Genomic DNA, 53,009 nt, shown 5'->3' with positions numbered 1-53,009 from the left:
GGCTTTCGCCGGGGAACAGTTCCTTGTCGAAAAGGGTTAATTGCCAAACAGGTTCAGGGTGACGAGAAAAGGAATATCGCGCTTCGGCCGATACCTGGCATTCCACGAAATTCGCGCAGAGGCGCAAGGAACGCAGAGATGAAGCGCGCGCGCCTCTGCGATCTTTGCGCCTCTGCGCGAATCCGATTCAAGGCTGGCGGCCATGACCGCTATCGGTCGTTTCCAGCCGTCGTCATCCGATCTCCCCTCCCCCTTGCACTCGACCCTCAAATGGGTCACATCCTTACGTGAACGTAAAGGTAAAGCAGCCCCCGAGAGGATTTCTTCCCCATGACCGACCTTCCAACCTTCGACACGATCAAGCTTGCCGTCGCCGACGATGTCGCGACCATCACGCTGAACCGGCCCGAGCGGCTGAACTCGATGCCGCCGGCGATGGCCGACGATATTCGCGCGGCGCTCGACTGGATGGGCGTGCTCGGTGCGCGCGCGCTGCTGATCACCGGCGAAGGGCGCGGCTTCTGTTCGGGCGCCGACCTGGCAGGCGACCGCAGCGCGTCGGCGGTCGGCGGCGGCGCCAACAGCCGCAAGGCGCTGCGCAACCATTATAATCCGATGCTGCTCGCGCTCGCGAACCTCGACATTCCCGTCGTCACCGCGGTCAACGGCCCCGCCGCCGGCGTCGGATGCAGCTTCGCGTTGTCGGGCGATTTCACCCTCGCGGGCAAGAGCGCCTATTTCCTCCAGGCCTTCGTCAACATCGGACTGATCCCCGACGGCGGATCGTCGTGGCTGCTGCCACGGCTGATCGGCCTGCCGCGCGCCACGCAGATGATGATGCTGGGCGAAAAGATCCCGGCCGAGCAGGCGGCCGACTGGGGCCTGATCTACAAGGCGGTCGAGGACGACGCCCTGATGACCGAAGCCGAAGCGCTGGCTAAGCGCCTTGCGAGCGGTCCGACGATCGCGCTCGGCACGATGCGCCAGGTGCTGCGCGGCGGGCTGACCCAAAGCTATTCCGATACGCTCGATGCGGAGGCGATGGGCCAGTATCGCGCCGGCAACAGCGCCGATGCGGTCGAAGGTGTCGCGGCCTTCCTTCAGAAGCGCAAGGCCGCGTTCAAGGGGCAGTAAGCCCTTCACCACCGAATCCGGCATTGTCGTCATTGCGAGCGCAGCGAAGCAATCCAGAGCGGTTTACGCACACTCTGGGTTGCTTCCCTCGGATCAGGTCCAGAACCGCAATGACGGAGAAGTGAACGATTCCGGACGTTTCATCGTGACGCCGCCTGATGCTTCGGCGGGATAACGTCCGTTGCGACGCCCCCCGTCACTCGACCGCGTAGGTCACGCCATATTTCAGCGCCTCTTCCAGCGTCAGGCAGCGGCGGGTCGACTTGTCCGCCCCGCTGCCCTTGACCGCCTTTTGCCGATACATCACCTCGGTCAGCAATTTGCGCGACACGCCCATCCGGATCAGGAAGTCGTTGTCCTCGCTCGCCAGCAGCGCGCTGTCCTGTTCGACGTCGCCGATCAGTTCGGTGGTCGCATCGGTGCCCATCGCCACGCTCTGGTCGATCGCGGCGCGGTCGCCGGTGCTGGTGAACATGTGGACGATGAACTCGCCGCCGGGTTCGATGATTCGCGGGGCGCCGCCCATGAACACGAAGTTGCAGGCGCTGAAGCAGGCCCAGCCGCTGGGGATGCGCGTGCCGAGACCGGTGTTCGACCGGATGATGCGCCCCGCAGCATTGCCCGCGCGCGCGTCGCCGCCGGGCGAACGCAGCCAGATCTCGCTGACGTCGGGGTTGGCCTTCAGCGCCGCGGCCAGGCGTTCGGGCAGGCCCGGATCGACCCGCCCTTCGGCCAGCATGACCTTCATTCGACCACGCGTCTCGACGGTCAGCGTCATCGTCGCATTGGTCGACCAGTTGGGATTGAGCGGACAGGTGGGGTTCAGTGGGTCACGCTCGGTCGCCGCGGTCAGCAAGGCCAGCGCCAACGCTCCCACCAGCACGCGGGGCAGGTCAGGCAGCCAGGACATAGCGCGCGTCGTCCGGCCCCTTGCACATCCGCTTCGTGACGCGCGTCTCTTCCCCGTCGACGATGATGAAATCGTTGACGGTCATACACTTGCGGCCGCCGTCCTCCTGATTGATCGACGCGACGGTCGACGAACCGCTGACATTCTCGCGCGTTTCGCTGGTCCAGTTCGACGTCGCGCCCACCGCCTCGCCGCGCGTGACCTCTTCGGTCGCCTGCGCCGCCTGCACCTGTTCGGCGGGATCGAGCCGGCAGGCGATCGCATCTGTCAGCGTCCCGCTCACCTCCGTGATCGGCACATAGCTGTAGACGCCGGCCCTGCTCGCCGCGTCGCCGACGGCATCGCGGATCACTCCGCCCAATATGCTGCGCCCGACGCCGCTGCCCTTCTTGCCCTTGGGACAACCGCCATTGTCGTCGCTGCTCGGGCTCGGTGCCGGCGTCGTCACCTTGCGCAGCAGGCCGCCGAACTGTGCCTGGGCCGGCACAGCGACCAGCATGCACGCCGCGAGAACCGCCGGGCCTTCGAATAGCTTCCGCATCGCCCTATTCCTTGTCGCGCCCGAAACGGGCAAACTGCGCGATCCCATTGGCGTCGATTCATGCCACCCACTGTGATTTTCATCAACCTTTCCCGAATCTCATCCAGACAGGTTGAATTAAGCTGGAATATGTCACAGTAACGCCGCCATGCTCTCGCAAAAGACCCGCTACACGATCCGCGCCTTTCAGCATCTTGCCGACCATTGGGGCAAGGGGCAGGTGCAGCTTGCGGATATTGCGGACGCGCAGAACATCCCGCCCAAGTTTCTGACCGTCATCCTGTCGGAGATGGCGCGCGAGGGGCTGCTGATCTCGCAGCGGGGGCGCGATGGCGGCTACCAACTCGCGCTGCCGCCGGTCGACATCAGCTATGGCGACCTTGTCCGGCTGACGCGCGGGTCGCTGGCGCTCGTGCCCTGCGCGGCGCGCAACGCGCACGAGCATTGCAAGAACTGCCTGCCCGAAAGCGAATGCCGGCTGCGCAGCCTGATGCTGCGGGTACGCGACGACACCGCCTCGATCCTTGACCGCATCACGCTCGCCGATCCGATCATGCTGGAACCGCTATTCGAGAAAGAGGAATTGGCGCTCTGACGCCGGCGCGCTGACGCTCTTTCCCAGTCTTGCAAGATAAGAAAAAGGCCCGCATGCTGTCGCATCGGGCCGTTTCCGGGTCGGGTTGTCGAAATGGTGGAGCCTACCGGGATCGAACCGGTGACCTCTACAATGCCATTGTAGCGCTCTCCCAGCTGAGCTAAGGCCCCGCGCCATTTCGGACGATCGCTCTGGGTGATGCGATCGGGACGCCGCCTTTACCAGCGCGTGTCCCATATGCAAGGGGCCAAATGCATCGCGCGATGCTTTTTTGGCCCCATGCGTCCGATTGTCAGTTTTCGTCGTCCTCGTCGTCGCCGGTCGCGACGCCCAGATCGTCGTCGCCGCCCAGATCGACGTCATTGTCGGGCGAATCGCTGTCCTCGTCGACATCGACGTCCAGATCCAGATCGTCGTCGGCCGCCTCTTCCTTGGCCTTGCCGGGCTTCTCGACTTCCTCGAACGGCATCGGCTGCTTCGATTTCAGCACCGATTCCGGAATCCAGGCATAGCCGCAGTTGATGCAGGTGACCGGGTCGTCGTTGGTCAGATCGTAGAATCGCGTCGCGCATTTCGGGCAGCTTCGCTTCGCGCCCCATTCAGCCTTTACCATAGAAGCCTCGTAACCCTTTGAAGGAATAAGCTAAATTTCGGAGAAAGGGCGGCACCGGAACAGCCACCCGCCAAATCGGCGTGCGCCTTGCCAGATTGTTTGCCCGCTGTCAAAAGCCGCACGCCATGACAGACCCCAACCCCAGCCCGCGCGCCTTTTCCGCTTCCGCTCCGCTGAAAGGTAGGATCGCGATGCCCGGTGACAAGAGCATTTCGCACCGGGCGCTGATGCTGTCGGCGCTCGCGGTCGGCACGAGCCGCGTCACAGGGCTGCTCGAAGGACATGACGTACTCGCGACGGCGGCTGCGATGCGGGGGATGGGCGCAACGATCGAGCGCCGCGAGGATGGCGAATGGGTGATCGACGGCGTCGGCGTCGGCGGGCTGCTCCAGCCGCACGAAGCGCTCGACATGGGGAACAGTGGCACCTCGACGCGCCTGCTGATGGGACTGGTCGCGAGCCACCCGATCACCGTCACCTTCATCGGCGACGCCAGCCTGTCGGGGCGCCCGATGGGCCGGGTGATCGAGCCGCTGTCGCAGATGGGGACCGATATCGTCGCCTCGCCCGGCGGGCGCCTGCCGCTGATGGTCCGCGGCCTCGCGCCGGCGATCCCCCTCGCCTACCGCCTGCCGATGGCGTCGGCGCAGGTGAAGAGCGCGGTGCTGCTCGCGGGACTGAACACGCCGGGCATCACCGAGGTGATCGAGCCCATCCCGACGCGCGACCATAGCGAGCGGATGCTGAAGGGCTTCGGCGCCGACCTGAACGTCGAGACCGACGGCGACGGCACCCGCCGCATCCGCATCCGCGGCGAGGCCGAGCTTCGGCCGCAGACGATCGCGGTCCCCGGCGACCCCTCGTCGGCCGCCTTCTTCATCGTCGCGGCGCTGATCGTGCCCGGATCGGACGTCGTCATCGCCAATGTCGGCCTCAACCCCACGCGCGCCGGGCTGGTCGAGGTGCTGCAGGCGATGGGCGGCGATATCGAACTGCTCGACCCGCGCGAGGTCGGCGGCGAGCCGGTCGCTGACCTGCGCGTCCGTCACAGTGCGCTGAAGGGGATCGAGGTCGATCCCGCCATCGCGCCGAGCATGATCGACGAATATCCGATCCTGTTCGTCGCCGCCGCGCTTGCCGAAGGGCGCACCGTCACCACCGGCCTCGACGAACTGCGCGTCAAGGAGAGCGACCGGCTGGCGGTGATGGCCGCCGGCCTTACCGCCATCGGCGCGCGGGTCGAGGAGAGCGCGGACGGGCTGGCCATCGACGGCACCGGCGGCGACCCGCTGCCTGGCGGCGCGACCATCGCCGGTCACCTCGACCACCGCATCTGCATGAGCTTCGCGGTCGCGGGCCTCGTCGGCAAGGCGCCGGTGACGATCGACGACATGGGGCCGGCCGCGACCAGCTTTCCCAATTTCGAGGCGCTGCTCGAAAGCCTGCAGGCATGATTGTCGCCGTCGATGGTCCCACCGCGTCGGGCAAGGGGACGATCGCTCGCGCGCTTGGGGCGCATTTCGGGCTGCCGGTGCTCGACACCGGACTCCTCTATCGCGCCGTCGGCTATCAGACGCAGCTCGACCATGGCGATCCCGACGATGCGGACGATGCGCTCGCCGCGTGCGATTTTCCCGACAGCCTGTTCGACGATCCGGCGCTGCGCTACGAAAGCACCGGCAGCCTCGCGAGCCGCGTGTCGATCCATCCTGCGGTGCGAAGGGCGCTGTTCCAGCGGCAGGTCGATTTCGCCAACCAGCCGGGCGGCGCTGTGCTCGACGGGCGCGACATCGGCACGGTGATCGCGCCGCACGCCGACGCCAAGCTGTTCGTGACCGCCACGCCGGAAGAGCGGGCGCGGCGGCGCCATGCCGAGATGCTGGGGCGCGGCGTCGGTGTCACCTATGACGCGGTGCTCGCCGACATCTACGCCCGCGACGCGCGCGACACCGGGCGTGTCGACGCGCCGCTGCGCCGCGCCGCGGATGCGCTGCTGCTCGACAATACGGCGCTGGACCGGGACGCGGGTATCGCGGCCGCGATCGCATTCGTCGAGGGCAAAGTCGGGAAGCGGGGCTGAAAGAAGATATTCGCGCAGAGGCGCAGAGATCGCAGAGGATATTGATTCACGCGGAGATGCGGAGAGATGGTGTCTGTCGCAAAGCGGCTTTCTCTTGCGAAACATCTGCGATCACGATGAACCGGACTTATCGACCCAAGCCATAAACTCCGCGCCTCTGCGCGAATCCCGTCCGCTCCACCGTCCGGAGATATGGCCGATCAGCACGCCCTTTTTCCTTGCCGAAAACCGCCTCCCCGCTTATACGCGCGCCGTCCGACGGGCGGTTTGCCGGTCGAGGCACGGATGAACCGCCGCTCCCACCGGAGCGTCGGGCGTGATGGGGCACCCTCGTCGCGCCCTTTTTGCTTTGCCCGTGGCTCGCCTTGCGAAGCGCCCCGACGACGTCCTGTTCCGCATTCGGCGGACAGGACGGTTCGGCCACAAGACCAGCGGACCCAACCGCTTGGCCGGAAACATGTGAAGTAAGGAAATCATTTATGGCCTCTACGGCTTTTCCGACGCGCGACGATTTCGCCGCGATGCTCGATGAATCGCTGGGCGGCGCCGACGGCGGCTTTGAAGGCCGCGTCGTCAAGGGCACCGTGACCGCGATCGAAAACGACCTGGCAGTGATCGACATCGGCCTGAAGAGCGAAGGCCGTGTGGCGCTTCGCGAATTCGCGATGCCGGGCCAGAAGGCCGACCTGAAGGTCGGCGACGAGGTCGAAGTCTATGTCGACCGCGTCGAGAACGCCAATGGCGAAACCATGCTGTCCCGCGACCGCGCTCGCCGCGAAGCCGCCTGGGACCGGCTGGAAGAAGAATTCAACAAGGAAGCCCGCGTCGAGGGTGTCATCTTTGGCCGCGTCAAGGGCGGCTTCACCGTCGACCTCGGCGGCGCGGTGGCCTTCCTTCCGGGTTCGCAGGTCGATATCCGCCCCGTGCGCGACGTCGGCCCGCTGATGGACCTGCCGCAGCCCTTCCAGATCCTGAAGATGGACCGTCGCCGCGGCAACATCGTCGTGTCGCGCCGCGCGATCCTCGAGGAAACGCGCGCCGAACAGCGTTCGGGCCTGATCCAGAACCTGGAAGAAGGTCAGATCATCGAAGGCGCGGTCAAGAACATCACCGATTACGGTGCGTTCGTCGACCTCGGCGGCATCGACGGCCTGCTCCATGTCACCGACATGAGCTACAAGCGCGTCAACCACCCGAGCGAGGTGATCAACATCGGCGACACGGTGAAGGTGCAGATCATCCGCATCAACCGCGACACGCAGCGCATCAGCCTGGGCATGAAGCAGCTTGAGGCCGATCCGTGGGAAGGCGTTGCCGCCAAATATCCGGTCGGCGCCAAACTGAAGGGTACCGTCACCAACATCACTGACTATGGCGCGTTCGTCGAGCTGGAGCCGGGCATCGAAGGACTGGTCCACGTCAGCGAGATGTCGTGGGTCAAGAAGAACGTCCACCCCGGCAAGATCGTTTCGACGAGCCAGGAAGTCGACGTCATCGTCCTGGAAGTCGACAGCGACAAGCGCCGCATTTCGCTGGGCCTCAAGCAGGCGCAGTCGAACCCCTGGGGTGCCTTCGCCGAAGCGCATCCAATCGGTTCGGTCGTCGAAGGCGAAGTCAAGAACGCGACCGAGTTCGGCCTGTTCGTGGGTCTGCCCGGCGACGTCGACGGCATGGTCCACATGTCGGACATCGCCTGGGGCATCTCGGGCGAGGAAGCGCTGCATCTCCACCGCAAGGGCGAGCAGGTGCAGGTCGTCGTCCTCGACGTCGACGTCGAGAAGGAACGCATCAGCCTCGGCATCAAGCAGCTTGAAAAGGGTGCTCCGGCAGTCGGAGCCGGCGCCGGCTCTGGCTCGCTTAAGAAGAACGAGACCGTCACCGTCACCGTGCTCGAAGTCCGCGACAATGGGCTGGAAGTGCAGGCCGGCGACGACGGCGCGACGGGCTTCATCAAGCGCGCCGACCTGGGCCGCGACCGCGACGAGCAGCGCCCCGAGCGCTATCAGGTCGGGCAGAAGTTCGACGCGATGGTCACCGGCTTCGACCGTTCGAAGAAGCCGACCTTCTCGGTCAAGGCGCTGCAGATCGCCGAAGAGAAGCAGGCTGTTGCGCAGTACGGCTCGTCGGACTCGGGTGCGTCGCTCGGCGACATCCTCGGCGAGGCGCTGAAGGCCGGCAAGAAGGACTGATTTCCTTCTTTCGCGCCAGAGCGAAGAAAAGGCCCGCAGAGTGTCCCTCTGCGGGCCTTTTTCTTTCGGCGATAGATTTTGACGGGATAGCGATTCGTGATAATCTCGGCGCCGCGTCGGGAGGGGTCCTACGCATCGTCGCCGGCAACGGCCGGATAACCCGCGTCCGCGGGATGCGCGTGGCACATTTAGGGGAAGCAGATGATCCGGTCAGAACTGGTTCAGAAGATCGCGAGCGAAAACAGCGATTTGCGCCTGGAGGAGGTCGAGAGGATCGTCGACGCCTTCTTCGATTCCATCATCGAGCAGCTCGCTGCGGGCGGACGGGTGGAATTGCGCGGTTTCGGCGCCTTTTCGACGCGCGCGCGCGAATCGCGAACGGGGCGCAATCCCCGCACCGGGACGCCGGTCGCGGTCAAAGCGAAAAACGTCCCCTATTTCAAGCCCGGCAAGGAAATGCGCGAACGGCTGAACGACTGAGTGCGATTTTCCGGGTAGAGTTCTTCCATTTTTATCACCCTGAACTTGTTTCAGGGTCCATGGTCCGCCTTCGACCGACAGGCGGCGTAAAAGGAAAGACACGACCATCGATGCTGAAACAAGTTCAGCATGACGAAGGCGCAGGCCAGCGTGCGGAACGACTGAATTGCCACGGCCCTCAATTCTTCAGCCGATACCCCGTCCGGAATACCCAGAAGATCACCGCGAGGCACAGCGCGAGGAAGATCGCAACCGCGCCCATGCTGACGCCGATGCCGACATCGCCACGGCCAAAGAAGGTCCAGCGGAAGCCGCTGATCAGGTAGACGACCGGGTTGAACAAGGTCAGCGCGCGCCACGCGGCAGGCAGCATGTCGATCGAATAGAAGGCGCCGCCGAGGAAGGTCAGCGGGTAGACGACGAGCAGCGGGATGACCTGCAACTGCTCGAAGCTTTGCGCCCAGATGCCGATGATGAAGCCGAACAGGCAGAAGGTCACGGCCATCAGCACCATGAAGGCGGCCATCAGCAACGGATGCGCGACCTGGACATCGACGAACAGGTGTGCGGTCGCGAAGATGATCGCGCCGATAATCACCGACTTCGTCGCCGCCGCCCCGACATAGGCGATCAGCAGTTCGAGCGGCGACATCGGCGACGAGAGCATCTCGTAGATCGTCCCCGTCCATTTGGGCATGTAGATGCCGAAGCTGGCGTTGCTGATGCTTTCGGTGAACATCGTCAGCATCATCAGCCCCGGCACGATGAAGGCGCCGTAAGGTACGTCGCCAACTGCGCTCATCCGGCTGCCGATCGCTGAGCCGAAGACGACGAAATAGAGCGTCGTGGTGATCACCGGCAGCAGCAGGCTGGTCCAGAAGGTGCGCCCGAAGCGCGCCATCTCGAACGCGTAGATGGCGCGGACGCCGCGGAAATTCCCGATCATGCCGTGGCCCCCTGCGCGCCCGCGCCATCGCTTTTCGATTCGTGGACCAGCCCGACGAAAATCTCCTCGAGTGAGCTTTGCCGCGTGTGGAGGTCGCGAAAGGGAATGCCGAGATCGCTCAGCCGCCGCAGCAGCGACGGGACGCCGGTCGCTTCGGCCTGGCTGTCGAATTCATAGACGAGTTCGTGCCCCTCGCCCGCGATTTCGAGCGACCAGTCGTCGAGCCCGGCGGGAAGGGCGGCCAGCGGCTCCGACAGGTTGAGCGTCAGCGTCTTGCGGCCCAGCTTCTTGATCAGCGCGTCCTTGTCCTCGACGAGGATGAGCTTGCCCTTGCTGATCACCCCGACGCGGTCGGCCATCTCTTCGGCCTCCTCGATATAATGGGTGGTCAAGATGATGGTGACGCCGCGGTCGCGCAAGCCGCGCACCATGTTCCACATGTCGCGACGCAGTTCGACATCGACGCCCGCGGTCGGTTCGTCGAGGAAGAGGATTTCGGGTTCGTGGGACAGCGCCTTGGCGATCATCACGCGGCGCTTCATGCCGCCCGACAGTTCGAGGATCTTCGCGTTCCGCTTGTCCCACAGCGACAGGTCGCGCAGCAGTTGCTCGATGAACGCCGGATCGCGCGGCTTGCCGAACAGGCCGCGCGAGAAGCTGACCGTCGTGATCACCTTTTCGAACGCGTCGGTATGAAGTTCCTGCGGCACGAGCCCGATCATCGACCGGGCGGCGCGATAGTCGCGTTGGTGATCGTGCCCGCCGACGGTCACCGTCCCCTCGCTCGGCGTCACGATGCCGCAGACGATGCCGATCAGCGTCGTCTTACCCGCCCCGTTCGGCCCCAGCAGCGCGAATATCTCGCCTTTGTCGATCGTCAGGTCGACGCCGCTCAGCGCGCGGTGGCCGCTCTTGTATGTTTTGCCGAGGTTGGAAATCTGGAGCACGGCCGTCATCGCGCCGGTCTAGCCGACCCCGTTCGCCGGGTGAAGCGGCAAAGATCGCTTGACCTCCCCTCCCCCTTCGGCTTGACCGGCGCACGACACGCGGACGTGGCGGAATCGGTAGACGCAGCAGACTTAAAATCTGCTATCCATCTGGGTGTGCGGGTTCGAGTCCCGCCGTCCGCACCAGCGAGGAGAGGCAGGTCATGAAGGCTGGCGGCAACGGCGCGCGGTTCGTCCCGGCCGGGCTTCTGGCCCTTTTGCTTGCCGGTTGCGGCCTGTTCGGCGAGCGCGGGCCGGTCCGCGTCGCGGCGATCGGGCCGCTCAATCCCGCCGCCAATCCGGCGAACGGCGAATTGTCGGCCGCCAATGCCGCACTGCTCGATGCGACCGCGCAGGGGCTGGTCAGCTATGATGGAGAGGGGCAGATCGACGTCGGCCTCGCCGAGCGCTGGACGGTGACCGGCGATGGGCTCAGTTATATCTTCCGCATCCGCGAGGCGAAATGGAGCAACGGCCGCAAGGTGACGGCCGAACGCGTCGCCGCGATCCTGCGCACCTATCTGTCGCCGCGCAGCCGACATGTCCTGCGCGACGATTTCCCCGAGATCGAGACGATCAAGGCGATGACCGACAGCGTCATCGAAATCCGCCTCGCCGCGCCGCAGCCCGCGATTCTCGAACTGCTCGCCCAACCGTCGATGGCGATCGTCGACAAGGATATGGGCTGGGGACCGATGCGACCGAAACGGCATGGCCGCGCGATGCTGTTGTCGCCCGTTCCCGATCCGTTCGCGGAGGACCCCGAGGAGGCCGAAGAAGCCGCCAACGATCCCGCCGCTTCGATCGAACTCGTCGGAACGTCGCCCGCAGGCGCGCTGGCGCGGTTCAAGAACGGCTATGCCGACGCGGTGATCGGCGGGCGCTTTTCGACGCTGCCCTATTTCGTCGCGTCGAACATCGGACGCTCGCGCCTTGTCGTCGATCCGGTTCCCGGCCTGTTCGGGCTGGCGTTCGTGCGCGCCGAGGGATTTCTGGCCACCGACGCCAACCGCGAGGCGCTGGTGCGCGCGATCCGGCGGCAGCGGCTCGTCGATGCCTTCGGGCTCACCGAATGGCAACCACAGATGACGCTGCGCCCGGCGCTTTATCGCCGCGACGGCGGCCCGGCGCCGCTGCTGCCCGCCTGGGCCGACTTCGACGACGATTCGCGCCTGATTCAGGCACGGCGCGTCGTCGACCGCTGGCGTGCGACGCGCGGCGACATCGCGACGCTGCGCATCGCCGTGCCCGATTCGCCCGGCGGACGCATCCTCTTCGCCTATGTCGCCGCCGATCTCGCAGCGATCGGGGTGCCGAGCCGCCGCGTCGACGCCGACGCCGAAACCGACCTCAAGCTGATCGACGAGGTGACGCCCAACGACGACGCGCTGTGGCCGCTGCGCCGGCTGTCGTGCCGCCGCGACACGCTGTGCAATCGCGAGGCGCAGGCGCTGATCGACCGTGCCGCGCTCAACGACGACCCCGCTCTGCGCGCGGCGCAGATCGCCGAGGCTGAGGCGGTTCTCGCCCGCTATGTCCCCTTCATCCCGCTCGCGACGCCGCTGCGCTGGTCGGTCGCGTCGCAGCGGACCACCGGACTGCGCGCCAACGCCCGCGCCCAGCACCCATTGAATCGCCTGATCGCCGCCCCCACCTGATCGGACGGCGCCCAGCTTCGGGCGCTTGCTGAAAGGACCCCGATGGCCCCTTCGTCCCCGAATACCGACGCGATCTTCGAGGCGCTGATCCCCAACCGGCGCGATCCGGCGGCGCTGCGCAAGCGCGTCGAGATGCTGGAAATCATTCTGGAACGCAGCTTCACCATCCCCGGTATCAACCGGCCGGTCGGGCTCGACGCGATCGTCGGCCTCGTTCCGGTGGTCGGCGACGCGATCACCGCGGTGATGGGCGCCTATATCATATGGGAGGCGCGCAACCTCGGCATGTCGAAATGGCAGATCTGGCGGATGATCGGCAATCTGAGCGTCGACACTGCGCTCGGCGCGATCCCGCTCGCGGGCGACGCCTTCGACCTGCTGTTCCGGTCGAACACGCGCAACCTGAAGATCATCAAGAAACACCTCGACAAGCATCATCCGGGCACGGTCGTCATCGACCAGTAAGAGCGGCAACGGTCGCCCCTTCCCTCGCAGTGTGTGATGATGCTAGCACAGCATCAGCCAAAGGATGCTTCAGGGGAGATGATGATGATCCGCGCCAGCCTTGCCGCGCTTGCCCTGGCCTGTTCGCTGTCCGCCGCCGCCCCGGCCGCGGCGGAAGAAGAGGATCGTTGGCTGTGGCTCGAGGAGATCGAGGGGGCGAAGGCGCTCGACTGGGTGAAGGCGGAAAATGCCGCCACCGACAAACTGATCCTGTCGCGCCCTGGCTTCGAGGCGGATCGTCGGCGCGCCCGTGCGATCCTCGACGACGAACGCCAGATCGCCATGCCCGACGAGGTGATGGGCGATGTCGTCACCAACCTGTGGCGCGATGCGAAGAATCCCCGTGGCCTGTGGCGCCAAAGCCCGCTCGACGCCTGGTTGGCGGGTAAGCCCGAATGGCAGGTGCTGATCGACGTCGACGCACTCGGCAAGGCGGAAGGGAAAAGCTGGGTCTGGCACGGAGCCGACTGCCTCGCCCCCGAATATCGCCGCTGCCTCGTCTCGCTAAGCTCCGGCGGCACCGATGCCGACGTCGTGCGCGAATGGGACCGCACGACCGGCCGCTTCGTCAACAGCGGCTTCGCGCTGCCGGAAGCAAAGAGCAATGCCGCGTGGGAGGATGCCGACACGCTGCTGGTCGCGACTGACTTCGGCGCGGGCAGTATGACGGCTTCGGGCTATCCGCGCATCGTCAAACGCTGGAAGCGCGGCACGCCGCTTTCCGATGCCGTCGTGGTGGCAGAGGGCGAGGCGGGCGACGTCAGCATGGCGCCCTTCACGCTCGTCGACGGCGACCGGCTGTGGACGCTGATCCGGCGCGGCAAGAGCTTCTACACCACCGACTATCTGATCCCGAGCGCCGACGGATCGCGCTTCGTCGCCGCATCAATCCCCGACACCGCCGACCTGCGCGACGTGCTCGGCGGACAGGCGATCGTCTTCCTCAACAAGTCGGCGGGCGCGATCGCCGAAGGCTCACTGGTCGCGATGTCGCTTGCCGACATGGCAGTGGGGCGCCAGACGGCGATGGTGCCAGTGATGACCCCGACGCGCGCGCAGGCGATCGAGGAGGTCGCGGCGAGCGATAACCTGCTGTGGGTCAAGGCGCTCGACGATGTCGAGGGCAAGCTCTTCGCCGTGCGCCGCGATGCGGCGACGGGCGCCTGGTCACAGCGCGAGGTGCCGCTCGCGACCAATGCGACGGTCAACCTCGTGGGCACGATCGGCAAGCGCGATATCGCGCTGGCGACCAGCGAGACCATGCTCGACCCGCCGACGCTGTATGCCGTCGCCGAGACCGGCGCGGCGCAAACGGTGCAAAGCCTGCCCGCCACCTTCGATGCGGAGGGCATGACGGTCGAAAAGCGCTTCGCCACCTCGAAGGACGGAACGAAAATCCCTTATTTCCTCGTCCGCAAGACCGGTGCGAAGGGGCCGGTCCCGGCGCTGGTCCATGCCTATGGCGGCTTTCGCGCGGCGCAGACGCCGGGCTATCTGACCGGCCAGCCCTATCGCGCAGGACCGCTGGGCCTGTTCTGGGTCGAGGACGGCAACGCCTATGTGCTCGCCAATATCCGCGGCGGCGGCGAATATGGCCCCGCCTGGCATCAGGCGGCGCTGCGCGAGAAGCGCCAGAATAGCTTCGACGACCTGCACGCGGTCGCCGAGGATCTGGTGAAGACCGGGGTCAGCGCAAAGGGTAGGATCGCGATTTCGGGCCGGTCGAACGGCGGCGTCCTGGTCGGCGCGGCGATGACGCAACGTCCCGACCTGTATGGCGCGGTGATCTCCGGCTCGCCGCTCAAGGACATGAAGCGCTATTCGCACCTGTTCGCGGGCGCGTCGTGGGTCGCCGAATATGGCGATCCCGACAAGGCGGAGGACTGGGCCTTTATGGCACGATATTCGCCCTATCAGAATGTGCGCGACGGCGTCTCCTATCCGCCGATCTTCCTCTACCTGTCGACCAAGGACGACCGCGTCCATCCCGGCCACGCGCGCAAGTTCGCGGCGAAGCTGGAGGAATATGGCAACCGCGTCTATTACCACGAATATCTGGAGGGCGGCCATTCGGTCGGCGCCGATCATGCCGAGGATGCTGTGCGCGCGGCGATGCTCCACGCCTTCCTGCTGCGCGAACTGGTGGAAAGGAAATAGGGCTGGAAACGCCGCATGGCGCGCGTTACGGAACCAGACTGAGACGGACGCCGGCTACAGACGATCCATGCGAAGCCAGCGCCGCTCGCCGAGCCACGCCTTCGACAGCGCCCGGTCCGCGGCGGCGGCTTCGAGCCTGCGGCCGCGCGCGGCCTCGCTGCGGCCGAGCCCGTAAAGCGCCCAGCCGTTGTTCGGCGCCCGCGCCAGCGCGCCGCGAAACGCCTCGCTCGCCTCGCCGTACCGCCGCGCCCGGAACAGCGCCGCGCCGAGCGATTGCCGGACCGGATAATACCAGAAGGTCGGCTCCTGATAGGGCAGGCCGTCCTCGATCTCGATCGCCTGCCGATAGAACGCGATCGCCTCGTCATGGCGGCCGAGCGATGCCGCGAACCGGCCGCGCGCGACCCGTTCGGCCAGCATCACCAGATCCGTCGCGGGCAGGCCCTGCTCGATCAGGTCGGCGAGCGCGCCAGATGTGCGGAGAGTCGCCAGCGCGGCCATCTCGCCTTCGAATCCGGTACGATCGCGCAGCGCGGCATAGGCGACGCCGCGCGCATAGTGGCGCATCGCATTCGGATAGGGCAGGCGCGCGTCGGGCGCGGCCATCGCCAATATGGCCTTCGGATCGGCAAACTGCGCCATCGCGAAATAGGGCGCGGCATCGATCGCTTGGATCCAGCCGATCCGCGCCGAGGTCGCGGGGTCGAGCACGCTGCGCAGGCGCTGCGCCTCGCGGACCGCGGTGCGCATGTCGCCCGCCATCTGCGCCGAGGTGACGATGAAGTGGATATTGTGCGGATAATAGCCATAGCGCACCAAACCGTCGTCGCCCGCGCTGCGGATAAAGGCTTCGTCCGCGCGCGCCGCGGCGACGTTGACGCGGATCGAATCGGCGTGCCGTCCGCGCAGTTGATAGATATGCCCCGGCATGTGGACGAGATGCGCGGCGCTTGGCGCCAGCGGGTTCGCCAGCCGGTCCGCCGCTGCCTCGGCCCGCTGCGGATCGCGCGCCTCCATCAGGTGGATATAGAGGTGGTTCGCCTGGACATGGTCGGGGTTACGGCGCAGCACGGTTTCGATCAGCCGCACCGCTTCGCCGATGCGGCCTACCGGTGTCTTTCCGTCGGCTTCCCAATAGTTCCACGGCGTCGTATCCATCGCCGCCTCCGCCGCGAGCACCGCGACATCGTCGTCGCCCGGAAAAGCGCGCGCGACACCGAGCATCGCATCGGCATAGCCGGCGTCGAGCGCGGCGCGATCCGCGCCGGCATCGCGCGAATAGCGATGCGCGACGGCTTCGATCAGCGCCCGCTCTATCGGCGACGCCGCGGCCCGCAGCGCCATCGCCCGGTCCATGGCATCAAGCGCCGCCGTGCGGTCGCGCTCGTCCATCGGCGCGTTGATGTTCGGCCCCAGCGCCACCGCTTCGCCCCACCAGCAGAGCGCACAATCGGGATCGCGGCGCTGCGCTTCGCGGAAGGAACGCACCGCGCCGGCGTGGTTGAAGCCGTAATTGAGGAGCAGGCCCTGACTGAAATAGCTTCGCGCCTGCGCATCGCGGGTCGAGACGGGGAACGGCGATGCGGCAAGATCGGGATAGAGCGGAATCGGCCGCACCTGGCTGGCGGGCGCCGCCATCGCCGCTGCGCCGAGCAGATTCTGCGCCAGTGCCGAACCCGCGCGCTGCGCCCCGCAGCTCAGCCCGGCAAGCCGGCTCGGGTCGAGCACGTCGAGCGCCGCGGTCGAAAAGCCCGGCAGGGGCGCGAAGCTGGCGAGCGAAAAGCCGACGCCGACGATCGCGGCCGCCTTGAACGGATGACGCATCCCGGTCCCCTCCCCCCGAAGGTGAATATCGCGGCAATCTATCACGAAGGGGGGTCGCTCAAAAGAGCGGTGGGGACATTTCAGTTGATGGGATGGCGAACAGGGCGTAGCGCGCCGGCCCTCTCGCGCGCTTCCGCCAGCGTCAGCAGCTTGGCGCTGCCCAGCCCCATGTCCTGCCACTTGCCGTCGCGCTGCAAGCGCAGGAGCCAGTAGGCCCCGCCGTGCTTGTCCACCTTCAGGAACAGCCCGTCCCATCCTGATAGGTGCCGGGACTAGTCAGGGCCGCCTTGACCGCTATCGCTGTGAGTTTACCCATCGGATTCTCTCCCCACACTTTGAGGCGTCAAAATGTGGGAGCGAGCCGATCTCTCCCCACATTTCTCCCCACACTACGCTCCGACTGCACACGGACGGCAGCGGATGCGAGCGGAAAGCCGCAGGCATAATAAGCTAGGTTTTCTGGGATCTCTAGGGACTTTGGCGGAAGCCCCCGGAACGAAAAATGGTGGACAGGGCTGGATTACCAGCGGCCACCTAGAAAACCGCAGAAAACCTAGGGTATTGAACTGCCGTTGTGGGCGTTTGTGTAGCAGTCCTGCGGGGCACCGACAAGGACTTCAAGGTTCAGAAGACCCAATCCTCGTTGTCGATCATTTCGAGGACACGCGCACGGGCCTGTGCGGGCGTTTCGCGGCCCGAGTAAATCCCCCCGGTGAAGTGCGAGATTAGGCTCTCGGCTTGCTTCTCCTGCCGCTCCTTTTTGTCGCGGTCGGCCTCGGCTTCCTGCCGATCCTCGTAGCGGTCGGCAGCCTCGGCGTTTTGCTGGAGACCCCGTAGGAGGCCCGTGGCTTGATCCATACGGATGTCTCCGCGATCCACGGCCGCCATAACGTCCTGCGACGTGATGCGCTCGCCCTGACCGAACAGACGCAACACCATGACATCCGCGTTTCTGTCCTCCGTCTCCCGCTTTTCCTTTGCCCATTCTGCGCGAACCTCGCGAGCGTACTGCTCACTTGCTTCGGTGAGCGAGGCTCGCTCCTTGGGGTTGAGAATGAGCGCGCCGGTGAACAGAGGAGGCGGAGCCGCCCGTGCGATCTCCACGTCCGCCAGCTCGATAGGGTCGAGAGGCACGTCGGGAGCGCGAAAGCTCGGGTCGGCTATTACGGGGTCGTCGGGCGTGACGGCACCGCCGCCGCCTTCGTTGCCCTGCTTGCGGCCGGACCATGCGATAAGCTCGCCTGCCGTTCCGGCCTTGTTAAAGACCGATCGGTTCGCGGCGATGCTCGTGGCGGCGACCACCTGCTCCACTGGAGTGCCGGGGGCCGCGCGAAGGACGCGGATAGCATCCGATGCGCCGAGGAAGTGAGCGAGGTAAGCGTTCGCCGCCGTCGCGTCGATCCCGGCGCGTTTGAGAGCCGAGAGGTTGTTGCGGGTCAGGCGCTCCATAAGCTTGTCTTGCACGTCGCCCTTCGCTCGCTTGGCGAGGATTTGCGCTTCGGTCTCACCCGTGTTGCCGTATTCGGCCCGGTAGAGGCCAAGCCACGTCCCCTTGGTGAACTGATAACGCCCATAGGCCGACGATGTTGTGGCCTGCGCGGTATCGTCGCCTCGGCTCTCGGCGCCGCGCGTCGAGGCCATGTAGGATGCCATGTCGAAACCGGCGGGGGCCTTCGGGGCACCTTGCGGGGACTTGGCAGCATCTGATGCGGGAATGTCGAACGGCACCGGGCCGGACTGGAGGGTGGCTAGTTCGGCGTTTGGCTCGGCGGGCATGATGCCGAGGAGCTGGCGATAGATGCGCCAACCGTCCTGCGGTCGGCCCTGTCGCTTCAACTCTTCTGCCGCCGATTGCGCGGAGTTCACGATTGCGGCCTTACGGGCCTGTGCGGGCACCGTGGGCGGAAGAAGAGCGTCGGCGGACGAGAGGTCCAGCCATTGCCCCGGCTGGAGGCTCATGGCCTGATCCATCACGTTCTTGCCGAAGTGGCTTACTGCCTCTTCGTTGAAGCGTTCTTCGATACGCTGGAGCGCGGCCTGCTCGAACTGCGGGCGAGATTGCCCCATCTGTTCCGCGAGGAAGCGCATACTGTCAGGTGTCGCGAGGAAGTCGCGGAGCTTGCCGGTGTCCGGATCGACCGCGAAGTTCTCAAAGAAGGTTTCGACCCGCTTCCGCACTTCGGCCTGCCGCTCCTCCAATGTGAGCTGGTCCTGCTGCTCCACGAGGCCGCGAAGGTCGTCCCCGAAGTCGCGGAGACCATCATTCCACGCGGACGTCGTTCGACCGCGCGCAACGGCGTTGCGGTACCCGTAGGACCGTTCGGCCTTCTCGGCGTCAACCTTGTCGGTAGCTTCGTCCAGCGCGCCCTGTGCGGCGTTGTCGCTCTCGTCCTTTTTGAACTTCGCGTCGGCGTATTGCTTGAAGTCGCCCGCAGCGTCGTTGACGATACCAAGGGTCCGCATAAGGGCCTCGGCGCCGCCGTCGCCACGACGGGCGGACGACATGCTGGAGAACTGTTGCAGCCGGTCGGCGCTTGTGTCGCGGCGCCCCGGCAAGATGGAGGATCGGTTGTCAGTCAGTCGGTCGCGCCGCTGATTCGCGGTGCGCGGCTCGGCTTTGGATAGGTCCATTGCCATTGTAGGAATCTTTCGTCGCCCGCCCGCCCCGAAGAATGGCGCATGGTCGCGGCCATAGGGGTGATGTCGGAATGTTTATGGGGAGCCGAAGGGGACGCGCGGCAATGATATGCCCGCACGGCACCCCCTGTGGGGGGAGCGCCGACGAACGCGCTGCGCTATCCCGCTTCGGATTTTTGAGCGAAAACTAACGGGCCTTACGGGCCGCGTGCCGCTTCGCGCCAACCATGAGGGCGTGGATATTGACCTGTCCGAGACCGGCACGGCCCGCGAAGTGATCGCGAGCGGCCTGTGAAGTCAGCATCATGGCAGCATGGGCGTAGGGATAGAGTGTCATGAGAAATCCAATCAGATAGGCCATCGTTACGGTGTCATTTTCGGCGCTGGATTCGCTGTTGCCGGAGCTGGTGATCTCGCCATTGGAAGTGCGCGTCGGTTATCATTTCAGAGCCCGAAAGGGAGCCTAACGGTGGCGCGTAGTCGGCGACGACGGTCGGAGCATATTGGATTGCCGTTATGCGCTCGGCGGCATCGGCGATGATATGACGGCACGCAGCGCGGTCGGCCCGGAAGACGACCATGCACGCCCGACAGCTCGCTAGGATGCCGCAGGCTCGATCCCGTGAAGGCTCAAAGTCCGCGTGCGGTTTGATGAAGAGACATTGGTGGCATTGCTGGTGCCCTGCGGGCGTCTGTACGGGCCTACGCTTCCCCATCGGTATTCCTTCCGCGAGGTTGCGGCCGGACAGGGTGGAGTTCGCAGTTCGAGCTGACACAGGCGGCAACCTGTTCGCGCCAGCCGCCGAGACCCTTTGCGTAGGGGTCGTAGATGCAGGCTTTGCACTTGGCGTTGACAGCCCGCCGAAGCGCGCATCGGGTAGTCATGTTGTGGGTTTTCCTACTGGCGCATGAAAGCGCCCCGCAGAGACTTTCGTTCAAATCTGATCGAAAGGCGGCGGGGCGCTAACGGGCTTATTCGGGGGTTGGGTTAGGCGGCGGCGCCGTAGTCGATACGAACGATGCCGCTGGGGCCGTCCGACATGCTCTCGCGGCTGCGGGCGGCGTAGTCGGTACTATCGGGGGCGTAAGGGTCGTATGCGGGAACCGAGGAGGGCGAGTACGCCGAGGCGTCCCCGTCGTCGATTCCGTTCCACGTCTTCGCACCGGCGGACATATCGAAGTGAGAGTTCCGGCGCATTAGAGGCTCGCGCTGTAGTTCGACTTGGCGCGAAGGTGCTTGGCATGAAGCTCGGCACGGGCGTTAAGCTCATCCTCGCGGATGCTCTCCCTTGCGCGTCGGTCGATCTCGACAAGGTCGGCGGCGGCCTGCCGTTGGTCTTTCACCTGATCGACACTCTCGCGAAGAGCCTGCTCCAGCTCCTTGTCACCTTCGGGGCCGTTGAGGACCGAAAGCTCGCCCTTGAGCCGGTTGACCTCCTCCGTTGCTTTGTACCGAAGCTCGCCCGTGAGGCGATACAGCGGCTGCATCACGGTCTGCCCGGTGGAGGGGTCGGTTACAGCCTTGCTACCCGTCACCTCGTCCAGCTCGCTTTGCGTAGCGGAAATGCGGCGGGCGAGTTCGCGAGCGCGATAGGCGATGTTGACCTGCGCCTTCGCGAGCGGCGTAGCGCCGTCGCCGAGACCGGTCAGGATACGGACGTCTTTGCTGCGCTCTTCGATGGCTTTGCGGACGAGCTGCGTCTCCAAATGAGCGCGCTGCTCGGGCTTCACGCCGATGAGCTGTTTCAGGATCGGCTCGCGCATGTCCGGCGTCAGGCCGTCAACGGTCGTTGGGAGTTCCCACCGGCGGGCACCCATGCGGGAGGTGTCGTGCGCCGAAGGATTATCGGCATACCAGTCTTGCTGGAGGATTTCGTCAGCCAGGGCGTTGTCATCGCCGAAGCCGTGATCGGGACCGGTGTAGTCCGCACCGGCGGAATCGTCAGGGGTATTCATAGTCAGGTACTCATGTTGAAGGTGTGGCAAGGCCACGGGCGGAGACCCCCGGTCAGGTCGGGGGTCGAGTTATCCGGCTCTCGCCGGAATGGGGCGCGCCTGCCTCGCTCCAGCCCCTGACGTAAGGCCAGAGGAGAGGCAGGCGCTACGGGACCAGCATCCCGCCGAAGGAAGGGCGGCGGGGAGGTCAACCGATCTGAATTGAATGTGGCGAGGCCGCGCGGAACGCGGTTCACTAGCCCCAAGTCCGGACTAATTCGGCAGCCGCAGTACGCTTGAGATCAGAGGTGCAGGGATAGAACCGATCTATCCCCGATATGCGGCGAACGGGTCAGGCCGCCGCGCGCTCCAGCGCAGGAACGGCCTCGCCCTCAATCCACCTGCGGAAGCGATTTGCTGCCGCCGGTGTCGGAGCGTTCGCAGGGACGAGGCCCCGGCGCGTGCGCGGGTGGACCGCTTCGTATAGACCCCGCACCGACGAGAGCCGAACGGCACGCGGGCCGACCTTGCCGTGGACCCGAAGGAACTTTTGGTCCTCCTCGGCAATCCTGCGGGCCGGTTGGTCCACCTGCGGCTGCCCGTTCTTCATGTAGAGCGAGAAGGCGCGGCAGACGTCGTTGAGGACGAACCACGGGCGCCCGTCAATGACGACGGCGCGGATGGGATTGCCGGTGTATTCGAGGATGATCGGGTGCGCGGTGTCCATATCGCGAATGTCCTATGTCGAAGTGATTTCAGAGCTGCGGACAATCCGAGGGGGCCGTTGGGGCCGACCTTCCCGCATCCTTCATAGGACCAGAGATAAGGTCTGTAGGAGGGGGATGTTTAGGGGAAGCCTTCACGGACCCGATGGTCTCCTCAAGGCACCCTTAAGGTAATCCCATATATCTGACCGGGGGCGGAGAGTCTCCTATGTCCGGTAGTCCTGATTAATTGCCGATTCCCGGATTTAGGCGGATTTCACCCCGGAAGACGGGGGGCCTTGAACTTGTACTCTTGCCCATATCGGAGACCCTCAATTGCCGGGTCACGGGCATTAAACTTCATTGCCGAATAGCTGCCGTCCGCGAGCTGACCCGTAAGGACGACTTCGTCTTCCGCGACTATTCCCAAGTCCACATCCTTGTCGGGAAGCACGGCAATCATCCTTCTGCCGATCACGACGACAATCTGCTGAAATTGATGCTGGGCTGCGTGCCAAGACCAACGCTTGAGGTCGGAATAATAGGGCTCGGATTTCCAGACGTGGGGTGTGTTGGGATCAACATGGATTGCCATGCGGGCCTCATCCTCCGCCACGATCACCATCTTGCTTTTGAAGGGGAACCAATGGTCTTCGGTCATCGGCCAATGCAAATAGCCGCAACCAAAGCTTGCGCATGAATGGGGCCTCTCGGCGTATATCGCGCAACCGCAACCTTTTACCACGTGCGGGCACCAACTTCCCGCTGGTTTCTTGAGTTCGTCGATCGCCATGAGCTTACAGCACATGCTGCACTGCCCGCATTCCCGGCCATCAATCACCGGCGCATCTATCACAGCCACCCCCTACTTCGCGTGCCCGCGTGACGCTCGCCTCCGACAGAGGCAGCCCCCTTTATCCTTGCGGCCTTTCGTCGTCGCCCGCTGTCGCCGCCGAGCCGAAGCCATTTGAAAGAAGAGCCTGAAACGCAGCGTCAGCTTCGCGCTCGGCGATCTGCTTCTTTCGCATATGCTCTTCCTCCTCAAGCATCTGAAAGATAACAGCCTTTACAACTGGAAAGAGGGCGAGACACTGCTCGTCGGTCAACTCATGAATACCCGCACTAAGCACAGAGAATACGGCGCGATTGCGCACCGCCCGCTCGGGTAATTGCTCGGCAAGCGCGCCGACCTTTTCGTCAACACGCATCTTATCAAAGTCGGCAATGGGGTCGCCCCCAGCTTCAATCCTCTTCGTATGCGCTCTTGCGATCATGCGCTCGAACACGCGGCGGAGGTATACAAATGCGCCAGAGGCAGCATCATGTGCGAAAAGACCGATGGCCGTCCCTAGTTCTTTTCGGTCCAATGGATCGACCGAACTATCAATGCCTTGAAGTTCTCCAAACGAGATGTCAGCCATCGAAGGCGCTTGCCCGATCTTGAGCACCCGCTTCTCGGCCTTGTGAAACACATAAAGATATGACGTGAGGTCACGCTGACAGACGGCTCGGAGCGCGAAGAGCGTCGGCGGGTTTGCGAGAGCGTTGCCGTTGCGCAACCCGCCGCCGGTGTGAGGCACGGGCATCGCGGAAACAATAAACGAAGTCTCTTTCCGGCATTTCGTGCAATAGCAGTCGAACGTACCGATAGAGGCCGTGCGCAGCTTCTGCTCGGCCACCGCACCTATTTCATCGCTGGTATCAATCGAACTATAGAGACCTTTTATTATAAGTAGGTCTCTCGCCAAAATGGCTGCCTTCGTGCTGATAACGCGCAAGCGCATCTTTTCTTCGGATTCATCAGTCATCGGCGCTGCATAGCAGGTAACAGCGATCAACAAAATGGCAGCGGCCGACGCTAATGCGCTTCAAGCGCCAGTCCCATCTGGTCCCCACCGGCCCCTTCGGTCTCCTGCCCGATGTCTTCTAGGATCGTTCGGGCGAGTTCATGCGCTGCGGCGATGCGGATGTGGCTGGTCGGCGCCGTGATGCCGACCCGCGCCCACCCGGCGGCGGTCAGGATTGCATCAGCGACTCGGGAGGGGTCTAATCGTTCCATTACACAATGAGAACATAAATAGAACATTTGAGCAAGCCCGCCGATGGTTCGGTGCCCGCAAGCCCTGACTAATTGGACGGCCTCTTGGCGGCTTTTCCGGCGCGTGAGAGTCGTTCGGAGACTTTAGGCTAAGCCAGTAGCCTAAGCGGCCTGACAGTGCTGTAGAATCACGAAAGGGGCCTCAACGGCGTTTTCCGAAGATGTCAGCCGGGAACCGACCCGAAGTCGATCCGATCAACTTCGCGACTTCCTTGGCGGTGACGATGTAGCCTTTGGTGAGGAGCAGGGCAGTGGCTTTCACGGCAAGCGGAGAGCCGGGACACCGAACGCGAGCGCCAGACCCATCGCGACAATGGGGACGAGCGCAAACAGCGCGACGGACGCAAAGGCCAACTTAGGCGACCCGCGCTCATTGAACGACCTGACTATTTCCACGAGGGCGAACCACCGGTGCATGACGGACTCCTGACATCAAAAAAAGATGCTCGGTGAGCCTGCGGGGCAAGAACTTTGTGAGTCCATTTTGAATCGGACGCAACCTTTAAGAGTGGCCATAACCTAGGCTTTCGTCGCAAAATCGACATTTACCTGTGAAAACCCGCCAATAAGTCTGGAATCGTTGGAACGGCCGATGCGTCAGCAGGGAAGATGAGCAGAAATAGCTCGCCACAAATAGCCACATTGTGACGCCCACCAATCTCGCTCGTGCGCACCGTAGACCGGCTGCCGTGTCGGCTCCCCGCCCCTCCCGTGATGGATAGGATAGCGCGTTACGATTACCGGCGCCCAGCCGAACTGATCGCCCGAGATGTCAATGAACAGGCCGTTCCACTCAAGCCAGCTATGGGCGCCAGTCCACCCGCCGATGTCCACTTCGGTTGTCTGATTCACATGATCGCAGGTGATCCCAAGCCGTTCAATTAGGTAACGGCCAAGCAACTCCGCCGCATGGCCGCAGGCGCCGCGCGGGAACGTCCAGCCTCCGCGCGCCCAAGGTTCCGGCCCCGCTGCATCAATCGCGACGCGAAAGTCTCGGACTACCCGTGCGATGTCGGCGTCAGTGGGCGTCATGACAGGTAGAGATGCGACAGGTCGAGACCCGGATAGGTGACCTTCGCGAGTGCTTCCGCCTTCTGGCGCGTGGACATGCCGTCGCCATATGCCTTGCCGGACCCCGGCTCGATACGGCGCGACAGGGCCGACGAAGTACGCTCGGCAAGCTCCGCTCTCCGAAGCCCGTCCTCAAAGCTGTGGCGGAATGAGTGCATCCCGAGCTTGGTCCCTATCAGATTCAAAGACTTCACGAACGCGCTGAACCGCTCGCCGAGCTTCGCCCCAACCTGCCCCCGCTGGTTCACGGTGCCCTCGGGGAACAACAGGAACTCCTCGGCACCCCGGCGCGCAGCGACATAGTCTAGGAAGCCGAGCTGGAGGAGCTGCGGGTGGATCGGCAAGGTAGCCCGCGAGCCTGCGGTTTTCAGCTTACGCTCGCCATACTCGCGAAGGTGCAAAACCGGAATCCCGTCGTCGGTGCCAATGTCCTCTACGCGGAGGCCCGCCGCCTCCCCGTTCCGCAAGCCGTGGAAAAGGCATAGCAGCGGAACCCAATAGTCCCCGGCCTTCCGCCCATCAGGTGCCCAAGGGGCCCGCCACAGGCCCGAATGGAGGATGGTCGAGAGCTGATCGTCGCTGAACGCCGAGCGGCGCTCCGCATCGTTCACCGCGTCGTGGACCGAAAGGCCCTCAAACGGATTGGAGGGCACCCATTGCTCTTTCCGCGCCCAATTAAAGACCGAGGCAATGTGTAGGAGATAGCCGTCGTTGATGGTCTTTGGCTGGATCGTTGGCAGGCCAAGCGCCTCCCCCTTCTCGACCGCCTGCGGCACGGTAAGGCCCGCGAGTTCCTTCCGGCGCCCAAGGTTCAACGGCAAGCGCTTCAACAGCTCCTGAACCGTGCGCGCATCTTCGCGCGTGATGCTCTTCACGCCGCGACCGGGGAACACGTCCCGCAGGAGTCGGAAGACCGGAGCTACGCCCTTCCTTGTCGAGCCGCTCCAGCGCGGCCCCTTATCTGCCTCATAGGCCGTCAGGAGTTCCTCTAGGGTCCGGTCGGCGGGATCGGCGCCGGGGGCTTCCGCCTCAACGGCGGTATTGAGGTTGACGCGGCGCGGCTCGTATTGCGGCTGCCCTGACAGACGCGCGACGGCTGCGGCGTGAAGGTCGATGAAGGCGCCCATGAGATGCTCTTGAAGCATCCGCAGCTCGGCGGAATCTTCGTCGAGAGCGAGACCGGCATCGTGCGCCAAGGTCCGCGCCGTCCGCAACACCATCATGAAGTCGTTTCGGCCTGCGGCCTCCTCCGCTTGCGCCAAGCGGCTCCGGGCGATGTCGAGAAGCTCCCGCTGCTTGAGCTGGTCGATAGGGCGCTTCACTACGAACTGCGGCAGCGTGGAGCGATACCAGTTCGCGGCCATTGCGAGGGCTTGAGGTTCGCTAAGGGTCGTTGGCGGGGCCGCTGCGAGCTTGTCGCGGGCCTCTTGAACCTGTCGCGTGAACGCTGCGACGATCACGGGCAGCACCTGTTCCGCTGCCTTTTTGTCCTCCTCGCCGGTGGACATATTGAACTCACCGGGAAGGATTCTGGCGACGTCAGTCGGCCAACGCTTCCGAACCTGCCACTTCGCCGAGCCTTTTCTGCGGGATAATTTGAACACAGCTTCCATGCCTCCGTGTAGCAACTTTGTGTAGCAACGGAAGGTCAGAAACCTATGTTTTCTAGGGTTTTCATCGCCTTGGGAGGCGGTGGTGGACAGGGCTGGATTCGAACCAGCGTACGGGAAACCCGGGCAGATTTACAGTCTGCTGCCTTTAACCACTCGGCCACCTGTCCATGGGGCCCCTGCGGGGAAGCGGTGCCATGGCGAAACGAGGCTTGCCTGTCAATGGCAGTCGTGGGAAAGGCCGCGCGCTATGCGACAAATATCCCGTCATCGCCGCCCGCAGGGTGGCAATCCGCGCGGTCAGGGCGTCCGGCTCTGGGGCCGGCACGCCGTGCTGGCTGCACTCGCTAATCCCGAGCGCCGCGTCCGGCGCATCTGGGGCACGCGCGAAGCGCTCGGTCAGCTCGACCTGCCGCCGGTGATTCCGATCAGTTATGCCGATGTCGCCGACCTTGCGCGACTCGTCGCACGCGATGCGCCGCACCAGGGGCTGGTGATCGAAGTTGATCCGCTCGACGATATCTTCCTCGCCGACATATTGCAGGCTGAGGTCGATGCCGACAGCCGGCGCCCGCTCGTCCTGCTCGACCAGGTGACCGACCCGCACAATATCGGTGCGGTGCTGCGCTCGGCCGCGGCCTTCGATGCCGCCGCCATCATCACGCAGGACCGGCACAGCCCGCCCGAAAGCGGCGTCATCGCGCGCGCCGCGTCGGGTGCGCTCGAAAGCGTGCCGTGGGTGCGCGTGGTCAACCTGTCGCGCGCGCTTGAGGAGATCGCCGAGGCGCAATATTGGCGCATCGGTCTGACCGGCGATACCCGGACGACGCTCGGCGAGACGCTCGACGGCAGCAAGGTGGCGCTGGTGCTGGGGTCGGAGGGCGATGGCATGCGCCACAATGTCGTCGAGCATTGCGACGTGCTCGCGCGGCTGCCGATCTCGCCGCGCATGGAAAGCCTGAACATCTCGAACGCCGCAGCGGTCGCGCTCTACGCGGTTGCCACAACGGCGGCCTGATCGTCGTCCCGGCAAAGGCCGGGACCGCTACCATCATACGGGATGCCAGAGGCCCCAGCTTTCGCCAGGGCGACCTTCGGTCTCAGTCCTCTTCGGCGATCCGCACCCGTAGACCGTCGAGTTCGGCGGTGAACGGAATCTGGCACGACAGGCGCGAATTGCCGTCGCGGTCGCTCGTCGAATCGAGCAGGTCGTTCTCGTCTTCGCTCATCGCGGGAATCGCATCGCGGCTGCCTTCTTCGACATGGACATGACACGTCGCGCACGAACAGCAGCCGCCGCACAGCGCCAGCAGTTCGTCGAAGCCCGCATCGCGGATATTCTCCATCACGGTCAGGCTGGTGTCGCCTTCGATCTCATGCTCGGTCCCGTCACGCGTCACGACAATCAGCTTGGCCATGCTCATCCCCATAATTTTCGAGTCGGCTGGCCTATGTCGCGCGTTGCACGGCAAATCAAGCGCTGCTAGGGAAACGGCAGGAACAAAAAGGGAATATCGAATGGGCCTGAGCCATGAGCAGTTGACTGCGGGAATCGACGCGCTGGCGGCGGTCGAACCGAATTTTGCGCGCGCGCTGGGCAACGCCGGCTATCCCGAGCCGCGCATCCGCGAGCCCGGCTACACGACCTTGCTGCGCACGATCGTCGGCCAGCAGGTCAGCGTCGCCGCCGCCAATTCGATCTGGAACAAGCTGGAGGCCGGGTTCGGCGAAGGCTGCCCGGCGGACGTGATGGCCGCGGCCGAGTTCGACGCGCTGCGTGCCTGCGGCCTGTCGGCGCAGAAGCAGAGCTATGCCAAGAGCCTCGCGCAGCTCGTGCTCGACGGCGCGCTCGATTTCGACGCCCTCCCCGCCGACGACGAAGAGGCGATCGCGTTGCTCACCAAGGTCAAGGGCATCGGCCGCTGGTCGGCCGAAATCTACCTGCTCTTCGCCGAGGGACGCCCCGACATCTGGCCTGCGGGCGACCTTGCGGTGCAGGAAGCAGTCGGCCGCATCCTGTGCCTCGACGCGCGGCCGAGCGAGAAAAGGGTACGTGAACTCGCCGAACCCTGGCGCCCGCACCGCGGCGCGGCGGCGATCTTCAGTTGGCACTGCTATAACATGGACGTGATCTAACGTCCCTGCCCCTCCCCCGAAATCTCCGTCAGGATGCGCATTGCGCCAACGCCTGCGTAACCGGTTTCAGATTGTTTTCGCGGTCATATTCCGACAGCGTTCCGTCCTTCTGATAGGCTTGCATGATAGCCAGGGATTCGCGCAAGGCCGGGCATTGCAGATCCGGGCGCCCGAGGACGGCATAGACTCCGGCGCCGTCCTTCAACCCCACGGCGAGATGCAACCGAGCGCCCTTGTTGCCGCCACTCTTGGCGGCCAGCGAACGGCGAATGGCGATCGCTTCCTGCGCCGCGGCGATCGCCGCCGGCCTGTCGCGGCGGGCGCTTTGAATCTGGGCCAGCACCATGCCGGTCAGCGCCACCGATTCGGGCCAGCCCGCATCCCTGGGGTTCGCCGCCTGCTGCGCCCGCGCGAGGCTCTGCCCTTCGTTGATCGTCGCCAATGCGTCGTCCAGCCGGCCGGCGACGCGGTACATGTCGCCCAGCGACCAGAGCGATGCGACCAGCTTTCGGACCGTGGCGGGGTCGCCCTTCGAGGCGCGAACGATGTCACGGTTGAGGGCCACCGCTTCGCGCATGCGCGCGATCGCCTGGTCGGGCTTGTCGGCATAGCGGTAGACTTCGCCGCTCTGGCGCAACAGGCCCGACAGGGCAATGCGGGTGGCCTGCTCGTCGCGAAGAGCCGGCGGCATCGTCTGCACCAACTTGATGCCCGCTTCGTAGGTCGCTCCCGCCTTCGGCAGGTCATTGTCCCAGCCATAGCTGTCGCCCAGATACAGATAGGCACCGGCCAGGGCGCCGGCGCTGCGCGGCGTCTGCCGCGCCAGCCCACCGAGAAGCCGCTGCGCCTCCTGGGCCTGTGCACGCGCGACCTTGGCATCGCCGTCGCCGTACAAGCTTTCTCCGGCCGCGGTCGCCAACAGGTGGCCGAGCGACAAGGATATGTCATCGCGGCGCGGATAGTCGCGATGCAATTGCCCGAGCAGGTTCAGCGCATGCTGCCGAAGCCGCTTCCCCTCCTCGCGCTTGCCAAGCGATCCGCCGCCGGTGAAGCCGATCAGCTTCGACAGGCGGAAATAGCCCTCGCCCACCTCCAGCCGAACGTCGATCGGCGCGTCGCGGTCCGCGGCCAGCTTGTCGAGATAGGTCTTGCCGCTATCGGCGAGCAGCAATTTGGCGTCGGTCGTCCCGGGCACCGCGTCGATGGCGTCATAGGCGTCGAACAGCAATATCTTCGCCAAGGCGCGCACGTCGTCGAACCGGGCCTCGGCGCGCAGGCGGGCGTCCTCGGCGCGGGCGTTGGCGACCAGCACGGCGATCAGCGCCGCCGTCAACCCCAGCAGCGCCACCGATGCGAACGCGACCGGCCACCGATTGCGCCCGACGAATTTGGCGAGCAGGTAGCGCTTGCCGCCGCCATATGCCGACACCGGCCGGCCGGCGCGCCAGGCGGCGACGTCCCCGCGCAGCATCTGCGCGGTCTCGTAGCGCTTGCCGGGATCGACCTCCGTAGCCTTGGCGATGACGGCATCGAGTTCCGGGGCGCGTTCGGCGCCGCCGACGAGGAACGCCAGCACCTTGCCGAGCGAATAGATGTCGACCAGCGTCGTCGCCTCGCCGCCCGTCATTCGTTCGGGCGCGGCATAACCGGGAGTCAGGCTGAGCGTGGCCAGCGATGGTCCGACGCCGGCGCGGTCCTGCCACAGCGCCGATACTGGCTTGGCGATGCCGAAATCAATCAGTTTGGCGACGCCGTCGCGCGTCACCAATATGTTGGACGGCGTGATGTCGCGGTGGATGATCAGGTTGCGATGGGCAAAGGCCACCGCGTCGCACACACTTTCGAACAGATCGAACCGCCGGTCGAGGCCGGGCTTCTCCTTCGAAAGCCAATCGCCCAGCGAATCGCCGTCGATATATTCCATCACGATGTAGGGCAGGCCGCCGTCGGTCTGTCCGCCGTCGAAAAGCCTTGCGATATTGGGATGACCCAGATCGGCCAGCGCCTGGCGTTCGTGCTGAAACCGCTCGATCAGCGCTTCGGACAGCAGCCCCGGTTTGATGAGCTTGATCGCGACGACGTGGTTGAAATCGCCGCCGACCCGCTCCCCCTTGTAGACGGTGCCCATGCCGCCCCGACCGATGACGTCGATGATGCGATACTGCCCGATCCGTTCGGGAACCGGTTCGTCGTCGATCATCGACGCAGCCATGCCGGTCTGCAGACCGGGGCCGGCACTTGCGGCCAACAGCGACTCGAGCCGCGCGCGCAGTTCGGGTTCATCCGCCGTTCGCGCGTCGATCCACGCAGCCCGTCGCTCAGGGGCAACCGCGAGCAATTCCTCGAAAAATCGAAGCACCCGTATTTCGCGTTCGCGCTCGTTCATGCTGATCCCCCCGATCTCGCCCGGGTCGATCCTAGTATATTTTCGCGGCAGGTCGATCCTTTGGATCGCCCTGCGTCCCGGGATGGGAACACCGACGAAAAAGGCCGGGCGGAGCATTCCCCACCCGGCCTTTCGGTCTCTTGCGACGCGAAGAAGCTTATTTCTTCGCGGCGGCCTTCTTTGCCGGAGCCTTCTTCGCAGCGGGCTTGTCCTCGGCAGCCTTGGCGGGCGCCTTTTTCGCAGCCGGCTTGTCATCGGCCTTGGCGGCCGCAGCCTTCTTCGCCGGCGCCTTCTTGGCGGGCGCGGCTTCGGCGGCCTCTTCCTTCTTGGTGGCGGGCTTCTTCGCCGCCGCCTTCTTGGCCGGCTTGGCGTCGTGATCATGGTCGTGGCCGCAGCCGGGGCCGTGGACATGCCCGTCGTCATCGGCCTCGATCGCCGCTTCCAGTTCGTCGCGGGTCACTTCGCGATCGCTGATCTCGGCCTTCTCGAACAGGAAGTCGACGACCTTGTCCTCGTAAAGCGGCGCACGGAGCTGCGCGGCGGCGAGCGCGTCCTGCTGGACATATTCGACGAAGCGCTGGCGATCCTCGGGACGATACTGCTGCGCCGCCTGCGTCACCAGCCGCTGCATTTCCTGCGCGCTGACCTGAACCCCGTTCGCCTGCCCGATCTCGGACAGTAGCAGGCCCAGACGGACGCGACGCACCGCGATCGCATGATATTCGTCGCGATCTTTCTCCAGCTCGGCCTTTGCCGCCTCGGGGTCTTCTTCGTGGCTCGCTTCATGTTCGAGCTGCTGCCATATCTGGTTGAATTCGGCCTCGACCATCGTCGGCGGCACTTCGAAATCGTGACTCGCCGCGAGCTGATCGAGGAGCTTGCGCTTCATATAGGTGCGCGTGAGCCCGTTATGCTCCTGCTCGACCTGATCCTTCATCAGCTCTTTGAGCTTGTCGAGGCTTTCGAGACCGAGCGACTTGGCGAACTCGTCGTCGATCTTCGTGTCGGCGGGAACCTTCACTTCCTTCACCGTCACGGCGAATTCGGCAGGCTTGCCCTTGAGATTCTCGACCGGATAGTCCTCGGGGAACGACACTTTGACGGTCTTCTCGTCACCGACCTTCACGCCGACGAGCAGATCCTCGAAGCCGGGGATGAGCTGGCCCGAGCCGATTTCGACCGCCATGTTCTCACCCGTGCCGCCGTCGAAAGCGACGCCGTCGACGCTGCCCGCGAAATCGATGATCACCTGATCGCCGCTCGCGGCCTTCTTCGTCTTGGGGGCGTCCTCGAAGCGCTTCATCTGCACAGCGAATTCCTCGATCTTCGCCATTACCGCCTTGTCGTCGGCGGGGACAGTCAGCCGTTCGAGCGCCAGCCCGTCGATCGACGGCGCCTCGATTTCGGGCAGCACCTCAAGCGCGACGGTCAGTTCGGCATCCTTGCCGCGCTCGTAACCGTCGGCGAGGGTGACCGCGGGCTGCAGCGCCGGGCGCAGCTTCTGCTCCGCCATCAGCACCTTGACGCCTTCGTCAATCGCCTTGTTGAGCGCATCAGCGGACAGCGCCTCACCATGCATCTTACGGATGAGGTTCGGCGGCACCTTGCCGGGGCGGAAGCCGGGCATGCGCACGGTCGGTGCGATGCTCTTCACTTCGTCATCGACCCGCGCGTCGATGTCATTCGCAGTGATGATCAGGCGATACTCGCGCTTCAGCCCTTCGTTCAGCGTTTCGACGGTCTTCATTGCCTTGGTCTTATCCTTGCTCAAAATCTCGTAACGATGAACCCCGCCCGAAAGGCAGCGTTCCCCATATCCCGATCGAAGCTCGCGGAGGTGGTGCGGGCGAAGGGACTCGAACCCCCACATCTTGCGATACTGGTACCTAAAACCAGCGCGTCTACCAATTCCGCCACGCCCGCAGGAGCTGTCGGCCGGGTGCACGAAATCGCGCGCTGCCGCGCACGCCCGTGCGGGCCGCGCGGGGCTATAGCAGACGGGACGCCGAGAGCAAGGGTGAACGCCGCCTTTTCCCATGGATGCGGGGGAACGGAACATGGCATCATCCCATTCGTTGAAAGGACAAGGAGATGCATGATGGCGACCAATCCCGACCCGCTGCCCAAACCCAAACCCGATACCATCGAGCCGCAGGCGCCGCCCGAGCAGCCGGTGCAGCCGAACCCACTGGAAGACCCGGCCGGCCGGCCCGTCGAATTGCCCGACGGCCCCGGCGGCGGCGACCTCGACCAGCCCGGCCGGGGTCCCGACGAGTTGCCACCGCAACCCTGACCGGCCCGCCAATCCGGCCTTGACCCGCCCGCCGACTATCCGCACGGTAGGGGCGGGAGAGACGCATGACATCCAGAATCCGGGCCACGGCTCTTTTCGCGGCGCTGCTCGCGCTACCTGCGACTGCACAGGAACGGCCGACCATCTATCGCGGCGGCACGATCATCACCATGGACGGCGACGCGCCGCAAACCGTGCCGGCAGTCGTCGCAAAGGGCGGAAAGATCCTGTTCGCAGGCGACGAGGCGCGCGCGCGCCGTGCCGCCGGCGGAAAGGCCGCGATCCGCGACCTGCGCGGCGCAACGATGCTTCCCGGCTTCATCGACGCCCATTCGCATTTCGGAATCGCGATGCAGATGGCGGGTGGGCTCGACCTGTGGGATACAGCGCTGCCTCCCATCACCGACATCGCCGCGTTGCAGGGGGTGATCCGCGACCATATCGCGCGCCATGGCATCGCGAAGGACGACTGGGTGGTCGTCTGGCAATATGACAATGAGAAGCTGGCCGAAAAGCGTCACATCACCCGCGCGGAACTGGATGCGGTGTCGCCCGATCACAAGATTGTCGTGCTGCACCAGTCGCTGCACGCGCTCGTCGCAAACAGCGCCGCGCTCAACGCGGCCAGGCTGACCGACGCCAGCGAACCGCCCCCCGGCGGCCTGATGCTGCGCGATGCCGAGGGGCATCTGAACGGCGTGCTGCTCGAAAAATCGACCTTCCTGATGCTCGCCGCGATGCCGCAGCTCACACCCGAGCAGAAGCTCGAACGCCTCGTCGCCGCGCAGCAGCGTTATTTCGCCGAAGGCTACACCCACGCGCAGGACGGCGCGACGATGCCCGCCGACCTTGCTTTTTTCACCGGTCCCGACGCGAAGGCCCAGTTGAAGATCGATCTGGCGCTACTGCCGATCTACATGGGGCTCGACGCGCTGCTGGCGCAGCCGGACCTGCACTTCGGCACCTATGACCGGCATGTGAAGCTGCAGGGGATCAAGGTCATCCTCGACGGGTCGGTGCAGGCGCGCACGGGCTATTTCACCCGCGATTACGAGCGCGGCAGCCCCGACGGCATCCATCCGTGGCATGGCCATCCCGCGATGGACCAGCCAGCGTTCGACGATCTTGCCCGCAAGGTAACGACCCGCGACTGGCAGCTGTTCGTCCATGCAAACGGCGACGCTGCGATCGACATGGCGATCAGGGGATTCGACGCCGCGGGAATCACCGCCGCCGACGACCGCCGGCCGATCGTCATCCACTCGCAGTTCCAGCGCCCCGATCAACTCGCCGATTATCGGCGCATCGGCGTCGGGCCCGCCTATTTCTCCAATCACGCCTGGTATTGGGCCGACGTCCACCGCACCAACTTTCCAAAGGAGGTCGTCGATTTCATCAGCCCCTTCCGCTCGGCGCGCGCCGCGGGACTGATCGCATCGAACCACAGTGATTTCAGTGTCACGCCGCTCGACACGCGCTTCATGCTGTGGACGTCGATGGCCCGCGTCTCGCCGACCGGGGTGGTCAGCGGACCCGACGAACGGCTGGGCGCCTATGAGGCACTCCAGGCGCTGACCACCGGCCCCGCGTGGCAGGCGTTCGAGGAGGATCGCAAGGGCCGCATCAAGGCGGGCCTACTCGCCGATTTCGTCATCCTCGACCGCAACCCGCTGACCACCCCGGTCGACGACATCAAGGCCATCAAGGTGCTGGAGACGGTGAAGGAGGGCGAGACGGTATGGGAGGCGAAGGCCGGCTGATCCCGGCTACCGGAAAGCACCGGCATAATAGCTGAAAGCCATCAAGCCCCCTGAAGCGACGTCGTCCATTGGTTCACCGCCGCGCCGAGGACTTCCATCGGCAACGGCCCCGAGGCCAGAACCATGTCATTGTAGGCCCGCGAATCAAATCGGGAGCCCAGGTCTGCCCGGGCCTTCTCCCGCAGGTCCACGATCTGCTGCTTGCCGACCATGAAGCTGCAGGCCTGCCCCGGATATACACAGTATCGGTCGATCTCGCGCTCGGCCGCATCGCGATTCTCGCCCGCATTGGCGACCATCCAGTCGATCGCCTGTTCGCGCGTCCAGCGCGCATGGTGGATGCCGGTATCGACGACCACGCGACAAGCGCGGAACAATTGCCCCTGAAGATAGCCGATACGTCCCGTCGGATCGTCATCATAGGCACCGATCTCGGCAGCCAGCTGCTCGGCATAGAGCGCCCAGCCTTCCGTCCAGGCCGAGAAGCGCACCGTGCGGCGAAACAACGAAAGCTTGCCCGCTTCCTTCAGGACGCTGGCCTGAAAATGGTGGCCGGGGATGCCTTCGTGATGCAACAGCGTGGGGATCCGCCACAGGGCGTTCTCTTCGACCGACCGAAGGTTGATGTAGATGACCGATGGCTGGGCCGGATCGCTGCTGGCGCTGTAGAAGCCGCCTGGCGCACCTTTTTCGATCGCGGGTGATACCCGCCGGACCTCGACGGGAAGATCGGGCACGAAAGCGAAACCCCTAGGCAGGAGGTTCCTTATCCGGGCCAGACGCGCGGTCGCATAGTCGATGATCTCCCGTCGCCCCGCATCGCTGTCCGCCTTGAGGAAGCGCGGGTCGCGGTCCAGCGCGCTCATCCGCGCGGCGACGCTGCCTTCGGTGAGCCCTTGCGCGCGCAGCAGGCGATCGATCTCGGCGGTCAGTTCCGCCACCCACGTCAGCCCCAGCCGGTGAAGCTCCGCCGGTGCGTAGCCGGCCGTGGTGTTGGAGTGGAGACCCGAAGCGTAATAAGCCTCCCCGTCCGGCTTTGCCCACACGCCTGCCCGATCGTCGGCGCGCGGACGCAGGGCGTCCAGCGCCGCCATCTGACGGGTAAGTGCCGGTGCGACCTGCGCGGCGAAGATCGCCGCGGCACGGCTTTCCAGATCGTTCAGGCCGGCGGCACGGGCGCGGGCCACCGCAGGCCCGATTAGGGGATTCGAAGCAGCGGGCATATCACGCAGCGTCGCGATCTGCGCCACCGTCTTGGCGAGAATGAAAGCCGGCGGCACGACGCCAAGACCCGCGTCATGGGCGATCTGCTCCGTTTCCTGATCGAGGGCGACCACCAGTTGCCGCAGCTTGTCGAGATACCGCTCAGCATCCGCTTCGTTCGCCAGGGGGGAGCGACCGGCGATGCCGTCCGGCAACCAGTAATAGGCCCCGTTCATCTGGCTGACGACATAGGGGCTGGGGCGCAGATTGATGTCCGAGAATCCGTAGCGCCCATATTGATCGTCCATGGCGTCATAGACAAAGCGCGCGGTGTCATAGTCTAGCGCGGCCGCGGGCGAGAGGACGGAACGATCGACGCCGTTCAGTTCGGCCAGGCGCGCCGCATTGGCCTGGCGTGCCTGCGCGCGCGCCGCGAGGGAATAGCCGCCCAGGCTGTCCGGTCCTCCCTCTTCGTCCCGCAAGGCCCGGGCGTGCCGCTCGAGCATGGCGGCGAGACGGACATCGGCGGACGTTCCCGCCGCACGGCCTGCGGAGGCGCAGCCGGTGAGAGAAAGGGTGGCGCCCAGCGCAGCCGCGCCGGCCAGAAGATCACGACGACGCATCAGGCGGCGCTCCATTGTTGAACCAGGGCGTCCAGAACCTCCATCGGCAGAGGGCCTGACCGCAGGATGAGATCATTATAGTCGCCAAGGGAGAAGCGCGGCCCCATGGCGCGTCGCGCTGCCTCGCGCGAGGCGCGAATCTGCTGCTTGCCGACCATGAAGCAGCAAGCCTGCCCTGGATAGACACAATAGCGATCCACCTCGCGCGCGGTGGGCCCGGGCAATTCGCCGACCGTGTCGACCATGAAGGCGATAGCCTGTTCGCGGGTCCAGCGCTCGTGATGGATCCCGGTATCGACAACCACACGCCCCGCGCGCCAAAGCTGGGCCTGCAGATAGCCAATCCGCCCGAGGGGATCGTCCGCATAAGCGCCGATTTCGTCCGCCAGTGCTTCGGCGTAGAGCGCCCATCCTTCGGTCCAGGCCGAGAAACGCACCGTGCGCCGGAAAAGCGAAAGGCCGCCCGTGTCCCTCAGCACCGCCGCCTGGGTGTGATGGCCTGGCACGCCTTCATGGTGGACCAGCGTCGGCAGGCGCCAGGACGGCAGGTCGCTGGGCTTCTTGAGATTGAGTAGGACCGCGCCGGAAGTGCCATCTCGCGGGCCGTTGTAGAAGGCGATGGGCGAACTGTCCTCGCTGGTCAGCGGCATGCGCCGGACCTCGACGGGATCGTCCACGAAATGGTTGAAGGCGCGGGCGGCGCGGCCCCGCGCAGCGACCAGATAAGCCTTGGCCTGGCGATGGACTTCGGCCCGGCCCGCGTCGGTGTCCTGCTGGATCAAACGGGCATCCGTATTCAGCGCCGCAATGCGCTCGCCGACCGAGCCGCGGGTCAGATTCAGGGCACGCAGATCGTGATCGATCTCAGCGCTCAGTTCCCGCACCCACTCCTGCCCCATGCGGTGCAGATCGCCCGGCGCGATATTGGCAGTGGTGTTGGCGCGGAGCGAGGAGGCATAGGTCGCCTCGCCGTCGGGTTGGGCCCAGACCCCGGCCTTCGAGGAAGTGCGGGGCATCAGTGCGTGTAGCGCCTGAGCCTGCCTGTCGAGTGCCGGCCTCATCAGGCGGTCGAAGCGCTCGGTCGCCTGTGCACCGACCGTGCCCGACGCCGCGATGGCGGGCGCCAGAAGAGGATTGGCCGCGGGCGCGCTGTCCCGCAGCGCACGCAGTTGGGACAAGGTCGCGTCAAGGATAAAATCGGGCGGAACAACGCCCAGCCCGGCATCATGCACGATGCGCTCGCTTTCCTCGTCGATGCCCCGGGCCAGAGCCTCGATATTGTCGAGATAGGCGCGGCGTTCCGCTTCGGGGCTGCTCCCACCCGTGCCGAGCCTGGACGGCAGCCAGTAATAGGCGCCGTTCATCTGGCTGACCACATAAGGGCTGGGACGCAGGTCGAGGTCGACCGTTCCCGGCCGTGCCAACTGGTCGTCGAGAACCCCGTAGACGAAGGCCGCCGTATCATGGTCAATCCGCGCGGCAGGTGACAGCGCGTCGTAGCCGATCCCGGCCAATTCTTTCATGCGGACCGCGTTCTCCGCATGCGCCCTCACACGACCGGCCAGCGACCGATCTCCGACCGGATTGCCCGGCTCCGCGCCGAACCGGCGCAAGGCGTTCGCGTGACGCTCGAGCAGAGCTTTCAGCCGGGCGTCGGCGCCTTCGCTCGCGAACAGGGGCCCCGCGCCCGTCCCGACCATCGCGACGCCGGCGGCGGCGCCCAGAAGCATCTGCCTTCTGTTCATTCCCATCTCCGGCCGGCGGCGACCCTCAAGCCGATGCCAGCCAGCGGTCGACCTTGGCTTCCAGCACGTCGAGCGGCAAGGCGCCGGTATCGAGCACCTGGTCGTGGAAGTGGCGGATGTCAAAGCGGTTGCCCAGCTTCTCGGTCGAGCGGCGCCGCAGTTCCTGAATCTTCAACTCGCCGACCTTGTAGGCGCTCGCCTGCCCGGCGTTGGTAATGTAGCGGTCGATCTCGACAACCACGTCGCGCGGCGCCATGGAAGTGTTCGCCATCATATAATCGATCGCCTGCTGCCGCTCCCAGCGAAGGGCGTGCAGGCCGGTGTCGACCACCAGACGCACGGCGCGCAGCATCTCCATGTCGAGATGGCCGAACCACTGATAGGGATCGGTGAACAGGCCCAGCTCCTTGCCGAGCGACTCCGCGTACAACCCCCACCCCTCGGTGTAGGCCGTCGCCGGCGCCAGCCGGAAACGCAACATGTCGGGCAGGCTTTCATCCTCCTGCACCAGCGACGACTGATAATGGTGGCCGGGCACGCCCTCGTGGAGCTGGAGCGTTTCCAGCGTCGGGATCGGCCGCGTGTTGAGCATCGCCATGTTGAAATAGAGCACGCCCGGCTCGGACGCGTCGGACGGGCCGGAGCGGTAATAGCCCGTGCCGCGCTGATCCCCCAGCGCCGGCAGCGGACGCACCTCGAACTCGGCACGCGGGCGCCGTGAGAAGAGGGTGGGGATTTTTTGCCAGACTTTTGCTTCGATCCTCTCGAAATGGTCGATAAGGTCTTGAGGTTTGGTGTAATAAAAACGGGGCTCGGTACGGATATATTCGAAAAAGGCGTGAAGATCGCCGGTGAAGCCGGCGGCCTGACGCGCGCCCTCCATCTCTTCGAGGATGCGCGCCACCTCGGACAGGCCGACGCGGTGGATCTCCTCCGCGCTCATCGTCGTGGTGGTGTGCCGCACCAGATCGGCCGCATAGACCCGGTCGCCGTCCTTCATCGACCACAGGCCCGCGCCGTCGGCGGCGGTGGGCAGATAGTCGTTGCGCAGGAACGTGCGCCACCGGTCATAGGCCGGATAGGCGCGCGTCTCGACCGCCTTGCGATAGGCGGCCTCCAGCCGCGCGCGGTCCGCGGCCGCGATCGTTTCGGGAAAGCGGGTGACGGGCGAATAGAGCGGGTTCTGCTCGACCGGCAGCGCCAGGAACGCCTCCACCTGCTTCAGCACATTGTTCACCACGACCTTCGGCTGGTGATAGCCGTCGGCCATGCCCTGACGCAGGCGCGTGACCGTGTCGTTCATGAAGCCCGTGAAGCCGTCGAGCTGTTCCAGCGCGATCTCGTAATCCTCGACGCTCGCCAGCGACACGCCGGCCGACATATAGTCCGGAAACTCCACATGCAGCCCGAAGGAGGCGTTCAGGGGCGCCTTGCGCCGGATGGCGTTGACGCCGCTGTCGAACTCCCCGACCGCCTTTTCGGCCTGATAGCGGAACACGTCATAGGCGATCTGGTCGCCCTCCGGCAGCGCCGCCCGGTCGATCCGGGCGAGGCCGGCGAGTTCGGCGCGCTTGTTCGCTTCGAGCCCGGTGGCATAGGCCTCCCCCTGCGGATCGACGAACACCGGCCCCAAAGGGCGCTTCCCGCGGCGGGCAAGGCGCATGGGGTTGAGGAGATCGTCGGCCTGCTGACTGTCGCGGACCAGCTGGGCGAAGCGTTCCCGCGCGGCCGGCTGGCCAAGCGCCGCCGCGACCGGCGACCGGGAAATCAGGGCCAGAGAGGCTACGCCGGCGGCTCCCGCAAAGAGTTCACGTCTTTTCATCGTCCGTCCTCGTTCCTTGTTCGCCCGCCCGAAGGCCGCGCGGTTTATCCAGATGGGCGAACCGTGCGCCCATATCGTCACCCCACCATAGCCATCCATGGTGAAGCGGCGACAGGCCCTCGGGACAAAAAGACCTGTCGCCGCCCCGAGCGGATCAGAAGCGACTCGTCACGCCAACGAAGAAGCGGCGACCCAGGATGTCATAGGTCGACGGATCGGTGTTGGACTGGATGCCCGGCGTCCAGGTGCGCGGCGCCTTGTCCGTCAGGTTGTTGACCCCCATGCGCAGCACGAAGCTGTCGCTGACGTTCCAGCTGGTGAGCAGATCGAAATAGTTGATCGCCGGCAGGCTGTTGGCGGTGTTGTAGATGTCCATCTTGCCGACCCGGCGCCAGCGCAGGCCAAGACCGAACGGGCCGTTGCTGTAGTTGACCGAACCCAGCATCTTCCACTTCGGGAAGGTGAAGCCGTTGGTCGAGTCGATGGTGCCGGCCCGCTCGTTGAACGGTCCGCCCGCCGCGTCCTGACGCTGCCAGGCGCGCAGCCAGCCGACCACATAGTTGAGGTTCAGCGAGCCCAGATTGCCCAGACCGGCATCGGCGAGATCGAAGCTCCAGTCGACCTGCAGATCGATGCCCGACGTCTTCAGGGTCGCCAGATTCTGCTGGAGGCCCAGGCTGTTGATCACGTTTCCGGTCAGCGGATCGCGCTCGAACAGCTGGCAATAGCCATTGTTGACGTCATAGGTCGGATTGGTCACGCCCGTGGCGTTGAAACAGCCCTGAAGCTGGTTCGTCGCGGTGATGCTGCCGACCACGTCGGTGATCTTGATGCTGTAATAGTCGATCGAAGCCGAAAGACGGGAGAACAGCGCGCTGCCGAAGTTGGGGCGATAGACGGCACCGACCGTCCACGTATCGGCCGTTTCCTCCTTCAGATTGACGTTGCCGCCGACGAAGCCCTGAATCTGCGTGCTGTTGAAGACATAGCTGTCCACCGCAGCGGCCGACAGGCCCTGAGCAAGGCAGAGCTGGCGCACCTGAGCCGCATCCGGACCGTTGCGATAGGCGCCGCGAATATCGCACGGGTCGCCGCCGAAGACCGGAGCGCCCTGCGCGTTCACCGGCCCGCCGATCTGGGGCGAGCTGATGTCGCGATTGCCGTAGAGTTCGCCGATCGAGGGCGCGCGCACGGCACGCTGAATGCCGCCACGCACCCGCAGGCTGTCGAACACCGTCCAGTCCACATCGGCCTTGTAGGCCTGAACGCCGCCGATGGTGCTGTAGTCGGAGTAACGATAGCCGAGGGTCAGTTCCAGCCGCTTGATGAGTGGCAGGTCGGTCACCACCGGGATCAGCGCCTCGACGAAGAATTCGGTGGAGTTGGTCGAGCCGGTCAGCGGCTGAACCGGGTTGAAGCCCGCCACCTCGACGCCGCCGATCCGGCCGCCGTCGGGCAGGCCGTCGGCCCCGAGGTGGGGAACGATCGGATTGCTCTGCGACAGGCCGGAGTCCGGACGGAATGCAAAGCTGTCCTCACGATACTGCGCACCGAGCGCGACACGGACCTGACCCGCGGGGAGCTGGAACAGGCCGCCCTGAATCGTGCCTTCGAAGATGGTCTGCTCGCTGAGGGTCGAGTTCTTGCTGTTGCGGTTGATGTAGGCGATGCAGCTTTTCGACAGGGTCGTCAGGCCGAACGGGTTGAAGCCGCCTTCGCACAGGCTGGCGCCGCCGGTCGGGTCGTCGAGCAGGCGCTGGACGGCCGAACGGGAGACGTTGCCCGACTGTTCGGTCGAGTTGTCGACGCGGCCGTACTGGCCGCTGAGGTCGTAGCGCCAGTCGCCGAACGGCAGATCGCCGCGCAAGCCGGCCGTGACCTGAAAGACCGTGGTGCTGTCGCGGGCCAGACGGCCGCCGATCGCGTTGAAGCGCTTGTTCAGGCCGAACGACGCCGTCGGATCGGGACGGGCATCCAGAAATTCCCGCAGGTCCGCGGTGATGAACGGATTGGTCGACGGCACGCGGAAGCCGTAGGTCGGCGACGGTCCCGGCATGGGCGTCGGCGACAGGATGGTGTCCGCGCTATATTGGGTGAACAGGACGTTGCTGTAGAGCTCGATGGAATCGGCCAGTTCGTAACGCGCCGCCGCGAAAGCATTCCAACGCTCCAGCGGAATGCTGAGCATGCCGGTCGCGCCGGTGTTATAGGCCCAGGCCACGCCGGGTTGATGATAGGCGTCCCACTCGGGGCCGCCGGGGCTCTTGAAATTATAGGCGCCGACATGGCTGAACAGCGAGCCGTCGGTATTGTAGCCGAACTCGCCCGTCGGCGTGACGCAGTTGGTGCAGCCCAGATAATTGTTGATGAAAGCCTGGCTGGGCAGATTGGTCGAGTCGAAGGTGGTCACGCCCAGCGGCGACACGCTGTTGCGGCCCGAAACCGCGGAAAAGCCGCGCGCGCTGCTCATGATCGCTTCGCGCGTCGAGCGACCGACCGACAGGACCGCGTGGCCGCGCCCGTCGTCGAATCGGCCGCCGATCGTCATGGTGTAGCTCTGCGTCGCGCCGTCGCCCTGTTCGGTCACGCCATATTGGGCGTCGAGTTGAACGCCCGAGAAATTGTCGTTGAGGATGAAGTTCGCTACACCCGCCAGAGCGTCGGAACCGTAGGTCGCCGACGCGCCGCCCGAGATGACCTCGACGTTGCGGATCAGGGCCGACGGGATCAGGTTGATGTCGACGGTGCCGTTGGCGTTCGACGGCACGATGCGGCGGCCGTTCATCAGCACCAGCGTCCGGTTGCTGCCCAGGCCGCGCAGGTTCAGGTTCGCCTGACCGCCGTTGCCGGGGTTCACCGAACCATTGCTGGTGCCGGGCATGAACTGCGGCATGTCGTTCATCAGCGTCTCTGCCGTGACCGAGCCGGTCGCCTGCAGGTCGGACTGCCCCACCGTCACGATCGGGCTGGTCGAGCTGTAGTCCTTGCGGACGATGCGCGAGCCGGTGACGACGATGTCTTCGGACGGGGCGGCTTGCGCGGCGGCGGTCGCGCCATCCTGAGCAGCCGCCGGCGCTGCGGCGAGAACGAGGGCCGCGAAGCCGCCGATCATGGTTGACGCCAGAAGGCGTTCACGGGTGATGCTGAAGGTCAAGAGGAAGCTCCATGGACTCGATGTTGAAGGATAATCGCGTTCTTTCGACGCGTTGGACGGAACGTCAGGCGTCGAGTTGCGCGGTGGCCTCGATCTCGACGAGAAAATCGGGAAGGGCGAGCGATTGAACGCCGACGACGGTATTCGGCGCCGGGGTCGCTCCCCCGTAGAAGCGCTGAATCGCGGCGACCACCACGCCCAGCTTTTCGGGATCGTTGTCGACGATGTAGGTGCGCAGGCGAACGAGGTCGGCGGGCGTCAGCTTCATATGCTCCAGCACCGCCGTGAGGTTGGCGAGCGCGGCCTCGACCTGAACGGCAAGGTCGCCCTCGCCGATCACGTTGCACTGCGCGTCCCATGCGACCTGCCCGGCCAGATGCAGGACCCGGCCGCTGTCCTGAACGGCGGCGTGGGAAAAGCCGAACGGCGTGCTCCTGTATAGGTTCGGCGGATTGATCTTCGTGCTGCCCATGATGCGGATCCCGGTTCAGTCCACGAGTTCGAGTTGGAGCCCGAACGGATCGAGGATGTAGAGGTTCTTCTTTCCGGCCAGCGGGCCGGCGTCGATTTCGATCACGTCCATCGGCGTGCATCCATGCTCCGCGAGCCAGACCGCCGCCGCCTCGACGTCGTCGACGCGGAACGCCAGATGATGCCCGCCGAGGTCGCAATTGCGCGGCGGCGAAGCATCTCGATCCGAAGGCTTGTCGTACTGGGCCAACTGGATGCGGGCACCGCCGTCGAACTCGATCATCGCCAGGGTCAGGCTGGCACCCGCCACGCCGACATGCGTTTCCATCCAGTCGCGCCCATCGGTGCCGACCGGAATGTCGGCCGCGTCCATCGGACCCATGCGATAGAGCTCGCGACCCCCCAGGACATCGCAATAGAAAGCCAGCGCGCGAACCAGATCGGGCACCGTGCGCGAAACATGATCGACGACCAGGAAAGACGGCTTGCGCGCCTGTTTCACCATCTCGGCCACCCTCTCCCCTTTCCGCAACGCGCCTTTGCGCCATTGAATGAGACAGGTTTTATGTCCGCCGTTTGTCGCGAACAATGACAGGTTTTGCAAAGTTCGTTGCGCTGGACGCAATCAATCTTCGGCGAGCAGATCGCCTATCCGGATCGGGCGCGCCGGGAAACGTGGCGTGAATCCATGGGGTTCGGTCGATACGCCGCCGAGCAGCGCCAGCAGGCCATGTTCGCAATTGCGCCCCTGACACACCCCCATGCCGCAGCGGGTCGCCAGCTTGACGCCGCCGGCGTCGGCGCCGATGGCGAGCGCCGCGCGCAGGTCGCCCATCGTCACGTCTTCGCAGCGGCAGACGATGGTGTCGGCGGGCAGGTCCCGGTCGGGCAGCGGCCCGGGGTCCGCGACCGCCTCCAGCAGCGCGGCGAAGCGCAGCGCGCGCGCGCGGGCACGCCGCACCGGCGCCGCCCTGCGGACGGCCTCGCGCAGGGGCAGGACGCCCATGTCCACGGCGACGGCGAGGCCGGCCAGCGCGCCTTCGGCCGCGGCCGCATCGGCGCCTTTCACCCCCGTCGTCTCTCCGGCGACATAGGCGCCGGGGCGCGAGGCCCGCATCCATGCGTCATGGCACGCCTTCCAGCCGCCCGGCCGTGCCGGACGGACCGCCAGCCCCATCGCCCGCGGCAGGTCCGACTGCGGCAGGAAACCGAAGCAGAAGGCCGCCGCGTCGCACGCCACGACCGCTCCGTCCTCGAGGCGCAGGCCCTGCACCCGGTCGCGGCCCTCGACGGCCGTCGGCGCGCGGCCGAAATGGATCGGCACGCCCGCCGCGCGCAGCCGCCATCCCATCAGCAGGACCGACATCAGGCGCGGCAGGTTCGTCAGCGCCGTCCAGGGACGCCCCAGCGCCTTCAGGACGAAGCGCCGGAAAGGCTGGCTGAACGCGACCGCCGCCACCGTTCCGCCGGCCTTGCGCAGCTGATCGGCCGCCAGCAGTTGCAGGGGGTGCGATCCGGCAAAGGCGATGCGGTGCCCGGGTGCCAGCATCTGGCTCTTCACGAAAGCCTGCACGCCCCCCGCGCTCATCGCCCCCGGCAGCGTCCAGCCCGGCAGGGGCACGGCCATGTCGTAACAGCCGGTGGCGATCAGGATGCGCCGGGCGGTGACCTCCCGCACGCCGCCGCCGTCCGAAAGGGCGAGGCGCCACCCCTCCCCCGCTTCGCGCGCGCCCAGCACCGAGCAGCCGCCGAGCCATTCGACCGACTCCAGCGATTCGAAGGCCGCCAGCCGAGCCTTGAGGCGGCGGTATTCGGCGCCCTCCAGCCAGCCGCGCACGGAAAAGGCGCGGGGCGGCTGGCGCAGGATCTGGCCGCCCGGCCGAAGCTGCTCGTCGATCACGACGATGCGCGGGCCGTCGGGCAGCGCCAGACAGGCCGCCTGCCCGGCGGGGCCTGCGCCGACGACCGCGAGGTCATAGTCGGGGCGGGCGTCGTCGTTCATCGCCGTTCGTCCGGGCGCGTGGTGACGATCATGCCGTCGGCCGCCGGGGTCAGGCAGGCGCGCAGCCGGCGCGGCGACGCGCTTCCGTGCGCCACCGTGACGAGGCATTCGCCGCAGACGCCCATGTTGCAGAACAGGCCCCGCGGCCGGCCGCCGCGATCGAGGCGAAAGGCCAGAAGGTCGCGGGCCAGCATGGCGGTCGCGATCGTCTCGCCTTCGAAAGCCGCGACCGCCTGCCCGTCGACCAGCAGGGTCAGGGGCGCCCCGCGCCGCACATCGCCGTCGCTACGCATCCGCCGCCCCCATGAAGCTGTTGAGATGGCCGAAGCGCGCGGGCGAGAATATCTCCAGCCGCTCCTCGGGCTCGTCGAGGATGCGCCGTGCGAGCAGGCGGGCGAAGGTGGGGCCGAGCGTGAAGGCCGAGCCGCCCGCCGCCACATAGACGCCCGGCGCCTGCGGAATCGCTCCGACCAGGGGCAGCTGGTCGGCGGTGATCGCCGTGATCCCGGTCCAGCTGCGGATCAGGTTCAGCTCGGCGACGCGCGGGAACACCCGCGCCGCCACGGCCAGATTGCCCCTCAGCGACGAGGCCAGCATCTCCGCGGGCCGGTCGAGGTCGAAGCGGCCAGCGGCGTCGAGCCGCATCCGCGACGGCCAGCCGCCGCCGATCAGCACATTCCCCGCCTGCGCCTGCTTCATGGACAGCCGCTGCCCGACATGCTGGATCAGCGGATCGAGCAGCGGAGCCGTCCGCTCGGTCGCGCTCATCAGCAGCGCGACGGGGTAGAGCGGCAGGTGCAGGTTGAACAATTCGCCGATCCGCGCGCTCCACGCGCCCGCCGCGATCAGTATCTTCGGCGCCGTGAGGTCTTCCGGGCCATCGGGCGTCTCGACGGTGAGCCGATAGCCGCTCCGCACCGGGCGCGCCGCGACGACGCGGCACCGCTGGCGCAGCCGGACACCCCGCGCGGCGGCGGCGGCGGCGAACGCCAGCGTCAGCGCCTTGGGGTCGGCGTGCCCCTCCGCCTCCAGATGGCTGGCGGCCACGACCGTTTCCGACAGGCCGGGCGCCAGCGCGCGCGCCGCGTCGCCGTCGATCATCCGCGACGCGAGGCCGCCCTGAACCTCCCGCGCCACCTTGCGTTCGAGAATGGCGACCTCGTCCGCGGTTTCGGCCACCATCAGGCCGCCGCGCATATGGACGCGGATGTCGGGGCCCAGTTCGTCGGCCAGCCCGCGCCATTCCTCGATCGCCAGCAGGTTGAGGCCCAGGATCGAGGCCGCCTGATCGGCGAGCGCCTCGCCATTTTCGAGAAAGCGGCGCTCGAGCTGGAAATGCAGCGAACCGGCGTTGGCGCCCGAGGCGCCGGCGTTGGGACGCGCCGCTTCGAGGATTTCGACCCGCGCCCCCGCCTGGGCCAGCCGACAGGCGGCGGCACATCCCACCAGCCCAGCGCCGATCACCAGGACATCGACGCCGTCCATTTCGGCTAGACGCGTCCCAATGCGGTCAAGGTGGCGCGGATGCGATCGAGGTCGGGGGCGGACACGTCGAGCAGCGGACGGCGCACATGACCGCCGGGCAGCCCCTGGATGTTCAGCGCGGCCTTCAGAATCGCGGGCCCCGAACCGAAGCGCCCGACCAGATCCTTGGTATACCATTCGTCCATGATGACCCGGTCCTGCCGTCCGCATGCGCGGGCCGCCTCGAAATCGCCGGCCCACACATGATTGTAGAAGTCGGGTTGCGCGCGGCCAAGCACGCCGCCCGCCCCCATGGTGCCATCGCCGCCCGCGCCCTTCAACAGGGCGAGGCCGCAATCGTCCATGCTGTGGCCGAAGACGTGCACCCGATCGCTGAGCCCGAAATAGGTCTGCACGAAACGGCGCAGGTCGCCGGTCGACTGCTTGATGGCGACGACATTCTCGATATCGGCGAGGCGTTCCAGCAGCGGGATCGACATGTCCACCCCGGTGCCCGGAGGCCAGTTGTAGACGCAGATCGGCAGCGGACTGGCATCCGACACCATCTTGTAAAAGGCATGAATCTCGTCATCCGAAGGACGGATGTAGGGCGGCGGGGTCACGAGAATCCCCTCGAAGCCCGAAACCGCCGCCTCGGCGGCGAATTCCAGCACCTCGGCCGCCGTGAAGGCCGTGCATCCGGCGATCAGCGGCAGCTTGCCCGCCATCTGCGCGCCGACCGCGGCGATCAGCGCCTTGCGTTCCCGGGGGCTGAGGCTGGTCCATTCGCCGGTCGTGCCCGCCACCACCAGCCCATGCATCCCCTCTGCATGAAGCCATTCCACCAACAGGCCGAGACCGCGCAGGTCCATGTCACCCTGGGCATCGAAAGGGGTGGTGATCGCCGGGATATAGCCGCGCCACCCGACGCGCGTTCTCTTGGTTGCCACAAGCACCTCGAAATTAGGCATAGTCGTAAATGGCGCCCCCTGTCCTGCATTTTTCCCTGTCCCGCAAGGCGGGATGATTGGCCGAAATCATTGCGTTCAACGCAAGGATCGATAATGTGGCCGCCATGCACGGAAACGCTCTCTATTATTTTTACGAAGCCGCCAGCCTGGGTTCGATGCGACTGGCCAGCGACAAGATCGGCGTGGCGGTTTCATCGATCAGCCGCCAGATCGCGCAGCTGGAGAAAACGATGGGCGTGGCGCTGATCGAACGCGGCCGGCGCGCCATCCGAATGACCGAGGCCGGGCGCCTGGCCTATGAATATTATCAGGGCTGCATCGCCAACGAAGAAGCCTTCATGAACCGCCTGCACGAGCATCGGCAGTTGAAGGCGGGCAAGGTCAGCATCGCCATCGGCGAGGGATTCCTGGGCGGATTCTTTTCCAAGGTGCTGGAGGATTTCCAGGGTCAGCATCCCGGCATCGCCGTGACCGCGTCGGTCCTGCCGACATCCGAGATCGTGCATGCGGTTCTGGAGGACGACGCCCATTTCGGCCTGATCTTCAACGATTGCACCGAGCCCAAGATCCGGGTCCGCGCGACGGTCGCCCAGCCGCTGATGGTCATCTGTGCGCCCGATCACCCGGCGGCGAAGCGCAAGTCGCTGTCGCTGGAGGACCTGAGCACCTATGACCTGTGCCTGCCCGACGCCAACCTGCGGCTGCACCAGATATTGCGCGAGGCGGAGCGCCGCGAGCAGGTCTGGCTGGAACCGGTGCTCACCACCAGTTCGATCTATGTGATGCGCGAAGCCGCGCGCGCCGGGCGGATGGTGACCATCCTTCCGCGCATCGCCGCAGCCGCCGAACTGGAAGACGGCCGGCTCGTCGCCCGGCCCATCTACGAGGCCGACCTCGAACATACCTCGGTCAGCCTGATCCACCGGCTGGGACGCCAGCTGGACGGCGCCCCGGCCCGCCTGATGGCGGCCTTCGAGGCGCGGCTCAAGGGATGGAGCGAAAGCGACGGTCCCGCCGCGGCGTGATCGCCGTCACGCGGCCGCGGCGACGGCCGGAGAGGCGCGCGTGGTGAGCAGGATCGCGATCACCGCGACGATGAAGTTGACCCCCATCGCCACGAGGCCGATGTCCCAATCCGGCAGGGCCACGGCCCACATGTCCCGCGCCGCCGGCAGCAGCAGGGCCAGATAGCCCGCGCCGATGCCCGTCGCGACGCCGAGCGCATTGGCGCGGGGCCACAGGAAGGCGAGGAACACCCCCGGCGTCAGCATGCCGATTGCCGCATAGGCCGACAGGCCGATCTCCACCAGCGAGGCCGTGGCGCCGAGCGTCAGCCACACCGCGATCACCGCGAAGGCCACCATCGACAGCCGGGACAGCAGCAGGGTCGCGCGGTCGCTCAGGTCCGGTTTCAACGGCATGACGACGTTGCGGCTGAAGATCGAGCCGGCCGTGAGCAGCAGCACCGAGCCGGGCACGAGCGCGAGGAGGCAGGCGGTTCCGGCCAGCAGCCCGATCATCCAGCCCGGATAGGAATCCGACACGAATTGCAGCAGCGCGGCGTTGATGTCGTTGTCCGGCGGGGACACGCCCGCCAGCAGGGCGCCGAAGCCGAGCAGGATGATGAAGAAGAAGGACAGCGAATAGAGCGGCTGCCAGACGGCGTTGCGGCGGATCGCCTTGCGGCTGCCGGCCGCGTAGCAGAGCTGGAACATGTGCGGGAATATCCACGTGCCCAGCGCCACGTTCACCGCGGCGGTCATCATCCAGGTGACCGACAGGCCCGCCTCCGGAACCAGCCCCGGAAAGACGCCGATCCCCGGATATTGATCCTGCACGCGGTCGAACACGTCGAGGATCGACGACGCCCCGACCTTGCCGGCGACGGTCGCGCTGAGGCCCACCACCAGCACGATCATCAATATGTCCTTCACCCCCGCCGCAAAGGCGGCCGATCGCAGGCCGGCCACATAGACGAAGGCCAGCATGATGACGGCGGCGAGGACCGCCGACATGGTCGGCGACACGCCGGTGCCCAGCGTGAGGCGAAGGATCAGGCTGAGCGCCGTGATCTGGATCTGCACATAGACCACGATGGCCGCGATCCCGGCCAGTCCCACCAGGCAACCGAGCCAGGTCGCATCATAGCGGGCGGCGAAGAAATCCGCCTGCGTGATGAATCCCCCTTCGCGCCCGGCCTGCCAGATGCGCGGCATCAGCCAATAGCCCAGCGTCGCGGCCAGCGACACCGAGGTGAAGGCCAGATAGGCGGGCGCGCCATAGGCCCAGGCATAGCCCGAAATCCCGAGAACGGCGAAGGTCGTGTATATCTCGCCCGCGTTCAGGAACCAGAAGATCAGGGTGCCGAACCGGCGCCCCCCGACCGCCCATTCGGCGACCGTCCGGGCGCGGGTCTTGCGATAGCCGTAGAACAGCGCCCCCAGCATGGTGCCGAGAACGATGGCGATGGTCAGGCCGAGGATCACGAGGGTTTCGCCTCGTCGGAAGGTTCGGGGAAGGAATCCGGCTCGTCATTCGCCTCGATGCGCTCGTCGCGCGCGAAGACGAAGCCGATGGTGGCGCTCGCCACCACAATCCCGCACATCTGCCACAGCATCGGCAGCGGCAGCGAAAAGACGCGAACGGCGGCGGTGTTGACCAGCGGGGTCCCGCCGACCTGCCAGATGAAGGGAATCAGCAGGAGCCAGCGGTGCGCATAGCGCCGGTGGGTCGGCGACAGCAGGGATCGGAGCGTCATGGAGTCACGCCGCCCGGATCACCGGACCTGGCCCGAAAGGCCATGGTCGTCGCGCACGACCTGTCCGCCCTTCATGACGAAGTCGATCGAGCGCAAGGCGCGGATATCGCGGGTCGGGTCGGCATCGACGAGCACGATGTCGGCATATTTGCCGACGGCGATGCTGCCGATGTCCGCGTCGCGGCGCATCATGCGGGCCGGCTGGATGGTCGCCGCCTGCAGCGCCTGGAGCGGGGTCATTCCCGCGTCGACGTAAAGCTCCGCCTCGCGCACGGTGGCGGTCGTGCCCTCATTGTCCTCGAAGGGAAACTGGTCGGTGCCCAGCGCGATCGGCACGCCGAGGCGGATCGCGGACTGCAGCATCGCCCAATGGTCGCGGCCGACGCTGTCCACCCGCTGCAAATACCAGTCCGGCGACCCGATGCGCTGATAGAAGGCGCGCGCGCCCGGCTGGCTGACCACGATCGTCGGAACCAGCCACACCTTGTCCTTCGCCATGCGGCGCAGCACCGGCTCGGTCAGGTGATAGCCGTGCTCGAAACCGTCGATGCCGTAGGTCAAGGCCTGCATCGCCGCCTCGGGCGAGCCGTTGTGCGCGGTGACGCGCACGCCGTTGCGGTGGGCCACGTCGATGAGGACCGACAATTCGTCGTTGGTCATCGGGGCGGCGGCGATGGCGCCGTGCGTGTCGGAGATGCCGCCCGAAATGGCGATCTTGATCCACGAGGCACCCTGGCTGATCTGCCGGCGCGCCGCCTGCGCGAAGGCGTAGGGGCCGTCGACCTCGAGGAAGCCGTGCCCGCCGGTGGGCACGATCAGTTCGCCGGCCGTTTCGATGCGCGGCCCGACGGCCTCGCCCCGGTCGATGGCGCGGCGGAGCGCGAAATCATTGCCGTGGATTTCGAACACCAGACGAACCGAGGTGACGCCGGCGCGCAGCGACAGGCGCGCGTTGTGCGCCATGCGCAGCGCCTGCTGCGCGTCCGTTTCGTTCTGCAACTCGGCCCCGGCGGTGCCGGGAAGCTTCAGGCCGAAATGCACGTGCATGTTCATGAGGCCGGGGATCAGCCAGCGCCCGTCGACGGGGACGATGCGCGCGCCCGGCGGGGGCTGGAGGCGGCCGCGCGGGCCGAGTTGAACGATGCGCTCGCCCTCGATGACGACGACGGCGTCCTCGATGACGCGGCCGTTTTCCACGTCGACCACCGCGCCGCCGACCAGCGCGACGACATCGGGCGCCGGCGACTGGGCGACGGCGGGAGCCGTGACGAGGACGGCGGCTGCAAGACCGGTCAGATACCGGGCGATACGGCGAAGGGTGTCGATAGGCATAGGGATTCCGCGATCAGTCCGGAACCGCCCGGAACCAGCGAAGTCTAGGGCCTGCCGCGGCCAAGACAATGCCAGGAGCTGATGCATGATGTTGCGCTGAATGCAACGATCCTGATGCAGGCCGCCTTTCGGATCAACAATCGCGACGCCTGCGCGGGCAAACGACGGCGATGCGGCGAAGGCGGTGTTCTAAGGCGTGTGGGGATTCATCTTGCAA

45 protein-coding genes and 4 tRNA genes are annotated in these 53,009 nt (G+C 65.7%); 15 read left to right on the top strand and 34 right to left on the bottom strand.

Annotated elements, in window-relative coordinates; all coding sequences use genetic code 11:
- Nucleotides 1–330 precede the first annotated feature (330 nt).
- Entirely contained in the window at nt 331–1,134 is an 804-nt protein-coding gene (locus SGR02S_RS07660; RefSeq protein ID WP_067107516.1) for an enoyl-CoA hydratase-related protein, read from the top strand.
- A gap of 196 nt (nt 1,135–1,330) precedes the next feature.
- Here the strand turns inward: SGR02S_RS07660 and SGR02S_RS07655 are convergent, their stop codons facing one another.
- Both SGR02S_RS07655 and SGR02S_RS07650 read right to left on the bottom strand, forming a co-directional pair.
- On the bottom strand, nt 1,331–2,044 hold the full coding sequence (locus SGR02S_RS07655) for a COG3904 family protein (protein ID WP_067107513.1): 714 nt from the start codon (nt 2,042–2,044) through the stop codon (nt 1,331–1,333).
- Complete coding sequence (locus SGR02S_RS07650) at nt 2,028–2,585, bottom strand: hypothetical protein (RefSeq protein ID WP_067107509.1); 558 nt, start codon at nt 2,583–2,585, stop codon at nt 2,028–2,030. Before SGR02S_RS07650 ends, SGR02S_RS07655 begins: the two co-directional genes overlap by 17 nt.
- Before the next feature lie 148 nt (nt 2,586–2,733).
- On the opposite strand from SGR02S_RS07650, the gene SGR02S_RS07645 reads away from it, so the two are divergent.
- Nucleotides 2,734–3,180 (top strand): RrF2 family transcriptional regulator, encoded by a 447-nt coding sequence (locus tag SGR02S_RS07645; RefSeq protein WP_067107506.1) that lies wholly within the window; start codon nt 2,734–2,736, stop codon nt 3,178–3,180.
- Between the two features lie 94 nt (nt 3,181–3,274).
- On the opposite strand, the gene SGR02S_RS07640 is transcribed toward SGR02S_RS07645, so the two are convergent.
- Nucleotides 3,275–3,350 (bottom strand) — tRNA-Ala (locus SGR02S_RS07640).
- Nucleotides 3,351–3,472: 122 nt separating this feature from the next.
- The gene (locus SGR02S_RS07635; protein WP_067107503.1) at nt 3,473–3,793 is read right to left on the bottom strand and encodes an FYDLN acid domain-containing protein; all 321 of its coding nucleotides are present in this window, start codon (nt 3,791–3,793) and stop codon (nt 3,473–3,475) included.
- A 125-nt stretch (nt 3,794–3,918) separates the two neighbouring features.
- Between SGR02S_RS07635 and aroA the strand changes: the two genes are divergently transcribed.
- The 4 genes from aroA (at nt 3,919) to SGR02S_RS07615 (ending at nt 8,542) form a co-directional block, all read left to right on the top strand.
- Complete coding sequence (aroA, locus tag SGR02S_RS07630) at nt 3,919–5,247, top strand: 3-phosphoshikimate 1-carboxyvinyltransferase (RefSeq protein ID WP_067107501.1); 1,329 nt, start codon at nt 3,919–3,921, stop codon at nt 5,245–5,247.
- Complete coding sequence (locus SGR02S_RS07625) at nt 5,244–5,873, top strand: (d)CMP kinase (RefSeq protein ID WP_067107498.1); 630 nt, start codon at nt 5,244–5,246, stop codon at nt 5,871–5,873. Before aroA ends, SGR02S_RS07625 begins: the two co-directional genes overlap by 4 nt.
- 479 nt (nt 5,874–6,352) lie before the next feature.
- Nucleotides 6,353–8,062 (top strand): 30S ribosomal protein S1, encoded by a 1,710-nt coding sequence (gene rpsA / locus SGR02S_RS07620; RefSeq protein WP_067107495.1) that lies wholly within the window; start codon nt 6,353–6,355, stop codon nt 8,060–8,062.
- Nucleotides 8,063–8,263: 201 nt separating this feature from the next.
- Nucleotides 8,264–8,542 (top strand): integration host factor subunit beta, encoded by a 279-nt coding sequence (locus tag SGR02S_RS07615; protein WP_067107492.1) that lies wholly within the window; start codon nt 8,264–8,266, stop codon nt 8,540–8,542.
- Nucleotides 8,543–8,720: 178 nt separating this feature from the next.
- On the opposite strand, the gene SGR02S_RS07610 is transcribed toward SGR02S_RS07615, so the two are convergent.
- Nucleotides 8,721–9,488, bottom strand: coding sequence for an ABC transporter permease (locus SGR02S_RS07610; RefSeq protein WP_067107489.1), 768 nt, complete (start codon nt 9,486–9,488; stop codon nt 8,721–8,723).
- Nucleotides 9,485–10,444, bottom strand: coding sequence for an ABC transporter ATP-binding protein (locus SGR02S_RS07605; protein WP_067107486.1), 960 nt, complete (start codon nt 10,442–10,444; stop codon nt 9,485–9,487). The genes SGR02S_RS07610 and SGR02S_RS07605 overlap by 4 nt, the downstream gene beginning before the upstream one ends.
- A 90-nt stretch (nt 10,445–10,534) precedes the next feature.
- Here SGR02S_RS07605 and SGR02S_RS07600 point away from each other — a divergent pair.
- From SGR02S_RS07600 to SGR02S_RS07585, 4 genes are all read left to right on the top strand, one after another.
- Nucleotides 10,535–10,621, top strand: a tRNA-Leu gene (locus tag SGR02S_RS07600).
- A 17-nt stretch (nt 10,622–10,638) separates the two neighbouring features.
- Nucleotides 10,639–12,132: an ABC transporter substrate-binding protein gene (locus tag SGR02S_RS07595; RefSeq protein ID WP_067107530.1), complete on the top strand. Its 1,494-nt coding sequence runs from the start codon at nt 10,639–10,641 to the stop codon at nt 12,130–12,132.
- 42 nt (nt 12,133–12,174) lie between these two features.
- Nucleotides 12,175–12,597, top strand: a complete 423-nt coding sequence (locus SGR02S_RS07590) for a DUF4112 domain-containing protein (RefSeq protein WP_067107484.1) — start codon at nt 12,175–12,177, stop codon at nt 12,595–12,597.
- 84 nt (nt 12,598–12,681) lie between these two features.
- A complete protein-coding gene (locus tag SGR02S_RS07585) occupies nt 12,682–14,793 on the top strand; it encodes a prolyl oligopeptidase family serine peptidase (protein ID WP_174521641.1) in 2,112 nt (703 codons plus the stop codon).
- A gap of 54 nt (nt 14,794–14,847) precedes the next feature.
- Here the strand turns inward: SGR02S_RS07585 and SGR02S_RS07580 are convergent, their stop codons facing one another.
- From SGR02S_RS07580 to SGR02S_RS07535, 11 genes are all read right to left on the bottom strand, one after another.
- Nucleotides 14,848–16,617 (bottom strand): tetratricopeptide repeat protein, encoded by a 1,770-nt coding sequence (locus tag SGR02S_RS07580; RefSeq protein WP_082797022.1) that lies wholly within the window; start codon nt 16,615–16,617, stop codon nt 14,848–14,850.
- An 80-nt stretch (nt 16,618–16,697) separates the two neighbouring features.
- On the bottom strand, nt 16,698–16,850 hold the full coding sequence (locus SGR02S_RS20540) for an Arm DNA-binding domain-containing protein (RefSeq protein WP_255211414.1): 153 nt from the start codon (nt 16,848–16,850) through the stop codon (nt 16,698–16,700).
- Nucleotides 16,851–17,241: 391 nt separating this feature from the next.
- Nucleotides 17,242–19,254, bottom strand: a complete 2,013-nt coding sequence (locus tag SGR02S_RS07575) for a hypothetical protein (protein WP_067107475.1) — start codon at nt 19,252–19,254, stop codon at nt 17,242–17,244.
- A gap of 187 nt (nt 19,255–19,441) precedes the next feature.
- Nucleotides 19,442–19,615 (bottom strand): hypothetical protein, encoded by a 174-nt coding sequence (locus tag SGR02S_RS20020; RefSeq protein WP_156483007.1) that lies wholly within the window; start codon nt 19,613–19,615, stop codon nt 19,442–19,444.
- Between the two features lie 836 nt (nt 19,616–20,451).
- Complete coding sequence (locus SGR02S_RS07565; RefSeq protein WP_156483006.1) at nt 20,452–21,210, bottom strand: hypothetical protein; 759 nt, start codon at nt 21,208–21,210, stop codon at nt 20,452–20,454.
- Between the two features lie 331 nt (nt 21,211–21,541).
- A complete protein-coding gene (locus SGR02S_RS07560; RefSeq protein ID WP_067107468.1) occupies nt 21,542–21,916 on the bottom strand; it encodes a BRO-N domain-containing protein in 375 nt (124 codons plus the stop codon).
- A gap of 254 nt (nt 21,917–22,170) precedes the next feature.
- A complete protein-coding gene (locus tag SGR02S_RS07555) occupies nt 22,171–22,554 on the bottom strand; it encodes a hypothetical protein (protein WP_067107465.1) in 384 nt (127 codons plus the stop codon).
- A 253-nt stretch (nt 22,555–22,807) separates the two neighbouring features.
- The gene (locus SGR02S_RS07550) at nt 22,808–23,701 is read right to left on the bottom strand and encodes a hypothetical protein (RefSeq protein ID WP_156483005.1); all 894 of its coding nucleotides are present in this window, start codon (nt 23,699–23,701) and stop codon (nt 22,808–22,810) included.
- 50 nt (nt 23,702–23,751) lie between these two features.
- Nucleotides 23,752–23,952, bottom strand: a complete 201-nt coding sequence (locus SGR02S_RS07545; protein ID WP_067107459.1) for a DUF6771 family protein — start codon at nt 23,950–23,952, stop codon at nt 23,752–23,754.
- Between the two features lie 1,067 nt (nt 23,953–25,019).
- Nucleotides 25,020–26,675 (bottom strand): site-specific integrase, encoded by a 1,656-nt coding sequence (locus tag SGR02S_RS07540; protein ID WP_067107456.1) that lies wholly within the window; start codon nt 26,673–26,675, stop codon nt 25,020–25,022.
- Between the two features lie 80 nt (nt 26,676–26,755).
- Nucleotides 26,756–26,842 (bottom strand) — tRNA-Tyr (locus tag SGR02S_RS07535).
- An 80-nt stretch (nt 26,843–26,922) separates the two neighbouring features.
- Between SGR02S_RS07535 and rlmB the strand changes: the two genes are divergently transcribed.
- Nucleotides 26,923–27,690, top strand: a complete 768-nt coding sequence (gene rlmB, locus SGR02S_RS07530; protein ID WP_067107454.1) for a 23S rRNA (guanosine(2251)-2'-O)-methyltransferase RlmB — start codon at nt 26,923–26,925, stop codon at nt 27,688–27,690.
- Between the two features lie 82 nt (nt 27,691–27,772).
- On the opposite strand, the gene SGR02S_RS07525 is transcribed toward rlmB, so the two are convergent.
- The gene (locus tag SGR02S_RS07525) at nt 27,773–28,090 is read right to left on the bottom strand and encodes a 2Fe-2S iron-sulfur cluster-binding protein (RefSeq protein ID WP_067107528.1); all 318 of its coding nucleotides are present in this window, start codon (nt 28,088–28,090) and stop codon (nt 27,773–27,775) included.
- Between the two features lie 100 nt (nt 28,091–28,190).
- On the opposite strand from SGR02S_RS07525, the gene SGR02S_RS07520 reads away from it, so the two are divergent.
- Entirely contained in the window at nt 28,191–28,808 is a 618-nt protein-coding gene (locus SGR02S_RS07520) for a DNA-3-methyladenine glycosylase family protein (RefSeq protein WP_067107452.1), read from the top strand.
- Nucleotides 28,809–28,836: 28 nt separating this feature from the next.
- Here SGR02S_RS07520 and SGR02S_RS07515 read toward each other — a convergent pair whose 3' ends face one another.
- The 3 genes from SGR02S_RS07515 to SGR02S_RS07505 all read right to left on the bottom strand — a co-directional run bounded on the left by SGR02S_RS07515 (nt 28,837) and on the right by SGR02S_RS07505 (nt 33,117).
- The gene (locus tag SGR02S_RS07515) at nt 28,837–31,194 is read right to left on the bottom strand and encodes a serine/threonine-protein kinase (protein ID WP_169799657.1); all 2,358 of its coding nucleotides are present in this window, start codon (nt 31,192–31,194) and stop codon (nt 28,837–28,839) included.
- A gap of 157 nt (nt 31,195–31,351) precedes the next feature.
- Nucleotides 31,352–32,941, bottom strand: coding sequence for a trigger factor (tig, locus tag SGR02S_RS07510; RefSeq protein WP_067107448.1), 1,590 nt, complete (start codon nt 32,939–32,941; stop codon nt 31,352–31,354).
- A gap of 91 nt (nt 32,942–33,032) precedes the next feature.
- A tRNA-Leu gene (locus SGR02S_RS07505) sits at nt 33,033–33,117 on the bottom strand.
- 172 nt (nt 33,118–33,289) lie between these two features.
- Here SGR02S_RS07505 and SGR02S_RS07500 point away from each other — a divergent pair.
- Together SGR02S_RS07500 and SGR02S_RS07495 are read left to right on the top strand one after the other, a co-directional pair.
- Entirely contained in the window at nt 33,290–33,487 is a 198-nt protein-coding gene (locus SGR02S_RS07500; protein ID WP_419964919.1) for a hypothetical protein, read from the top strand.
- A gap of 65 nt (nt 33,488–33,552) precedes the next feature.
- Nucleotides 33,553–35,247, top strand: coding sequence for an amidohydrolase (locus SGR02S_RS07495; RefSeq protein WP_067107444.1), 1,695 nt, complete (start codon nt 33,553–33,555; stop codon nt 35,245–35,247).
- A 41-nt stretch (nt 35,248–35,288) separates the two neighbouring features.
- Here SGR02S_RS07495 and SGR02S_RS07490 read toward each other — a convergent pair whose 3' ends face one another.
- From SGR02S_RS07490 to SGR02S_RS07445, 10 genes are all read right to left on the bottom strand, one after another.
- Nucleotides 35,289–37,073 (bottom strand): DUF885 domain-containing protein, encoded by a 1,785-nt coding sequence (locus tag SGR02S_RS07490; protein WP_218000120.1) that lies wholly within the window; start codon nt 37,071–37,073, stop codon nt 35,289–35,291.
- Nucleotides 37,073–38,818: a DUF885 domain-containing protein gene (locus tag SGR02S_RS07485; protein ID WP_067107439.1), complete on the bottom strand. Its 1,746-nt coding sequence runs from the start codon at nt 38,816–38,818 to the stop codon at nt 37,073–37,075. The genes SGR02S_RS07490 and SGR02S_RS07485 overlap by 1 nt, the downstream gene beginning before the upstream one ends.
- Before the next feature lie 25 nt (nt 38,819–38,843).
- Nucleotides 38,844–40,640: a DUF885 domain-containing protein gene (locus SGR02S_RS07480; protein WP_067107525.1), complete on the bottom strand. Its 1,797-nt coding sequence runs from the start codon at nt 40,638–40,640 to the stop codon at nt 38,844–38,846.
- Between the two features lie 154 nt (nt 40,641–40,794).
- Complete coding sequence (locus SGR02S_RS07475; RefSeq protein ID WP_082797019.1) at nt 40,795–43,794, bottom strand: TonB-dependent receptor domain-containing protein; 3,000 nt, start codon at nt 43,792–43,794, stop codon at nt 40,795–40,797.
- A gap of 64 nt (nt 43,795–43,858) precedes the next feature.
- Nucleotides 43,859–44,266: a RidA family protein gene (locus SGR02S_RS07470; RefSeq protein ID WP_067107438.1), complete on the bottom strand. Its 408-nt coding sequence runs from the start codon at nt 44,264–44,266 to the stop codon at nt 43,859–43,861.
- A 15-nt stretch (nt 44,267–44,281) separates the two neighbouring features.
- Nucleotides 44,282–44,770: a VOC family protein gene (locus SGR02S_RS07465; protein ID WP_067107436.1), complete on the bottom strand. Its 489-nt coding sequence runs from the start codon at nt 44,768–44,770 to the stop codon at nt 44,282–44,284.
- 120 nt (nt 44,771–44,890) lie between these two features.
- Nucleotides 44,891–46,267, bottom strand: a complete 1,377-nt coding sequence (locus SGR02S_RS07460) for an FAD/NAD(P)-dependent oxidoreductase (RefSeq protein WP_067107435.1) — start codon at nt 46,265–46,267, stop codon at nt 44,891–44,893.
- Nucleotides 46,264–46,560 (bottom strand): (2Fe-2S)-binding protein, encoded by a 297-nt coding sequence (locus tag SGR02S_RS07455; RefSeq protein WP_067107434.1) that lies wholly within the window; start codon nt 46,558–46,560, stop codon nt 46,264–46,266. The genes SGR02S_RS07460 and SGR02S_RS07455 overlap by 4 nt, the downstream gene beginning before the upstream one ends.
- Nucleotides 46,553–47,752: an NAD(P)/FAD-dependent oxidoreductase gene (locus SGR02S_RS07450; RefSeq protein ID WP_067107432.1), complete on the bottom strand. Its 1,200-nt coding sequence runs from the start codon at nt 47,750–47,752 to the stop codon at nt 46,553–46,555. The genes SGR02S_RS07455 and SGR02S_RS07450 overlap by 8 nt, the downstream gene beginning before the upstream one ends.
- A 5-nt stretch (nt 47,753–47,757) precedes the next feature.
- Complete coding sequence (locus SGR02S_RS07445) at nt 47,758–48,681, bottom strand: dihydrodipicolinate synthase family protein (protein ID WP_255211413.1); 924 nt, start codon at nt 48,679–48,681, stop codon at nt 47,758–47,760.
- 125 nt (nt 48,682–48,806) lie between these two features.
- Here SGR02S_RS07445 and SGR02S_RS07440 point away from each other — a divergent pair, with 125 nt between their 5' ends.
- Nucleotides 48,807–49,727, top strand: coding sequence for a LysR family transcriptional regulator (locus SGR02S_RS07440; protein WP_067107519.1), 921 nt, complete (start codon nt 48,807–48,809; stop codon nt 49,725–49,727).
- Between the two features lie 6 nt (nt 49,728–49,733).
- Here the strand turns inward: SGR02S_RS07440 and SGR02S_RS07435 are convergent, their stop codons facing one another.
- From SGR02S_RS07435 to SGR02S_RS07425, 3 genes are read right to left on the bottom strand one after another with little or no spacing between them, the layout of a single operon-like run.
- Entirely contained in the window at nt 49,734–51,188 is a 1,455-nt protein-coding gene (locus SGR02S_RS07435; protein WP_067107427.1) for a sodium:solute symporter family protein, read from the bottom strand.
- Complete coding sequence (locus SGR02S_RS07430; RefSeq protein ID WP_067107425.1) at nt 51,185–51,460, bottom strand: DUF3311 domain-containing protein; 276 nt, start codon at nt 51,458–51,460, stop codon at nt 51,185–51,187. The genes SGR02S_RS07435 and SGR02S_RS07430 overlap by 4 nt, the downstream gene beginning before the upstream one ends.
- Nucleotides 51,461–51,478: 18 nt before the next feature.
- Complete coding sequence (locus SGR02S_RS07425; RefSeq protein WP_067107421.1) at nt 51,479–52,792, bottom strand: amidohydrolase family protein; 1,314 nt, start codon at nt 52,790–52,792, stop codon at nt 51,479–51,481.
- Nucleotides 52,793–53,009 lie beyond the last annotated feature (217 nt).

It is taken from the genome of Sphingopyxis granuli NBRC 100800 (genome assembly GCF_001591045.1).
Taxonomy (GTDB): Bacteria; Pseudomonadota; Alphaproteobacteria; order Sphingomonadales; family Sphingomonadaceae; genus Sphingopyxis; species Sphingopyxis granuli.
This window is presented reverse-complemented; position numbering and strand designations above follow the sequence as displayed.

Excerpts from the sequence above, each read along its gene's own strand:
- SGR02S_RS07430 (WP_067107425.1), bottom strand. The coding sequence starts at position 51,460 with ATGACGCTCCGATCCCTGCTGTCGCCGACCCACCGGCGCTATGCGCAC.
- SGR02S_RS07650 (WP_067107509.1), bottom strand. The coding sequence starts at position 2,585 with ATGCGGAAGCTATTCGAAGGCCCGGCGGTTCTCGCGGCGTGCATGCTG.
- SGR02S_RS07460 (WP_067107435.1), bottom strand. The coding sequence starts at position 46,267 with ATGAACGACGACGCCCGCCCCGACTATGACCTCGCGGTCGTCGGCGCA.
- SGR02S_RS07495 (WP_067107444.1), top strand. The coding sequence starts at position 33,553 with ATGACATCCAGAATCCGGGCCACGGCTCTTTTCGCGGCGCTGCTCGCG.
- SGR02S_RS07625 (WP_067107498.1), top strand. The coding sequence starts at position 5,244 with ATGATTGTCGCCGTCGATGGTCCCACCGCGTCGGGCAAGGGGACGATC.
- rlmB (WP_067107454.1), top strand. The coding sequence starts at position 26,923 with ATGCGACAAATATCCCGTCATCGCCGCCCGCAGGGTGGCAATCCGCGC.
- SGR02S_RS07485 (WP_067107439.1), bottom strand. The coding sequence starts at position 38,818 with ATGAACAGAAGGCAGATGCTTCTGGGCGCCGCCGCCGGCGTCGCGATG.
- SGR02S_RS07565 (WP_156483006.1), bottom strand. The coding sequence starts at position 21,210 with ATGAATACCCCTGACGATTCCGCCGGTGCGGACTACACCGGTCCCGAT.
- SGR02S_RS07590 (WP_067107484.1), top strand. The coding sequence starts at position 12,175 with ATGGCCCCTTCGTCCCCGAATACCGACGCGATCTTCGAGGCGCTGATC.
- tig (WP_067107448.1), bottom strand. The coding sequence starts at position 32,941 with ATGAAGACCGTCGAAACGCTGAACGAAGGGCTGAAGCGCGAGTATCGC.
- SGR02S_RS07610 (WP_067107489.1), bottom strand. The coding sequence starts at position 9,488 with ATGATCGGGAATTTCCGCGGCGTCCGCGCCATCTACGCGTTCGAGATG.
- SGR02S_RS07470 (WP_067107438.1), bottom strand. The coding sequence starts at position 44,266 with ATGGGCAGCACGAAGATCAATCCGCCGAACCTATACAGGAGCACGCCG.
- SGR02S_RS07595 (WP_067107530.1), top strand. The coding sequence starts at position 10,639 with ATGAAGGCTGGCGGCAACGGCGCGCGGTTCGTCCCGGCCGGGCTTCTG.
- SGR02S_RS07635 (WP_067107503.1), bottom strand. The coding sequence starts at position 3,793 with ATGGTAAAGGCTGAATGGGGCGCGAAGCGAAGCTGCCCGAAATGCGCG.
- SGR02S_RS07660 (WP_067107516.1), top strand. The coding sequence starts at position 331 with ATGACCGACCTTCCAACCTTCGACACGATCAAGCTTGCCGTCGCCGAC.
- SGR02S_RS07450 (WP_067107432.1), bottom strand. The coding sequence starts at position 47,752 with ATGGACGGCGTCGATGTCCTGGTGATCGGCGCTGGGCTGGTGGGATGT.
- SGR02S_RS07455 (WP_067107434.1), bottom strand. The coding sequence starts at position 46,560 with ATGCGTAGCGACGGCGATGTGCGGCGCGGGGCGCCCCTGACCCTGCTG.
- SGR02S_RS07540 (WP_067107456.1), bottom strand. The coding sequence starts at position 26,675 with ATGGAAGCTGTGTTCAAATTATCCCGCAGAAAAGGCTCGGCGAAGTGG.
- SGR02S_RS07490 (WP_218000120.1), bottom strand. The coding sequence starts at position 37,073 with ATGCGTCGTCGTGATCTTCTGGCCGGCGCGGCTGCGCTGGGCGCCACC.
- SGR02S_RS07605 (WP_067107486.1), bottom strand. The coding sequence starts at position 10,444 with ATGACGGCCGTGCTCCAGATTTCCAACCTCGGCAAAACATACAAGAGC.
- SGR02S_RS07560 (WP_067107468.1), bottom strand. The coding sequence starts at position 21,916 with ATGGACACCGCGCACCCGATCATCCTCGAATACACCGGCAATCCCATC.
- SGR02S_RS07525 (WP_067107528.1), bottom strand. The coding sequence starts at position 28,090 with ATGGCCAAGCTGATTGTCGTGACGCGTGACGGGACCGAGCATGAGATC.
- SGR02S_RS07575 (WP_067107475.1), bottom strand. The coding sequence starts at position 19,254 with ATGGCAATGGACCTATCCAAAGCCGAGCCGCGCACCGCGAATCAGCGG.
- SGR02S_RS07655 (WP_067107513.1), bottom strand. The coding sequence starts at position 2,044 with ATGTCCTGGCTGCCTGACCTGCCCCGCGTGCTGGTGGGAGCGTTGGCG.
- SGR02S_RS07480 (WP_067107525.1), bottom strand. The coding sequence starts at position 40,640 with ATGAAAAGACGTGAACTCTTTGCGGGAGCCGCCGGCGTAGCCTCTCTG.
- SGR02S_RS07425 (WP_067107421.1), bottom strand. The coding sequence starts at position 52,792 with ATGCCTATCGACACCCTTCGCCGTATCGCCCGGTATCTGACCGGTCTT.
- SGR02S_RS07500 (WP_419964919.1), top strand. The coding sequence starts at position 33,290 with ATGATGGCGACCAATCCCGACCCGCTGCCCAAACCCAAACCCGATACC.
- rpsA (WP_067107495.1), top strand. The coding sequence starts at position 6,353 with ATGGCCTCTACGGCTTTTCCGACGCGCGACGATTTCGCCGCGATGCTC.
- SGR02S_RS07465 (WP_067107436.1), bottom strand. The coding sequence starts at position 44,770 with ATGGTGAAACAGGCGCGCAAGCCGTCTTTCCTGGTCGTCGATCATGTT.
- SGR02S_RS07615 (WP_067107492.1), top strand. The coding sequence starts at position 8,264 with ATGATCCGGTCAGAACTGGTTCAGAAGATCGCGAGCGAAAACAGCGAT.
- SGR02S_RS07545 (WP_067107459.1), bottom strand. The coding sequence starts at position 23,952 with ATGGAACGATTAGACCCCTCCCGAGTCGCTGATGCAATCCTGACCGCC.
- SGR02S_RS07645 (WP_067107506.1), top strand. The coding sequence starts at position 2,734 with ATGCTCTCGCAAAAGACCCGCTACACGATCCGCGCCTTTCAGCATCTT.
- SGR02S_RS07555 (WP_067107465.1), bottom strand. The coding sequence starts at position 22,554 with ATGACCGAAGACCATTGGTTCCCCTTCAAAAGCAAGATGGTGATCGTG.
- SGR02S_RS07440 (WP_067107519.1), top strand. The coding sequence starts at position 48,807 with ATGCACGGAAACGCTCTCTATTATTTTTACGAAGCCGCCAGCCTGGGT.
- SGR02S_RS20020 (WP_156483007.1), bottom strand. The coding sequence starts at position 19,615 with ATGGCCTATCTGATTGGATTTCTCATGACACTCTATCCCTACGCCCAT.
- SGR02S_RS07580 (WP_082797022.1), bottom strand. The coding sequence starts at position 16,617 with ATGCGTCATCCGTTCAAGGCGGCCGCGATCGTCGGCGTCGGCTTTTCG.
- SGR02S_RS07520 (WP_067107452.1), top strand. The coding sequence starts at position 28,191 with ATGGGCCTGAGCCATGAGCAGTTGACTGCGGGAATCGACGCGCTGGCG.
- SGR02S_RS07550 (WP_156483005.1), bottom strand. The coding sequence starts at position 23,701 with ATGACTGATGAATCCGAAGAAAAGATGCGCTTGCGCGTTATCAGCACG.
- aroA (WP_067107501.1), top strand. The coding sequence starts at position 3,919 with ATGACAGACCCCAACCCCAGCCCGCGCGCCTTTTCCGCTTCCGCTCCG.
- SGR02S_RS07515 (WP_169799657.1), bottom strand. The coding sequence starts at position 31,194 with ATGAACGAGCGCGAACGCGAAATACGGGTGCTTCGATTTTTCGAGGAA.
- SGR02S_RS07585 (WP_174521641.1), top strand. The coding sequence starts at position 12,682 with ATGATCCGCGCCAGCCTTGCCGCGCTTGCCCTGGCCTGTTCGCTGTCC.